This is a genomic window from Planifilum fulgidum (assembly GCF_900113175.1).
GTDB classification, from domain to species: domain Bacteria; phylum Bacillota; class Bacilli; order Thermoactinomycetales; family DSM-44946; genus Planifilum; species Planifilum fulgidum.
The window spans coordinates 1-57,671 of sequence record NZ_FOOK01000015.1; the positions used below are offsets into that span (position 1 = coordinate 1).

The 57,671-nt window shown below is 59.2% G+C and carries 50 protein-coding genes and 2 pseudogenes (1 of these 52 running past the window's edge); 36 read left to right on the forward strand and 16 right to left on the reverse strand.

Annotated features, from left to right (window positions below):
- Window positions 1-256 (reverse strand): transposase (locus BM063_RS09650; protein WP_143085303.1); only part of this gene is annotated, 256 nt, incomplete at its 3' end.
- A 116-nt stretch (window positions 257-372) separates the two neighbouring features.
- Window positions 373-3,102: an aconitate hydratase AcnA gene (gene acnA / locus BM063_RS09655; RefSeq protein ID WP_092038376.1), complete on the reverse strand. Its 2,730-nt coding sequence runs from the start codon at window positions 3,100-3,102 to the stop codon at window positions 373-375.
- 224 nt (window positions 3,103-3,326) lie between these two features.
- On the opposite strand from acnA, the gene BM063_RS09660 reads away from it, so the two are divergent.
- From BM063_RS09660 to BM063_RS09675, 4 genes are all read left to right on the forward strand, one after another.
- On the forward strand, window positions 3,327-4,088 hold the full coding sequence (locus BM063_RS09660; protein WP_092038378.1) for an IclR family transcriptional regulator: 762 nt from the start codon (window positions 3,327-3,329) through the stop codon (window positions 4,086-4,088).
- Between the two features lie 598 nt (window positions 4,089-4,686).
- Window positions 4,687-5,130 carry a BrxA/BrxB family bacilliredoxin gene (locus tag BM063_RS09665; protein WP_092038380.1) on the forward strand — a complete coding sequence of 148 codons (444 nt, stop codon included), beginning with the start codon at window positions 4,687-4,689 and terminating at the stop codon, window positions 5,128-5,130.
- A gap of 129 nt (window positions 5,131-5,259) precedes the next feature.
- Window positions 5,260-6,288, forward strand: coding sequence for a glycine-rich domain-containing protein (locus BM063_RS09670; protein ID WP_092038382.1), 1,029 nt, complete (start codon window positions 5,260-5,262; stop codon window positions 6,286-6,288).
- A gap of 169 nt (window positions 6,289-6,457) precedes the next feature.
- Window positions 6,458-7,111, forward strand: coding sequence for an AIM24 family protein (locus tag BM063_RS09675; RefSeq protein ID WP_092038502.1), 654 nt, complete (start codon window positions 6,458-6,460; stop codon window positions 7,109-7,111).
- A gap of 96 nt (window positions 7,112-7,207) precedes the next feature.
- Here BM063_RS09675 and BM063_RS09680 read toward each other — a convergent pair whose 3' ends face one another.
- Together BM063_RS09680 and BM063_RS09685 are read right to left on the reverse strand one after the other, a co-directional pair.
- Window positions 7,208-7,954, reverse strand: coding sequence for an alpha/beta hydrolase (locus BM063_RS09680; RefSeq protein ID WP_092038385.1), 747 nt, complete (start codon window positions 7,952-7,954; stop codon window positions 7,208-7,210).
- Between the two features lie 81 nt (window positions 7,955-8,035).
- Entirely contained in the window at window positions 8,036-9,280 is a 1,245-nt protein-coding gene (locus BM063_RS09685) for an MDR family MFS transporter (protein ID WP_092038388.1), read from the reverse strand.
- Window positions 9,281-9,604: 324 nt separating this feature from the next.
- Between BM063_RS09685 and BM063_RS09695 the strand changes: the two genes are divergently transcribed.
- The 10 genes from BM063_RS09695 (at window position 9,605) to BM063_RS09740 (ending at window position 21,174) form a co-directional block, all read left to right on the forward strand.
- The gene (locus tag BM063_RS09695) at window positions 9,605-11,545 is read left to right on the forward strand and encodes an acetate--CoA ligase (protein WP_092038392.1); all 1,941 of its coding nucleotides are present in this window, start codon (window positions 9,605-9,607) and stop codon (window positions 11,543-11,545) included.
- Window positions 11,546-11,650: 105 nt separating this feature from the next.
- Complete coding sequence (locus BM063_RS17260) at window positions 11,651-12,685, forward strand: hypothetical protein (protein WP_143085304.1); 1,035 nt, start codon at window positions 11,651-11,653, stop codon at window positions 12,683-12,685.
- Window positions 12,686-13,239: 554 nt separating this feature from the next.
- The gene (locus tag BM063_RS09705; protein ID WP_092038397.1) at window positions 13,240-13,488 is read left to right on the forward strand and encodes an AbrB/MazE/SpoVT family DNA-binding domain-containing protein; all 249 of its coding nucleotides are present in this window, start codon (window positions 13,240-13,242) and stop codon (window positions 13,486-13,488) included.
- A gap of 190 nt (window positions 13,489-13,678) precedes the next feature.
- Window positions 13,679-14,446 carry an enoyl-CoA hydratase-related protein gene (locus tag BM063_RS09710; RefSeq protein ID WP_092038399.1) on the forward strand — a complete coding sequence of 256 codons (768 nt, stop codon included), beginning with the start codon at window positions 13,679-13,681 and terminating at the stop codon, window positions 14,444-14,446.
- Window positions 14,447-14,460: 14 nt separating this feature from the next.
- The gene (locus tag BM063_RS09715) at window positions 14,461-15,246 is read left to right on the forward strand and encodes an enoyl-CoA hydratase-related protein (protein ID WP_092038401.1); all 786 of its coding nucleotides are present in this window, start codon (window positions 14,461-14,463) and stop codon (window positions 15,244-15,246) included.
- A gap of 235 nt (window positions 15,247-15,481) precedes the next feature.
- A complete protein-coding gene (locus BM063_RS09720) occupies window positions 15,482-16,597 on the forward strand; it encodes a Leu/Phe/Val dehydrogenase (protein WP_092038504.1) in 1,116 nt (371 codons plus the stop codon).
- 28 nt (window positions 16,598-16,625) lie between these two features.
- On the forward strand, window positions 16,626-17,732 hold the full coding sequence (gene pdhA / locus BM063_RS09725; protein WP_092038403.1) for a pyruvate dehydrogenase (acetyl-transferring) E1 component subunit alpha: 1,107 nt from the start codon (window positions 16,626-16,628) through the stop codon (window positions 17,730-17,732).
- Window positions 17,698-18,675 carry an alpha-ketoacid dehydrogenase subunit beta gene (locus tag BM063_RS09730; RefSeq protein ID WP_092038405.1) on the forward strand — a complete coding sequence of 326 codons (978 nt, stop codon included), beginning with the start codon at window positions 17,698-17,700 and terminating at the stop codon, window positions 18,673-18,675. Before pdhA ends, BM063_RS09730 begins: the two co-directional genes overlap by 35 nt.
- A 118-nt stretch (window positions 18,676-18,793) precedes the next feature.
- Window positions 18,794-20,035 (forward strand): dihydrolipoamide acetyltransferase family protein, encoded by a 1,242-nt coding sequence (locus tag BM063_RS09735; RefSeq protein ID WP_092038407.1) that lies wholly within the window; start codon window positions 18,794-18,796, stop codon window positions 20,033-20,035.
- Window positions 20,036-20,364: 329 nt separating this feature from the next.
- Complete coding sequence (locus BM063_RS09740; protein ID WP_177199086.1) at window positions 20,365-21,174, forward strand: MBL fold metallo-hydrolase; 810 nt, start codon at window positions 20,365-20,367, stop codon at window positions 21,172-21,174.
- A gap of 14 nt (window positions 21,175-21,188) precedes the next feature.
- Here BM063_RS09740 and BM063_RS09745 read toward each other — a convergent pair whose 3' ends face one another.
- On the reverse strand, window positions 21,189-21,629 hold the full coding sequence (locus tag BM063_RS09745) for a TlpA family protein disulfide reductase (RefSeq protein WP_092038411.1): 441 nt from the start codon (window positions 21,627-21,629) through the stop codon (window positions 21,189-21,191).
- A 192-nt stretch (window positions 21,630-21,821) separates the two neighbouring features.
- Here BM063_RS09745 and BM063_RS09750 point away from each other — a divergent pair, with 192 nt between their 5' ends.
- Window positions 21,822-22,382 (forward strand): metal-dependent hydrolase, encoded by a 561-nt coding sequence (locus tag BM063_RS09750; RefSeq protein WP_177199087.1) that lies wholly within the window; start codon window positions 21,822-21,824, stop codon window positions 22,380-22,382.
- 1,762 nt (window positions 22,383-24,144) lie between these two features.
- Here BM063_RS09750 and BM063_RS09765 read toward each other — a convergent pair.
- The gene (locus tag BM063_RS09765; protein ID WP_092038420.1) at window positions 24,145-25,005 is read right to left on the reverse strand and encodes a DMT family transporter; all 861 of its coding nucleotides are present in this window, start codon (window positions 25,003-25,005) and stop codon (window positions 24,145-24,147) included.
- A gap of 148 nt (window positions 25,006-25,153) precedes the next feature.
- On the opposite strand from BM063_RS09765, the gene BM063_RS09770 reads away from it, so the two are divergent.
- The 3 genes from BM063_RS09770 to BM063_RS09780 all read left to right on the forward strand — a co-directional run bounded on the left by BM063_RS09770 (window position 25,154) and on the right by BM063_RS09780 (window position 27,359).
- A complete protein-coding gene (locus tag BM063_RS09770; RefSeq protein WP_092038423.1) occupies window positions 25,154-25,519 on the forward strand; it encodes a hypothetical protein in 366 nt (121 codons plus the stop codon).
- Window positions 25,520-25,748: 229 nt separating this feature from the next.
- Entirely contained in the window at window positions 25,749-26,333 is a 585-nt protein-coding gene (locus BM063_RS09775; RefSeq protein ID WP_092038426.1) for a DUF1802 family protein, read from the forward strand.
- Window positions 26,334-26,375: 42 nt separating this feature from the next.
- A complete protein-coding gene (locus BM063_RS09780) occupies window positions 26,376-27,359 on the forward strand; it encodes an NAD(P)H-quinone oxidoreductase (protein WP_092038428.1) in 984 nt (327 codons plus the stop codon).
- A 69-nt stretch (window positions 27,360-27,428) separates the two neighbouring features.
- On the opposite strand, the gene BM063_RS09785 is transcribed toward BM063_RS09780, so the two are convergent.
- On the reverse strand, window positions 27,429-28,622 hold the full coding sequence (locus BM063_RS09785) for an MFS transporter (RefSeq protein WP_092038430.1): 1,194 nt from the start codon (window positions 28,620-28,622) through the stop codon (window positions 27,429-27,431).
- 423 nt (window positions 28,623-29,045) lie between these two features.
- Here BM063_RS09785 and BM063_RS17970 point away from each other — a divergent pair.
- Together BM063_RS17970 and BM063_RS17975 are read left to right on the forward strand one after the other, a co-directional pair.
- Window positions 29,046-29,558 (forward strand): annotated as a pseudogene (locus BM063_RS17970) (MFS transporter); the annotation flags it as partial.
- Between the two features lie 154 nt (window positions 29,559-29,712).
- Window positions 29,713-30,387, forward strand: coding sequence for an MFS transporter (locus BM063_RS17975; RefSeq protein ID WP_245752203.1), 675 nt, complete (start codon window positions 29,713-29,715; stop codon window positions 30,385-30,387).
- A 72-nt stretch (window positions 30,388-30,459) separates the two neighbouring features.
- On the opposite strand, the gene BM063_RS09800 is transcribed toward BM063_RS17975, so the two are convergent.
- Window positions 30,460-31,053, reverse strand: a complete 594-nt coding sequence (locus BM063_RS09800) for a TetR/AcrR family transcriptional regulator (RefSeq protein ID WP_092038434.1) — start codon at window positions 31,051-31,053, stop codon at window positions 30,460-30,462.
- A gap of 417 nt (window positions 31,054-31,470) precedes the next feature.
- Here BM063_RS09800 and BM063_RS09810 point away from each other — a divergent pair, with 417 nt between their 5' ends.
- From BM063_RS09810 to BM063_RS09820, 3 genes are all read left to right on the forward strand, one after another.
- Window positions 31,471-33,267 carry a M3 family oligoendopeptidase gene (locus BM063_RS09810; RefSeq protein WP_092038438.1) on the forward strand — a complete coding sequence of 599 codons (1,797 nt, stop codon included), beginning with the start codon at window positions 31,471-31,473 and terminating at the stop codon, window positions 33,265-33,267.
- 289 nt (window positions 33,268-33,556) lie between these two features.
- On the forward strand, window positions 33,557-34,672 hold the full coding sequence (locus tag BM063_RS09815) for a KamA family radical SAM protein (RefSeq protein WP_092038440.1): 1,116 nt from the start codon (window positions 33,557-33,559) through the stop codon (window positions 34,670-34,672).
- A gap of 237 nt (window positions 34,673-34,909) precedes the next feature.
- Window positions 34,910-36,517, forward strand: coding sequence for an FMN-binding glutamate synthase family protein (locus BM063_RS09820; protein ID WP_092038442.1), 1,608 nt, complete (start codon window positions 34,910-34,912; stop codon window positions 36,515-36,517).
- Between the two features lie 12 nt (window positions 36,518-36,529).
- Here the strand turns inward: BM063_RS09820 and BM063_RS09825 are convergent, their stop codons facing one another.
- Both BM063_RS09825 and BM063_RS09840 read right to left on the reverse strand, forming a co-directional pair.
- Window positions 36,530-37,150 carry a hypothetical protein gene (locus BM063_RS09825; RefSeq protein WP_092038444.1) on the reverse strand — a complete coding sequence of 207 codons (621 nt, stop codon included), beginning with the start codon at window positions 37,148-37,150 and terminating at the stop codon, window positions 36,530-36,532.
- A gap of 701 nt (window positions 37,151-37,851) precedes the next feature.
- Window positions 37,852-38,037: a hypothetical protein gene (locus BM063_RS09840; protein ID WP_092038450.1), complete on the reverse strand. Its 186-nt coding sequence runs from the start codon at window positions 38,035-38,037 to the stop codon at window positions 37,852-37,854.
- A gap of 1 nt (window position 38,038) precedes the next feature.
- Here BM063_RS09840 and BM063_RS17650 point away from each other — a divergent pair.
- Both BM063_RS17650 and BM063_RS09850 read left to right on the forward strand, forming a co-directional pair.
- Window positions 38,039-38,312, forward strand: a pseudogene (locus tag BM063_RS17650) (23S rRNA (uracil(1939)-C(5))-methyltransferase RlmD); the annotation flags it as partial.
- Between the two features lie 204 nt (window positions 38,313-38,516).
- On the forward strand, window positions 38,517-39,416 hold the full coding sequence (locus tag BM063_RS09850) for an alpha/beta hydrolase (RefSeq protein ID WP_092038452.1): 900 nt from the start codon (window positions 38,517-38,519) through the stop codon (window positions 39,414-39,416).
- Between the two features lie 34 nt (window positions 39,417-39,450).
- Here BM063_RS09850 and BM063_RS09855 read toward each other — a convergent pair whose 3' ends face one another.
- On the reverse strand, window positions 39,451-39,915 hold the full coding sequence (locus BM063_RS09855) for a DEAD/DEAH box helicase family protein (protein WP_092038454.1): 465 nt from the start codon (window positions 39,913-39,915) through the stop codon (window positions 39,451-39,453).
- A gap of 253 nt (window positions 39,916-40,168) precedes the next feature.
- On the opposite strand from BM063_RS09855, the gene BM063_RS09860 reads away from it, so the two are divergent.
- A complete protein-coding gene (locus BM063_RS09860; protein WP_177199088.1) occupies window positions 40,169-41,050 on the forward strand; it encodes a GNAT family N-acetyltransferase in 882 nt (293 codons plus the stop codon).
- 28 nt (window positions 41,051-41,078) lie between these two features.
- Here BM063_RS09860 and BM063_RS09865 read toward each other — a convergent pair whose 3' ends face one another.
- The 3 genes from BM063_RS09865 to BM063_RS09880 all read right to left on the reverse strand — a co-directional run bounded on the left by BM063_RS09865 (window position 41,079) and on the right by BM063_RS09880 (window position 44,383).
- Window positions 41,079-41,738, reverse strand: coding sequence for an NUDIX domain-containing protein (locus BM063_RS09865; RefSeq protein ID WP_092038458.1), 660 nt, complete (start codon window positions 41,736-41,738; stop codon window positions 41,079-41,081).
- 128 nt (window positions 41,739-41,866) lie between these two features.
- Window positions 41,867-43,369, reverse strand: a complete 1,503-nt coding sequence (locus BM063_RS09870) for an MDR family MFS transporter (RefSeq protein WP_092038506.1) — start codon at window positions 43,367-43,369, stop codon at window positions 41,867-41,869.
- A 489-nt stretch (window positions 43,370-43,858) separates the two neighbouring features.
- Complete coding sequence (locus BM063_RS09880) at window positions 43,859-44,383, reverse strand: type 1 glutamine amidotransferase domain-containing protein (RefSeq protein ID WP_092038464.1); 525 nt, start codon at window positions 44,381-44,383, stop codon at window positions 43,859-43,861.
- A gap of 338 nt (window positions 44,384-44,721) precedes the next feature.
- Here BM063_RS09880 and sufC point away from each other — a divergent pair, with 338 nt between their 5' ends.
- The 10 genes from sufC to BM063_RS09920 all read left to right on the forward strand — a co-directional run bounded on the left by sufC (window position 44,722) and on the right by BM063_RS09920 (window position 53,474).
- A complete protein-coding gene (gene sufC / locus BM063_RS09885) occupies window positions 44,722-45,510 on the forward strand; it encodes a Fe-S cluster assembly ATPase SufC (RefSeq protein ID WP_092038508.1) in 789 nt (262 codons plus the stop codon).
- A 14-nt stretch (window positions 45,511-45,524) separates the two neighbouring features.
- Entirely contained in the window at window positions 45,525-46,832 is a 1,308-nt protein-coding gene (gene sufD, locus BM063_RS09890) for a Fe-S cluster assembly protein SufD (protein ID WP_092038467.1), read from the forward strand.
- Window positions 46,829-48,049: a cysteine desulfurase gene (locus BM063_RS09895; RefSeq protein WP_092038470.1), complete on the forward strand. Its 1,221-nt coding sequence runs from the start codon at window positions 46,829-46,831 to the stop codon at window positions 48,047-48,049. Before sufD ends, BM063_RS09895 begins: the two co-directional genes overlap by 4 nt.
- Window positions 48,036-48,464 (forward strand): Fe-S cluster assembly sulfur transfer protein SufU, encoded by a 429-nt coding sequence (sufU, locus tag BM063_RS09900; RefSeq protein ID WP_092038473.1) that lies wholly within the window; start codon window positions 48,036-48,038, stop codon window positions 48,462-48,464. Before BM063_RS09895 ends, sufU begins: the two co-directional genes overlap by 14 nt.
- Before the next feature lie 81 nt (window positions 48,465-48,545).
- Entirely contained in the window at window positions 48,546-49,970 is a 1,425-nt protein-coding gene (sufB, locus tag BM063_RS09905) for a Fe-S cluster assembly protein SufB (RefSeq protein ID WP_092038475.1), read from the forward strand.
- Between the two features lie 547 nt (window positions 49,971-50,517).
- Window positions 50,518-50,694 (forward strand): hypothetical protein, encoded by a 177-nt coding sequence (locus BM063_RS17980; protein ID WP_245752204.1) that lies wholly within the window; start codon window positions 50,518-50,520, stop codon window positions 50,692-50,694.
- A gap of 27 nt (window positions 50,695-50,721) precedes the next feature.
- Window positions 50,722-51,012: an alpha/beta fold hydrolase gene (locus BM063_RS17985; protein ID WP_245752205.1), complete on the forward strand. Its 291-nt coding sequence runs from the start codon at window positions 50,722-50,724 to the stop codon at window positions 51,010-51,012.
- Window positions 51,009-51,323, forward strand: coding sequence for a hypothetical protein (locus BM063_RS17990; protein WP_245752207.1), 315 nt, complete (start codon window positions 51,009-51,011; stop codon window positions 51,321-51,323). The genes BM063_RS17985 and BM063_RS17990 overlap by 4 nt, the downstream gene beginning before the upstream one ends.
- Window positions 51,324-51,607: 284 nt before the next feature.
- Window positions 51,608-53,152 carry an MFS transporter gene (locus tag BM063_RS09915; RefSeq protein WP_245752211.1) on the forward strand — a complete coding sequence of 515 codons (1,545 nt, stop codon included), beginning with the start codon at window positions 51,608-51,610 and terminating at the stop codon, window positions 53,150-53,152.
- 157 nt (window positions 53,153-53,309) lie between these two features.
- Complete coding sequence (locus BM063_RS09920; RefSeq protein ID WP_092038479.1) at window positions 53,310-53,474, forward strand: AbrB/MazE/SpoVT family DNA-binding domain-containing protein; 165 nt, start codon at window positions 53,310-53,312, stop codon at window positions 53,472-53,474.
- Window positions 53,475-54,149: 675 nt separating this feature from the next.
- Here the strand turns inward: BM063_RS09920 and BM063_RS09925 are convergent.
- Both BM063_RS09925 and BM063_RS09935 read right to left on the reverse strand, forming a co-directional pair.
- Complete coding sequence (locus tag BM063_RS09925; protein ID WP_092038510.1) at window positions 54,150-56,147, reverse strand: oxidoreductase; 1,998 nt, start codon at window positions 56,145-56,147, stop codon at window positions 54,150-54,152.
- 969 nt (window positions 56,148-57,116) lie between these two features.
- Window positions 57,117-57,671 carry the 3' portion of a Cfr family 23S rRNA (adenine(2503)-C(8))-methyltransferase gene (locus BM063_RS09935; RefSeq protein WP_092038512.1) on the reverse strand. 525 nt of this gene lie beyond the right edge of the window, so only the last 555 of its 1,080 coding nucleotides appear in the window; its start codon lies off the right edge, out of view — the gene reads right to left on this strand; it ends in the stop codon at window positions 57,117-57,119.

A 57,671-nucleotide genomic window follows, 5' to 3' on the forward strand; every position in this document is an offset into this window, starting at 1 on the left:
TGACCCGGATTTCCTCAATGAGGCGTCTTTCCGAACGAATTCCGTACAAATAACCGATCAAAAGCATTTTGAACAGCATGACCGGATCGATGCAAGGACGCCCATTATCTTGACAATACAAGGGGCGGCATTTTTCCGCGATAAACGAAAAGTCGATGGTTTCATTGATTTTTCTAAGCAAGTGATCTTGGGGAACAAGGTCTTCTATGTTGACTGTTTCGGGTTGAAATTCCCTGGATGGGTTCGTCCTGAACATATAAAAACCTTCCTTCGGAATTGTTTTATTCCGAATTCAACAAAAAAGGCTGTTGACCCTTCTTTGTCAACAGCCTCGCCCGCTTTCGTAGCGGGCCTTTTTTCGGGGCGGGAGGGTCAGACGGTCACTTCCTCCTTGTCGTTCAGGATCTGGCGGAGGACCGTCTGCAGAATGCCGCCGTTCCGGTAGTATTCGATGTCCACTTGGCTGTCGAGGCGGAGAATGGTGTCAAATTCGACGGTGGAACCGTCCTTCTTGGTGGCGCGCACCTTGATCCGCTGTCCGGGCTGGATTTCATCGTGGAGGCCGAGGATGTCAAAGGTTTCTTCGCCGGTCAGGCCGAGGGACTTCCAGCTGTGGCCGTCGGCGAACTGCAGGGGCAGGACGCCCATTCCCACCAGGTTGCTCCGGTGGATCCGCTCGAAGCTCTCGGCGATGACCGCCTTGACGCCGAGGAGGTTGGTTCCTTTGGCCGCCCAGTCGCGGGAGCTTCCGGTTCCGTATTCTTTTCCGGCAAGGACGACGAGGGGCGTATTCTCTTTCTGATACCTCATCGCCGCGTCGTAGATGGTCATCGTTTCACCGGTGGGCACATACTTGGTGTACCCGCCTTCCACGCCGGGAACCATCGCGTTGCGGATGCGGATGTTGGCAAAGGTGCCGCGGGTCATGACGCGGTCGTTTCCGCGCCGGGAACCGTAGGAGTTGAAATCCTTCGGCGCAACACCTTTTTCCTGCAGGTATTTGCCGGCGGGGCTGTCCGGCGCGATGCTTCCGGCCGGGGAGATGTGGTCCGTGGTGACGGAATCGCCCAGCAGAGCCAGTGCCCGCGCGCCGCGGATCTCCTTGATCGGCTCCACTTCCGCCGACAGGTTGACGAAGAAGGGCGGCTCCTGGATGTAGGTGGAATTTTCGTCCCAGTCGTACAGGTCCCCCTTCGGCGTGGGCATGTTGTTCCAGCGCTCGTTGGCGTCGAAGACGCGGGCGTATTGCCTCCGGAATTGATCCGGGTTCATCGCTTCCTTCATCACCTGGATGATTTCCTCGGCGGAGGGCCAGATGTCCTTCAGATAGACGGGCTGGCCGTCGGAGCCGGTGCCGATCGGTTCTTTCTCCAGGTCGATGTCCACCGTGCCGGCCAGGGCGTAAACGATCACCAGCGGCGGGGAAGCCAGGTAGTTGGCCTTCACCAGCGGGTGGATCCGTCCTTCGAAGTTGCGGTTTCCGCTCAACACCGAAGCGACGGTGAGATCGTTCTCCTCAATGGCCTTGGACACATCCTCCGGCAAGGGACCGCTGTTTCCGATACAGGTGGCGCATCCGTATCCGGCCACGGTGAAGCCCAGTTTCCCAAGGGGTTCGGACAGACCGGCGGCCTCCAGGTATTCGGTGACCACCTTGGAACCGGGGGTCAGGCTGGTCTTGACGTAGGGCGGAACGGACAGGCCTTTTTCCACCGCTTTTTTGGCGACGAGACCGGCGCCCAGCATCACGCTCGGGTTGGAGGTGTTGGTGCAGCTGGTGATCGCCGCGATGACGACGGAACCGTTCTTCAATTCGTAGGAAGTGCCGTCCGCCCGCTGGACGCTCACGGATTTGGCCGCTTCCTCCTCGGACAGCCCGAATCCGCCCTGGTCGATGGGCTTTCTCAGGGTGTCGTTCCAGGCTTTCTTCATGTCTTTGAGTTCGATCCGGTCCTGGGGACGACGCGGTCCGGCCAGGCTGGGAACGACCGTCGAAAGATCCAGTTCGATGGTGTCGCTGAAGACCGGGTCCGGCGTATCATCGGTCCGGAACATGCCTTGGGCTTTGTAGTAGGCTTCCACCAGCCGGATGAGGGATTCGTCCCGTCCCGTCAGGCGCAGGTAATTGAGGGTTTCCTCATCCACGGGGAAGAAGCCCATGGTGGCGCCGTATTCGGGAGCCATGTTGGCCACGGTCGCCCGGTCCGCCAGGCTCATGTGCTTCAATCCGGGACCGTAGAACTCGACAAATTTCCCGACCACGCCCTTTTTGCGGAGCATTTCCGTGACGGTGAGCGCCAGGTCGGTGGCCGTCGCTCCGTCGGGGAGTTGACCGGTCAGTTTGAATCCGACCACTTCCGGCATCACGAAGTAGAGGGGTTGGCCCAGCATGCCGGCTTCCGCCTCAATGCCCCCGACACCCCAGCCGACGACGCCCAGACCGTTGATCATCGTCGTGTGGGAGTCGGTGCCCACCAGCGAATCCGGGAAGACCTGGGTTTCGCCGTTTTGCTCCTTGGTCATGGCCACCTTGGCCAGGTATTCCAGGTTGACTTGGTGGATGATCCCCGTCGCGGGCGGAACAACCCGGAAGTTGTCGAAGGCTTCCTGGGCCCAGCGGAGCAGGCGGTAACGCTCCTCGTTCCGTTCAAATTCCACGTTCATGTTGTATTCCAGGGCATCCGGCGTGCCAAACCGGTCCACCATCACCGAGTGGTCGATGACGAGATCCACGGGAACCAGGGGATTGATCCGCTTCGGATCGCCGCCGACCCGGGCCATCGCGGAGCGGAGAGCGGCGAGGTCCACCACCGCCGGGACACCGGTGAAGTCCTGAAGGACGATCCGCGCCGGTTTGAAGGGAACTTCCTTCTTGACCCGCTCGTCCGCCCAACGGGCCAGCATGCGGACATGTTCGGCCGTGATCGCTTTGCCGTCATACTGCCGAACCGCCGCTTCCAGGAGCACCTTGATGGAGAAGGGGAGGCGGGAGATGTTTCCGAGCCCCTGCTCTTCCAGCCCTTGAAGGCGCCAGTATACATAGGTGCGGCCATCCACTTCCAGGGTGGAGCGGATGTTGAACCAATCGTCTCGGTTTGCCATGGGGCTTACCTCCTTTGTCGGTGATTGCAAGAAAACAAAAGGAAAGGGAACCGTTCGTTCCGCTGTATGAAACAAAGTTTCTTTTTTCGATACCCATTATACAACGGATTGCCGCCGTTGTATAGCCTTATTTTTATCAAAAACCCCTCTTATGATTGACGGGGAACGTGTTATAATGAAAATTAAAATGAATTTCAACCAGTGAAACCGGAGGATACTCCTTGATGGAAGATAAGAAATTTACCGTCCGCGCCGCTGAACGGGCATTGGACATCCTGCTCTGCTTTGTGGAAAAGAGCGAATGGAGCCTGACGGAAATCGCCCAGCACACGGGTCTGAACAAAAGCACCGTGTATCGGCTCCTGGTCACGTTGGAGGGAAAGGGTTTCCTCCGGCGCAATCCGGATACGGAGAGATACCGTCTGGGCTTTCGCATTTGGGAGCTGTCCGCCAACCTGAGCCAGTCCGATGATCCGGCCGTGCTGTTTTTGCCGGAAATGGAGCGGCTGCGGGATGAACTGGAGGAGACGGTCAGCCTTTACATCCGGGACGGGATGGAGCGGGTCCGCATCCAGGCGGTGGAAAGCCGCCAGACCATCCGGCGCGTGGCGCCCATCGGCGCCCGGATGCCCCTGGCGGTCGGCGCTTCCAGCAAAGTGCTGGTGGCCTACGCCTCCCCGGAGACGCGGGAGGCCATTCTGAACGATCCTTCCTGGCCGGAATCCGTCGATCGGGAGCAATACCGCAGGCAGTTGGAGGAGATTCGGCGCAAGGGATACGCCACCAGCATGGAAGAGAGGGAAGCGGGCGCTTCGGCCGTGGCGGCGCCCGTTCTCAACCGTTCGGGTGAAATCATCGCCGCCCTGGCCGTATCCGGGCCCGTGGGCCGCCTGACCCAGGAAAAGATGGAATCTTTCGCCCCGCGGATCATGGAGGCGGCCAGGCGAATGGGCAAGATGGTAAAGGGCGGCGCAACCGCCCGGTGAGGGCGGAAAGTCCGGCGGTGTTCTCCGCCGGGCAGATCCGTGGGTCATGCGTCAATCGGAACAAGCTTCCGGTTCATCGGGGTGCATCGCTTCAATCTTCCGCCGGGAAGGGTTGCGGTGCGCCCTTTTGGTTTTGCGGGGGATGTTTCCGCGATCCGGGGAGCGGTGCGGAGGGCGGGCACGGACTCGCCGACGGGAGAAAGCAAAAAAAGCGGCGTCCGCTCGGGACCGCCGCACAATAGGGGGTCGTTTCAGGAATGGCAAGGCCTGAAAGAGGTCCGGGTCATGCGTAACAGCATTCAATCCGCAGACGGATCCATTGATCGTTGCAGCAATCGTTCTGGATTTGCTCCTTGGAATGTTGGATTTCCGAACCGCATTCAGGACACGTTCGGGCATCCGCAGCCGGTTCCGTTTTTGGGACCGTCATTTTTAGACCTCCTCGCCGGGGATGATTCTATTATAATATAACAATACCTGATTGTTAACATCTGTATTATAACAAAATTTGCCGACCGTACGCCATTACCCCAGGTCGGGGCCAAGTGGATCCCGATTAATATTTTGGATAGAATGAAAAGAAAAAGGAGGGTTGTCGATGGTCCAGGATTTCTATTTTCAACAGATGCAGATGATGGTCCAACCGATGCGGGATGAACTTACGCGCGTCGGTTTTAAGGAACTGCGCACACCGGAGGAAGTGGTGGAAGCCCTGGAGGGCGAAGGAAAAAAAGGGACCACGCTGATTGTGGTCAATTCCGTCTGCGGCTGTGCGGCGGGGCTGGCCAGGCCGGCGGTGGCCAAAGCGCTCAATCACGACAGAAAACCGGATCATCTGTACACGGTTTTCGCCGGACAGGACAGGGAAGCCACCGCCAAAGCCAGGGAATATTTTGAAGGAGAACCTCCCTCCTCACCCTCCTTTGCGCTGATGAAGGATGGGAAACTGGTCCACATGATCCACCGGCACCAGATCGAAAACCGGGGAGTGGATGAGATCGCCGCCGACCTGACGGCCGCCTTTGACAAGTACTGCGGCTGATGGGTGCGCCTCCCTCCCGGCCGGGAAAGGGGGGCGTTTGTTTTGACCGGCATTGTCAAAAGGTTGTTCCTTGTTTGACCGATTATGGTTGCCTCCGGGATGTTCGTTCCGAAGGGAGGCATATAACCGGTGGAAATGGTGCTTTTCTTTTGCGTGGCGGCCCTTTTCGTCTCACTGATCGCGATATCGATCATCGCCTTGCGGCGGGGCGTCTGGTGGAAAAACCACTCCTGGGAGCTTCCGGAGCTGGGAATCCAGCTTCACGGGCATCCAGTGGACCGGGATCTGAGGGAAATGATCCGGCGCTTGGAGCGGGCGCTGCCGGAGGAGTACAGTGAGCGGGTGAAGCGCCGCATCATGGAAAAATCGAGGGTCGGGGAGACGGAGTGGAGAAACCGCTGGTTTGAATTGAAGCGGTTTTTTGTGCTGACGTCGATTCTGAAGCGGGTTCCCATGTACAGCCGGGACGTGGACAGCGTGTGGCACGAGATGCTTCTTTTCACCCGGGATTACGAGCGTTTTTCCAATGAATTTCTCGGGACATATCTGCACCACGATCCCCACGATCAACCCGTTTTTGATCCGCTGGAAAGGGCCTGGTTCGACTGGACCTACACCCTTTTTTTCCGTCCGACGCTCTACAGCAGGTATGTCTGGGGTTCTTTTTTCCGCCATCCCATGCCCCCCGAGCTCCTGAGGGAATTTGAGACGTCTTCGGAGGATCAACTCTTGGAGCGTTATTTCAACCGGGAGAGCGCCCGCCGTTTTGAAGAAGCAAAGCGGCTTTGCCGTTTTGTCATCGGCACCGTTCGCCGCGCCATCGGCGAGGCCAGGAAGTACGCGGAGCGGTATGGCCGGGATGTAACGGGCCTTCGTTCCCACTTGTTTTCCCTTAAGAGCCGGGAGATGGAGCCGGCCGTGTGGATGCTCGGTGCGCTGGCTTACCTGTCGCTGTATCATGCCGAAAACTTTTTGGCGGCGAAAAAGAAATTGCTGGGGCGTGTTGCAGATTCCGGCTCCTCCGGCGCGGGCGCCGGATATGTAACCTCTCCCGGCTTCACCGAAGGAGTGTGGGACGACTTGGGCTGCGATTCCGATTCGGGCGGTGGAGACGGCGGCAGCAGCTGCGGCGGCGCCGGCTGCGGAGGGGGGAGCTAAGCGGCGGATCGTGATATGGGCGGCGGCGATGGCGAACCGGTCCATGCCGCGTGGCTTGGCACCCCTTTTTCCCCGCGACGGGCCCAGCTTGTGGACGATCGGATTTCCCTTTCGGTTTTATCGTTGCCTGCGAAAAAGAATCAGACATCGCAAAGGAGGAAAATGGGCGATGACTCAGACGCTGAAGGATCTGATTCAGCAATCCAAGGGGAAAGCGAGTGACGAGCGGTTTGTTCTGCAGAACGGCAAAATGCTTAAAGTGCGCGTCACCGATCACATCTATTGCCGGGCGGGGAGCATGATCGCCTACAAAGGAGACATCAAATTTGAGAGAACCTCGGGCGGGATCGGCAAGTGGCTGAAAAAGACGGTGACGGGAGAGGGAATTCCCCTCATGAGGGCTTCCGGCAGCGGAGAACTATACCTGGCCCACAAGGCGTCGGACATCACCGTTTTGCGCCTCAATGCGGAAACGGTGTTTGTGGAGGGGCGGCATCTTCTCGCCTTTGAGAATACGGTGGACTGGGATGTCACGGTGATCCGGGGGGCGGGGATGACCTCCGGAGGGCTGTTCACTTGCCGATTGACGGGGACGGGCTTTGTCGCCATCACGTCACACGGGCCCGTGGCCGTTCTCGAGGCGCCCGTTTCGGTGGACCCCGACTCCCTGATCGGCTGGACGGATGGTCTCGTGCCGCAGGTGAAGACGGATGTCAATCTGAAGACGCTGCTGGGACGCTCCTCGGGCGAAACGTTCCAGCTCCATTTTGACGGATACGGCAAAGTCCTGATTCAGCCTGACGAGCCGGTGATGAAGGAGTGAGCCGCCCAAGGCGGCGGGAGAAGGCGGTGGTTCGCCGCCCCGTGGGGGCGGCGGTCGTTGGCGGCGAGACGGACCGATATGCCGTCCCTGTTCCGGTCAGGATGCTGAATCCGCCGTTTTCCCAAAGAAGTGGGTCAAGGCTTCCGGAAGATCCTTCTGCCACAGCCCCCAGGTGTGCTTTCCTTCCTTCTCCACGTATCGCAGGGAGGCTCCCTTTTCCCGCAGCGCCCGGGAAACTTCCCGGTTCCGGGCCAACAGGTCCAGATTGCCGACATGGGTGGGAACCGCATACTCTTCCAGCCCGATCATTTGATACACTTCCAGATCCGCCAGCGTGGGGGCCTGGCGGATCCGGTCCAGGGTCGCTTTGAAAAAGGCGCCGGACTGGGACAGGACCCGGCGGAAGCGGTCGGGAAAATCGAGGGCCATGTGGAGAGAGACGGTGGCGCCGAGGGAGGAGCCGCCGATCACCCGGCCTCCGGGCTCCTGTCTGGCGGCGAACCGGCTTTCCACCCGGGGCAGAAGCTCGTCGGCGACAAAGCGGCCGTAGGCTTCGAACCGGTCGCCGCCGGGAGCGTATTCCTCGTTTCTCCGCGCTTTATCCACGGGAATCATCACGATGATCGGGGGATGAATCCGGCCTTCGGCGATCAGCTGGTTGGTCTGCGTGGCAATTCTCCCCAAGGTGAGATAGTCGGTTCCGTCCTGCAGATACAGCACCGGGTAGCGGTTTTCGTCGGAATATCCCGGCGGGAGATAGATTTGGAGGAGGCGCGTTTCACCCAGATATTTGCTGGACAGCTCTTCCCGGATGATTGTTCGTTTCAGGTAATCGGACTGCAACGGAATCACCACCCGAAGGATTGGGTTGTAAACCCATTATAGCCGAAAAATCGGGTGGTTTTTCCATTTTTTTGTTTCCTCTCAGGAGGATACGGATTTTTCCAGGGCCGGAACCCGTTTAAGAAACCAGCGGTTGACGGTCAGATACAGGGTCATTCCCGCCGACACCAGAAGGAGCGCCAATCCGATGAAGAGGGGTTTGCCTCCCCAATGGGACAGAATAAAGCTTCCGGTGACGGGCCCCAGAATGTTGGATACGCTGGCGTTCATGTCGAAGATGCCGAAGAATCGGCCGCGGAGCGCCTTGGGCGCCAGGATGGAAACCATTTTTTGCTGGTGTGGGCGGACCAGCACATCCGCGACGGTGTAACAGACCTCCGCGACGATCAAGGCCCAGATAAAGGGCGCCAGCCCGTAAATCAGGGCGAAGAGGGCGAAGGAGACGTACGTGATGAGCAGGATCACCGCGGGATTTGCCGATTCCGTCTTGCGGGTGAGGGGCAGCTGCACGAACACGACCAGGGCCCCCGTGAAGGTTCGCAGAATCCCGTACACCGTGACGTATTCGACGAAGTGTTCCTTCAGGTAGAGCGGGAAGACGGAATAGATCTGGGTATCCAGCAGACTGACGGGAATCGCCAGCGCGGTGAAGGCGATCAGAGGGAGATACACGGAGAAATCCCACCGGGGTGGAGCGGCTTTTTCCCCCGTCGGCCCTCCATCCATATTCTTCTTCGATCTATTATGAGGAAGTGTTTCCGGTATCTTGAAATAAGCGAGCACGCCGAAGAGAAATTGGGCCAGAGCTTGAGATAAAAATAAAAAGGTTGGATCGAAATTGTATACGAACGCACCGAGCGCCGGTCCGATCGCCGCGCCCACGTTCCAACCCATTTCAATCAGTGCGAACGCCTCAGCCCGCCGGTTTTCGGGTACGACGTCGGCCACCTGGGCGTTGGCCGCCGGAAAGAACATGGATTGTCCGAGGGCGTTCAGGGAATAAAGGAGATAAATATGCCAGGCTTTGGTGGCGAAGGCCATGCCGACCATGACGAGGCTTTGGAAAAAGAGAGAGAATAAGATTACCGGTCTTCTGCCGAAGCGGTCGGCGAGGGAACCCACCCACCACTTGCAGGAGAAGCCGACCAGCGCGGGAAAAATGGTGGTTGCGGCGGCGGTTACCATGTCCACGCCCATGTGTTCGTGAAGATAAAGCACCACCAAGGGGAAAAGCATGAAAGAGGTGGTGGAGACCATGATGGATCCCCAGAATCGAACCCAGATCGCCGGATCATACCTTTTCAAGATTTTCTCCAGACGTTGCAAGGAACCACCTCCTGAATATTCAAAATCACATTAAGAAGTATAGCACTTGAAGTGTTTTTCTGCAATATTTCTTTTTTTGATTATACAAGATATTGTTTCCGTTCTTGTTTTTCTTTGGATAAATATTCAGAGAAACGTTTACGGGGTGAAGCGCTTTCACGGGTTGTGCTATACTTTGGTTGAGCACGCCGGCAAATGGCGCCTGTCTGCGAAGGGACGCTCCTTCACCCGGGGCGAACGCGCGCCGGACCGGCAGCCGGACGTTCCGTTCTCTTTCGTTTTGCTTGATCTTTTCTGAGTATCAAATGCGGGGGAGAGTGCACGATGAGCGAAGCGGTCTGGTTTCCTTCGGAGGAAAGTTCGAAAAAGACCCGGATGTATCGATTCATGCAGAAATTGGGGTTTTCCGACTATGATGACTTTTACAAGCGTTCCATCGAGGATGTCGAATGGTTTTGGGAGGAAGTGGTCCGGGATCTGGATTTGCAGTGGATCCGTCCCTACGACCGGGTGATGGACGGATCGAAGGGCGTGCCGTGGACCCGTTGGTTTCCAGGAGGCAAATTCAACGTGGCGCAGAACGCCCTGGACCGTTTCGTCGACGATCCCCAGGCCCGGCATCGCCTGGCGCTGATCTGGGAGGGGGATGACGGGGCCGTCCAAAAATACACGTATCGGGATCTTTGGGCGGCGGTGAACCGGTTCGCCCACGGGCTGAAGCGGCTCGGGGTGGAGCCGGGGGACCGGGTGGCCATCTATTTGCCGATGATCGCCGAAAACGTGATCGCCATGCTGGCGGCGGCCCGGATCGGCGCCATTTTCACCCCCTGCTTCTCGGGTTACGGGGCGGAGGCGGTCGCCACGCGGGTGAGGGATTGTGAGGCGAAAGTGTTGATCACGGCGGACGGTTTCCTGCGCCGGGGGAAAGTGGTCCCGATGAAGGAGGAGGCCGACCGGGCCGCCGATCTGTCTCCCAGCGTGGAGAAGGTGGTGGTGGTTCGTCGCCTGGGCCGGGACATCCCGTGGAATCAGGAGAGGGACGTGGACTGGGGCGATCTGACCTCGGAATGGAAGACGGTGGCGCCCCGGGAAACCGACGCCTCCGATCCGATGATGATCATCTACACTTCCGGAACCACGGGTCGCCCCAAGGGAACGGTGCATGTCCACGCCGGCTTTCCCGTCAAGGCGGTCTTTGATGCGGCCTACGGGATGGATGTGGGTCCGGGGGACATCCTGTTCTGGGTGACGGACATGGGATGGATGATGGGGCCGTGGATGGTGTTCGGCGCCTTGCTTTCGGGAAGCACCATGCTGGTGTTCGAAGGAACCCCCGATCACCCCGGGCCGGATCGCCTCTGGAAGATCGTGGAGAACCACGGGGTGACCCATCTGGGGATCTCCCCCACGGTGGTCCGGGCGCTGATGCGCCACGGGGAAGAACCGGTTCGGCGGCATGACCTCAGTTCCCTGCGCGTTTTCGGCTCCACCGGCGAACCCTGGAATCCCGATCCCTGGCACTGGCTGTTTGAAAAGGTGGGGGGCAAAAAGGTTCCGATTTACAACTATTCGGGCGGAACCGAGATTTCCGGCGGAATCCTGGGGGGGAACCTGCTGCAGCCGATCGCTCCCTGTTCCTTTTCCGGTCCCCTCCCGGGGATGGATGTCGAGGTGTACGACGAAAACGGAAAGCCGGTGCGCGGCGAAGTGGGAGAATTGGTGATCCGACAGCCCTGGGTCGGCATGACGCAGGGATTCTGGAAAGATCCGGAGCGGTATGAACGGACGTATTGGAATCGGTGGCCGGACACCTGGGTGCACGGGGATTGGGTCCGGGTGGACGAGGACGGATTCTGGTATATCACCGGGCGGTCGGACGACACGCTGAAAATTGCCGGAAAGCGGCTGGGGCCCGCGGAAATGGAGTCGATCCTCGTCGATCACCCGGCGGTGCTGGAGTCGGCGGTTGTCGGCGTTCCCGACGAGACCAAGGGAGAGGTGGCGGTCTGTTTCGTCGTCTTGAGGCCGGGGCACGAGCCGACGGAGGCGTTGCACGACGAACTGATCGACATGGTGGGACGCCACATGGGGAAGGCGCTTCGGCCGAAGCAGATTCATTTCGTCGCGGAGCTGCCCAAAACGCGCAACGGCAAAATCCTCCGCCGGGTGATCAAGGCGGCCTATCTGGGACAGGAGGCGGGAGATCTTTCCTCCCTGGAAAACCCGAAGGCGGTGGATACCATCCGCAGCCGCCAATTCAGCTGATGCGGGATCAAAAGAGGCCCGGCGCGCGCCGGGCCTTTGGCGCATACCGCGCCATGTGGGCACTTTTATTTCGGGTTGATCATCACATGAAATGGGGTTCAGTTTGTGGAGGAATTCGTTTCCTTTGAACAAGTCCAAGAACTGACGCGATTGAGTCCAAATGAGAAAAGAGATCGATGTCGACAGATCTTACAACTACCCCCGTCAGAATTGATCAAACTGGCCAGGCAAGCGATGGATTTAAAAGATGAAAATGTCCTGGCATCGCTTGTGAAAATAAGACCTTCAGAGATGAGCGGACTTCAGAAAGAATGGATAAATAAGCAAATATTCTATCCTGGAACCTTATACCGAAAAGCCAGGGCAGAAGTTCGTAATCAACTGCTGCAGCGAATGGAAGATGCTTCTTCCTTGAAGCCTTTGATGGTCAATCACTTGTTACTTTCACTTGCTTGGGTGGGCGATGAAGAAGTTCAGCGGCAGTTTGCCCAATGGAGGGAGAATCCGCCTTCTTGGAGTGAGAAACTATGCGTTCCCCCGGAAAAATACACATATGAAGCGAGCTGGGAGTTGGATGAGAATGGGAAGAGACGAGATCTGGCTTACGAAGAACATATTTACACTGCTAAGTCGGGGCAGGGAAGTGCTTGGTTGGAGGAGAAATGCCAATGTTGCGGTTGGAAATTGGCGGTTTTATTTGATTTGGATCTCTCTGATCGTCGGCTTCATTTTCTCGGGTGGAGGGGTAAACGCCTTCGTATCGCCACTTGCATTCAATGTACCGGATACTCCACGATTTACACGGAAGTGGACGAAAATGGAAATGTAAGTTGGAGCCCTTATAATGTAAAACCGGAATATTGCTATCACGAGCCTGTTGATAATCGTGAAGATTTCGCCACACCATTATTTGTCGTGGGTTCAAGGCAAGAAAGTTGGGAAGAGCTTTATAATGAGGAAAGGTCGAAAATTGGTGGGCTTCCTGCATGGATTCAAGACGCCTATTTTCCTCATTGTCCATGCTGCCGGAAAAGCATGCCGTTTATTGCGCAGCATAAAGATGACAACGCTGAAGGACTGATTTATGTTTATCTGTGTACTTCTTGCCGGATTGTGGCAACCCATTATGATCAAACGTAGATCAGGATTCAACCAATCCAGCCCGCTAATCGGTTCCGTGTGAACAAAGTATCTCCGGTCACTGAGACGGAGTAATGGGAGCGCCCCATGGCTCGACCCGTCCCGCAGGCTTTCGATCCCCAGAACCTTTCGGGTTCCTTTCTCATGAAAAGATTGGAGGCATCCGCCGGGCTTTTTTTGTGGGGGAAAGGCCCCGGTGGCCCCGGGTCGCCCCAAACCGTCTAGCGGTTCTTCTATGCCGGGCGCCGGAGGCATTTCCTTTTGGCCGATGCAAAGGGTCCGTCTTGCCCTCAGCGCATCCCGCGGAAGGGGCGTCCGCTGACCCGGGGTGATCGGCGTCCGTCCGGCGCGCTTTGCGACGTCGGCGGAGAGCATCGCCCCTTCGGGGCCGGGGGACTCGGCTCGTTCCGCCGGAGGAGGTTTGAAAGATTGCCCAGAAAGGGAATGATCCGGTTGGAACGCTGTAAAGGGAAGGATTCCCGCTGATCATCCCAGAAAAGAGAGATATTGGACGGAAAGGGCTTCTTTCCCACACGACAGGAAAGGGGATGGTTATGAGAAGCATCGGCATTGTGCGCAAGGTGGATCATCTCGGCCGCATCGTGCTGCCCAAGGAGCTGCGCGACATGATGAATCTGCGCCCCCACGACGGTGTGGAGATCTTTGTGGACGACAACAAGATCGTACTGAAGAAGTATAATCCCAGTTGCGTATTCTGCGGGTCGATGGAGCAACTGCTCGACTTCCGCGGGAAAATCATCTGCGAGTCCTGTTTGGCGGAAACGCGGCGGTACGCCTTGTGAGCGCCTTCCGCAGCGAATAGGGAAAAACCGGCCTTCATCACGAAGGCTCTTTTTTATTTTAAAGCGTTAAAGCATATTCCTGACAGGAGAAAGAAGTCTCTGATAAAATGAAAATGAAACTTGTTTCAGAAAAATGGTTTCTTTCCGTTATGTATAAATAAAAGCGCTTTCAATCGGAAGGGGGAGTGGGATGTACGTCCGTGTGACTAGGCCGGAGGAGGGGATCGGACAGATACAACTCCATCGACCGGATGTGCTCAACGCTCTCAACCTGCAACTTATGGAGGAGTTGGTGTCGGCGCTTGAGTCGATGGATCGGGATGAGGCGATCCGCTGCATCATCCTCACGGGGGATCGGCGGGCCTTTGCCGCCGGGGCGGATATCGGGGAAATGAGCGATGCCACTGCGGTGGACATGCTGTTGAGGGATCAGTTCGCCACATGGGATCGAATCCGTCACATTTCCAAGCCGATCATCGCCGCGGTCAGCGGATACGCCCTCGGCGGAGGCTGCGAGCTGGCGATGGCCTGTGATCTGATCATCGCCTCCGAGACGGCCAAGTTCGGCCAACCGGAGATCAACATCGGGGTGATGCCCGGAGCGGGGGGAACCCAGCGCCTGACCCGCGCGGTGGGAAAAGCCCGGGCGATGGAAATGGTGCTGACGGGAAATCCCATCAGCGCGGAGGAGGCCCTTGAGGCGGGGCTCATCAACCGGGTGGTTCCCGAAGAACTCCTGCTGGACGAGGCCCTCAAGATGGCCCGGGAAATTGCGGCCAAACCGCCGGTGGCCGTCCGGTTGGCCAAAAAATCCGTTTTGAAGGCGTTGGATACAACCCTTGAAACGGGGCTTGCCTATGAGCAGATGCTGTTTTATTTCCTCTTTGCCACCGAGGATCAGCGCGAGGGGATGAAAGCCTTTTTGGAGAAGCGGAAACCCCGGTTCCGCGGCCGCTAGAGGAGGGAGGAGAAATGGAGGAAACGATCTGCATCACCCGGGAGGAGGGCGTGGCTGTCATCACGCTCAACCGGCCCCAGGTGTACAATGCCTTCAACAATCAAATGAGCCAGGAGCTGCTGAAGGCCCTGCGGGATGTGGCGCGGGATTCCGGCGTGCGCTGCGTCGTCCTGACCGGCGCGGGAAAGGCGTTTTGTTCCGGACAGGACCTGGGGGATCGGAGCGATCCCAACATCGAAAATTTTTCCCTGGGGGACAGCGTCCGCGGGCGGTATAACCCCCTGATTCGGGCGATCGTGGAGATGGAGAAGCCGGTGCTCGGGGCCGTCAACGGGGTGGCCGCCGGCGCCGGATGCAGTCTCGCCCTGGCCTGCGACCTTCGGATCGTGTCCGACCGGGCGCGATTCATCGAAGCCTTCGTCCGGGTCGGCCTGGCTCCGGACAGCGGATCCAGTTATTTTCTTCCGAAGCTCGTCGGATTGGGCCGGGCGATGGAATTGGCCATCACCGGAAGGGAAGTGTCCGCGCAGGAGGCGGTGCAGATCGGATTGGCGAACCGCCTGGTGCCCCACGAGCGGTTTTGGGAGGAAACCCTTGCCTGGGCGCGTCAGCTGGCCGAAGGGCCGACCCGGGCGATCGGCCTGATCAAGCGGGCCCTGTACAAGGGGGCCGATGCCGCCCTGAAAGAGGTGCTGGAATACGAGGCTTACATGCAGGAATTGGCGGGGCGCACCCGGGATTTTCGGGAAGGGGTCTCCGCCTTCATGGAGAAGAGGCGGCCCCGGTTCCAGGGCGAGTGACCGGCGGCGCGGGAGAGTGGCCCGGACACCTGTGGAAGGGGGAAATGAACCCTCTTTCCGCAAGGGGCATATAGTTGAAGTTGACGATTGTCGGCTCGGATCAGTGCCGGAGGAGAAAACTCTTCCGGAACCGTCTTCAGAGGATGGACGAAACTCCAATTTTCAATCATCCTGAGGAAACGGAATGATGGGTATGAAACGGTTTAAAGCGGACTGGCCGATGAAGGAAGCGGTGATGCAGCCGGAGGATCAAAGGCATTCGGAATCCGCCGGCGGGGACATCTTTGAAAAGATGGATAAGTACGGACACGAGCAGGTGATCTTCTGCCGTCACCGGGGATCCGGGTTGAAGGCGATCATCGCCATCCACGACACGACGATGGGATCCGCCCTCGGGGGATGCCGGATGGCTCCCTACGGATCCACGGAGGAGGCGCTGGAGGATGTGCTGCGCCTTTCCCGGGGCATGACGTACAAGTGCGGGGCGGCCGACGTGGACTTCGGCGGAGGAAAAGCGGTGATCATCGGGGATCCGAAGCGGGACAAAAGCCCGGAACTGTTCCGGGCGTTCGGCCGGTTTGTCGGAGGGCTGAACGGCCGGTTCTACACCGGAACCGACATGGGAACCTCTCCGGAGGATTTTGTCCACGCCGCCCGGGAAGCCAAATGTTTCGTCGGCCTTCCCGAAAGTCACGGCGGAAGCGGAGACACTTCCGTGCCCACCGCCCTTGGCGTGTTGCAGGGGATGAAGGCGACGGCCACGGTGCTGTGGGATTCCGAAAGCCTGGCCGGAAGGACGGTGGCCGTCCAGGGAGTGGGGAAGGTGGGCAGCCGGCTTGTCCGCCTGCTGGTGGAGGAAGGAGCCCGCTGTCTGATCGCCGATGTGGACGGGCGGCGCGTCGATGCGCTGCGGGAGGAGTTTCCGGAGTCCGTCGAGGCGGTGGACGTGGCGACGATCCATGCCGTCAGCTGCGACATCTTTGCCCCCTGTGCGGGAGGCGGCGTCATCAACGACAAGACGGTCGAGGAACTGAAATGTCGGGCCGTGGTCGGCTCCGCCAACAATCAGCTGGAGGACGACCGGCACGGCGACCGCCTGCACGAGCGGGGAATTTTGTACGCCCCGGACTACGTGGTGAACGCCGGCGGTTTGATTCAGGTGGCCGACGAATTGACCGGATACAACGAGGAACGCGTCATGGCCAAGACGCGGTCCATCTATGACATGCTCCTGAAGATTTACCGCCTGTCCCGGGAGCAGAATATTCCCACTTACCGCGCGGTGGACCGGCTGGTGGCGAAACGGATGGAGCAGGTGGCCGATCTGCGGAGAATCTTTTTGGGGCTTTGAACAGGCCGGCGAGCGGGAGGGGATCGAGATGTTGCAACAGGTGGAGGAAAAGCGGCTCATTTTTTCGTGCATCCTTCCCGACGGTACGCTGACGGATGAGGGACAGGCCGTGTGGAGAAGGATCGACGACGGGAAAAAACGGCTTTTTTACCGGTGGATGACGATGGTGCGCCTGTTCGACAGGCGTTGCGTCAACCTGCAGCGCCAGGGGAGGATCGGCACCTTTGCCCCCCTGGAGGGACAGGAGGCGGCTCAGGTGGGGAGCGCCATGGCGCTGTCGAAGGGGGACTGGATTTTTCCCACGTACCGGGAGCACGGGGTCCAGATGGTCGTGGGCATGCCGCTCAATCTGATCCTGCTTTACTGGATGGGGCGGGTCGAGGGATGGAGGCCGCCGGAGGGGTTGCGGCTCCTGCCGCCCTCCGTTCCCATCGCCACCCAGCTGCCCCACGCCGCGGGGGCGGCTTGGGCCTCCAAACTGAAAGGGGAGCGGTCCGTCGCCGTCGCCTATTTCGGCGACGGGGCCACCTCCGAGGGGGATTTCCACGAAGCGTGCAATTTCGCGGGAGTCTTCCGCCTTCCGGTCATCTTTTTCTGCCAGAACAACGGGTATGCGATCAGCGTGCCCTTCTCCCGCCAGTCGGCGACGCCCACCGTGGCGGAAAAGGCGGCGGCCTACGCGTTCCCGGGGATCCGCGTCGACGGCAACGATGTGCTGGCGGTATACGAGGCGATGGTGCAGGCGATCGAGCGGGCGAGAAACGGCGAAGGGCCGACCCTGATCGAAGCCGTCACCTACCGCCACGGGGCCCACACCACCGCCGACGACCCCACCCGCTACCGGAGCGAGGAGGAGGCGCGCGAGTGGGTTCAGCGGCGCGATCCTCTCAAGAGGTATCGCGCGCTGCTCCGGGCGGAGGGCCTTTTGACCGAAGCCGAGGAGCGGGAGTGGGAGGAAGAATGCCGCCGCCGGATCGACCGGGCGGTGAAGGAGGCGGAAGCGGAGGAGGCGGCTCCGCCGACCCACATGTTCGATCACGTGTTTGGCACACCGGTGGAATCGCTCAAGCGGCAGCGCAGTGAATGGGAGGTTGGAGGTCATGCCGGAACGGACAATGGTTCAAGCCATCAATGACGCCCTTTTCGTGGCCATGGAGAAGGATCCGCGCGTGGTCGTCATGGGTGAGGATGTGGGCAAAAACGGCGGGGTTTTCCGGGCGACGGAGGGCTTGTGGCAGCGCTTCGGCGACGATCGGGTGATCGACACCCCCCTGTCCGAGTCGGGCATTGTCGGGACGGCGATCGGCCTGGCGGTGGGGGGGATGCTCCCGGTGGCGGAAATCCAGTTCATGGGGTTTGTTTATCCCGCCTTCGATCAGATCGTCAGCCACGCCGCCCGGTTTCGGACGCGGAATCAGGGGACCTTTCCCCTTCCCCTCGTGATCCGCGCTCCCTACGGCGGGGGGATCCGCGCCCCGGAACTCCACTCCGATTCGACGGAGGCTCTGTTTGTGCACACCCCGGGATTGAAGGTGGTGGCTCCTTCCACTCCGTACGATGCCAAGGGGCTGTTGCTGGCCTCCATCCAGGATCCCGATCCGGTCATCTTCCTGGAACCGATGAAGCTGTACCGCACCCATCGGCAGGAGGTGCCCGAGGGGTGGTACGAGGTTCCCATCGGGCAGGCCCGAAAGGTGCGGGAGGGGGAAGACGTGACGATATTGGCCTGGGGAGCGATGGTGCCGGTGGCCGAGAAGACGGCGGAGGCTTGGAAGAAGGACGGGGTCAGCTGCGAAGTGATCGACCTGCGCTCCCTGTATCCGATCGATGAGGACGCCATCATCGAATCCGTCAAAAAGACCGGCCGCGCCGTGATCGTCCACGAGGCTCCCAGGACGGCCGGGGTGGGTGCGGAGCTGACGGCGCTCATCAACGAGCGGGCCTTCCTCTGGTTGGAAGCGCCCGTAACCCGGGTGACGGGGTACGATGTTCCGGTGCCGTACTTTGCCCTGGAGGATGCCTTCCGTCCCGACGTGCGCCGGGTTTCCGAAGCGGTGAAGCAAGTGATCAGCTTTTGATGAGGCGCCGCCCGGAAACTTCCGGTCCGGAGGACAAGCCAAGGGATCCGTGATTCGACGCCTTTCAGCGGGAGCATATAGATGAACCAACATTGCTTTTCGGAAGGGAGGGCATTCTGTGGCCGTACTTTTCAAACTTCCCGATGTGGGTGAGGGGATGGCCGAGGCGGAAGTGGTCCGCTGGCTCGTTCGGGTCGGAGATCGGGTGGAGTTGGACCAGCCGGTTGTGGAGATGCAGACGGACAAGGCGGTGGTGGAGCTTCCGGCTCCCGCCGCCGGACGGGTGACGGAAATTCGATGGCGGGAAGGGGATACGGTGCCCGTCGGCGAGGTGCTTCTGGTGATCGCCGACGAGTCGGGAGGAGAAGGACAGGCGGAAGCGGAAAAGGCCGCAGGCGCGGAAGCCAATGGCGTCGCCGGGAGCGCCGTGCCCGTTCCCGCCTTCTCCCGCCGCAGACGGGTTCCGGCGGCTCCTTCCACCCGCCGCCTCGCCCGGGAGCTGGGCGTGGACATCACGCAAATCCAGGGGACGGGCCCCCAGGGACGGGTGACGGACGAGGACGTGCGCCGGGCGGCGGCCGCGCGCAGGGGGCCGGACGTCGGTCCGGCGGAAGGGGCCGCTTCCCCTGCCTCGACGAAGACGGCGGCGGATCTTCCCTACCGGGAGGAACCCCTCACCCGCACCCGGCGGGTGATCGCCGACAGGCTGCTCTTTTCGGTGACCCGCAAACCGCACGCCACCCACTTTGATGAACTGAACGCGGACGGATTGGTCCGCTGGATCCAAAAGCGGCGACGGGAACAGGAATCCTCCGGCCGGCGGGTCTCCTTTTTGCCGGTCCTGCTGAAGATGATCGCCGTCACCCTGCGAAAACATCCGGCTTTCAACGCCCATTTCGACGAGGACAGCCAGACCGTTCGAACGTATCCATCGGTCTCCCTCGGCATCGCCGCGGACACTCCTCGGGGGTTGCTCGTCCCGGTGATTCCCGAGGTGGAAAAGAAGAGCGTGGAACAGATCGCCTTGGAGCTGGCCGAGGTGACCGAGGCCGCCCGGAACGGGACGATCCCGCCGGAGCGGCTGAAGGGCAGCACCTTCACCGTCAGCAATGCGGGGGCCCTCGGAAGCGGGCGGTGGGCGACCCCGATCATCAACCCTCCCGAGGTGGCGATTCTCGCCCTGCATCCCGTGGAGCAGCGGCCGGTGGTCCGGGATGGCCAGCTCGCCGTCGGGTGGGTGATGAACGTGTCCCTTTCCTTCGATCACCGGGTGCTGGACGGCGCCGACGCCATCCGGTTCACCCAAACGCTGGCCCGCTATGTGGCCGATCCGGACAGGTTGCTTCTGGAACTGGCGTGAAGGGCGGACTTGAGAACCATCAGACCGGAGGAGGAAGCGCGGCGCTTAGGCGGCAAAGCGTTGCGCTCCCCCGCGACGGGGAAGCGGCGGCTTCCCCCGTTTCTTTGCTTGGCGGGCAGGTTGCCGGGAAGGGGATGTTTCAGGGACAGCGGTCAATGAATCGAAGGTTTGCCATCCGGCACTCAGTCGCAACGGCCGGAGCAGGGTTTCCCGCTTAAATGGCGGGGTTTTTCTTTCCGGGCGCAGGGACCGGCTGAATTTGCGGGTTGAGCGTCCCGCGGATCCCCGTTAAAATGATGAATGAACATTCAATCAATACGGTGATTCCGATGCCGAAGGTCCAGGTTGAAACCCGCGTGATCGGGGATGTTCACGCGTTCAAGGGGCAGTACAAGCGTTTCGGGTATCCCGCCCGGTTTTGCCTGTATTACGTCGACGGCCTGTTGATCGACACGGGACCGCCCCATGCCCGGCGGGCGGTTTGCGGCTGGCTGGAAGACAAACCCCTCGACCGGATCGTTCTGACCCATTTCCATGAAGATCATTCGGGCAATGCGGGGGAACTTTCCCGGCGCCATAAGGTTCCCGTCCTGATGGGCGGGGAGACGGCCAGGATTCTCTCCGATCCGCCCCGGCTTCCCCTGTACCGGCGGGTGGTCTGGGGGCAGATGGATGCGGTGTCCGGCCGAACGCTTTCCGACCCGTTGGAAACGGCGAAGCACCGCTTTCGGGTCGTTCCCACGCCCGGCCACACCGCCGATCATGTCGCCTTCGTCGAAGAGGAGAAGGGGTGGTTGTTTGCCGGCGATCTCTTCCTCAGCAATCGCTTGATTTACGGCATGCGCGGGGAATCGGTGCCGCAGCTGATCGATTCCCTCCGGCGGGTCTTGGCGTATCCCGTGCAAACCCTTTTTTGCGGCCACTCCGGAGTGGTTTCCGATGGCCGGTCCGCTCTGGAGAAGAAACTCCGCTTTTTGGAATGGTTGCGGGAGGAGTCATGCCGCCTCGCGGACCGGGGCCTCTCTCCCCGGGAGATCAGCCGCCGCCTTCTCTCCGGCGGCAAGATGATGGAATGGGTGACGCTCGGGGAGTTTTCCCCGGTTCACTTGATCCGGTCGATCGTGGAGAAAAGGGGATGACCGGATCCCCTTTTTTACTTTTGGTCCTGTTGATGGAGCAGCCGGTCGATCTCCTGCAGAATCGTCACGAGCGGCACGGTTTCGTCATAGATTCCGGCCAGGTTCCCCTCCCGGTCGATCAGAACGGAAGCGGGGACGGAGGTGATCCCGTAGGCGTCGTAAGTTTTTCGGCCATCGTCCTTCAATACCGGAAAGGTGTAACCCGCCTTTTCCAGAAAGGTGGAAACCCTGGCGGGGTCCGGTTCCCGCCCCGTCACGTTGATGGTGAGAAAGGCGAAATCGGGATGGCGGACCGAGCGGTACAGCACTTCCTTGTGGGGCAAATCCGCCTGACAGGCCGCGCACCAGGTGACCCAGAAGGAGAGGAGAACCACTTTTCCCTGGTAATCGCGCAAGCAGACCTTTTTCCGGTCGTCCCAGGTGGGCAGGCAAAATTCCGGCGCCTGTCGGGCCATGGCTTAAGCCTCCTTTCCCTTGGCCCCACGATTCTAGCACAACCCTTTTGTTTTCCGCAAAGCCGTTTCGGGGAAGCGGCCGCCCTCATCCCCGCGGGGCGCCGTACCGGTGGGGCTTTTCCGGGATGGGATGAAGGGTGAAAGGCCGGCTGAAAGGGTATTTAGATGAAAAAGAGAGAAGGAGGTTGTTTGGTGAACGGCGGGACCCATGCGGCGCTGGGATTTGCATCGGGGGTGGCGGCCCTTTCCTTGCAGGAGGCGGAAGTTTATGAGGGATTCGTGGTGCTGTCGGCCATTTTTGCCTCGCTGCTGCCGGACCTCGATGAGGAAAACAGCATGATTTACGGGTACACCATGGGGAAGGTTTCGCCCAACGTGCGCCGCTACCTGGTCGGCGGGCTTGGAGCGGTGTGCATGCTCCTGGCCGCCTTCTTTTCCGGTCCCTTTTTCATGGCGGGAGCCTTTTTGCTGGCCATTCCCTTTACGGGCCACCGAAGGTTCACCCATTCGCTGCTCGCCCTTGCCATGGTCACCTACATCGCCGATTCCATTCATCCCGATTTCAAGATTCCCGTCATGCTGGGCTATCTGAGCCATTTGCTCGCCGATTCGCTGACCGTCTCCGGAGTTCCCTGGCTGTGGCCCATGACCAAAACGTTTCGATTTGCCAAACTGAAAACCGGCGGAGTGCCCGATTTCCTGATCGGTTACATCGCCCTTTTCTATGCCCTGATCGAATGGTACCGGATGTGACGGCCGCCGGTTGACAAAAACGGCCGGTGATGTCAATCCCCATGCTCAAGCGGCGCGCATCGGGCGAAAGAGCACCCATTGCCACGGCAATGGGTGCTTTTTTTCGGGGAGGGGAACCGGCCTTGAGCCGCCACCGGGATTTGATATATTTATGTATTGATATTGATAATCATTATCAATAATCGATTCTCCAAGGATGATGGAATTCCTGTGGTTCACCTTAGGCCGTCCGGCGGAATGAGGGGCTTGGCCTGGACGGTCTCTTCCTTCGCTTCGGGGCGTGGAGGAAGGCAAGCGGCGGTAACCCGGAGGAGCAGCCGTAAGCCTGATCGCGCCGTTCGGCGGCGAGGGTAGACGGATGAGGGGCGCAGGGAGATCCGGTTGCTTCGGGGCCCCGCCGATCTTTGCCTGCCGGTGAAACGTTCGGGGTGAAGGCGGAGAGAAGGTTGAGAATCGACCCGTTCCGATTGGACATCTGCCGGGAAGCGGGCAGAAAGCGGTCCCTTCCGGTGAAGGGGAGATCCCGGTTTGCCCCGCCGGCAAGCTCGCCTGCCTCTGCGAGGAGTTCTTTCATCTTTTGCACAGCGGGGAGGAATTGACACGCTTTTGCGGCGGTTGATCCTCCGGATGCAGCCGCGTGCTGGGCGGCATCCGCCGCAAGAAGCAGGGAAGACCGGTCCGGAGGCGGCCGGGGGAGACATGGAAAAGCCTTTCCGGGAAACCGGTGGCCCGCGAGGTTCCCAAGGTCCGCTTCAAATGTTTCGTGGGCTTGTTCAAGAATACTTGCGGCAATCAGCGCCGCCTCATTTTCTACAAGGCGGTGAGCGGAATGCGCGCGTTTTCCGGACCGGCCTCTGGTGCGGGTGATTTCATCCGGCTGTCTGGTGGTGGAGAGGCGCTTCCAGGAATCTCCCCGCCCTTCCCGCCGTTTTTGGCGCGGCGGTGGCGTCCATGGCGACGAATTTCTGGAAGGGCGGTCCCGGGCTTTCATCATCCCCGGCGGCGGGAAGCCTTGGGCGGAGGAGCCGAAGCCGTTCCTCTGGAAGCGCGGATGCATACAAAATTCCGGACCGGTGGATTTTGTGGGTTCCTTTCCAAGACCGGGGGCGGGAGAAGTGAACAGGAGGAACTTTTGCGAGGCACTTCGAAAAGGAATTGGTACCGACCGAAGATTCGCCCCCTCCGAAGGATTTCGAAAAGGGAGCGATGGCATGGCCTCTGCCACCCCCCACCCGGTGTCCGGGATTTCCGAATTGCGGGAAAATCGGATTTCGCGGACCTCCGATTCCCGGCGGGCGGACCTTTTCCTTCACCGTCCCCGCGAAAAACCCCGCCGCGGCCGATTGCCGCCGCTTTCGGTTTCCCACGGGGGGAACGGGGCGCCGGGCGGGGCGCGCCGGATGCGCCCGTCGGCGTCGATGCGGAACGGGTCAGCGCCTCGATCGGGAAGCCGGAGGTGACCCGGCAGATGGGTGCCCGTCCGAAAGCGCGGGAAGGTTTTTTCCCTGTTGGACGCGGAAGGAAGCTGCCCTCAAGGGGGAGGGATGGACGGTTCCGTTTGCGAGTCCGGGAGCGGCCCTGAGATGCCCGGTTGTTTTCCTGCAGGCACCGTTCCGGCCTGTTCGGAGGGCCTGCCTGTTCGACTTGCATCCGGGGCGGATTTCCGGGCGGCGCCGGCTCTATGGCGCGCACCGCCCCTTCGGCCCCGCCGGTTGGACGGGGGAGTCGCCTCAGGGTCCGGTGCGGGACGGCGAGCGAAAGCTCAGATCCGCACCAGGACGAGTCCGGTGAAGAGCAGGATCAGGGAAAGGGTTTGAATCCGGGAGAGGCGTTCCCGGTAGAAGAAGATGGACAAAACGGCCACCACCAGGCTGTTGGTGGCGAAGAGGGGGGCGACGATGCTGGCGGGGCCGTCGATCAGGGCGACGGCATACAGCTGCATCCCCACAAAGGAGAAGATTCCGGCCAGGGAGCCCCACCACAGCCCGGTGAGGGCGGCGCCGCGGTTTTCCGCAAGGGTCCCCCGGATCCGGCGAAGCAGGTCTTCCGCCAGAAACCAGACCAGGCCCAGGAGATATCCGTAGAACAGGACGAGGGTGCCCGACAGCGCCATTTCCTCGGTGACCTTGAGGCCGCCGTTGCGAAGGGTGAACAGGAGGGTGGCCAAAAGGACCAAAAAATACCACCGGGCGTTCTTGATTTTCAGTTCCTCATCCGGATCGAAGGGAATCAGCGAAACAGCGAGGATGAGGAGGATCACCCCGGCGGTTTCCGTCCCGGACAGGCGTTCCCCGTAGACGATGACGGAAAAGAGAATGATCACCAGAATGTTGGTGTTGACGAGGGGGGAGGTGAGACTGGCCGGCCCCTGGTCGAGGGCCTTCATGAACAGCAGGTTTCCCGCGGCGGACCCCAGGCCGATGACGAAGCCGGCGACGAGCAGCGGGAGATCGGCGCGCAGGGATTCCGTCCGCAGGGCCCACCAGAAAAAACCCAGGGTGCCCGTCAAGTAAAGTCCCAGAAGGGTGTGGAGCGTCGAACCGCGCCGGGCCGAGCTCACTTTCATCAAAAAGCCGGACATGCCGAAGGTGACGGCGCTGAGAATCGCCCAGAGAAACCACATGACGCCTCTTTCCTTTCAGACGGATTCTCAAGAAATGTACAAGCACCAACATATCACATGGGAAGCGGATTGAAAAGGCCCGGAGCCGCGTCTTTTAAAGGACGCGGAAGGACGGCGTCGACAAGAAGCACGCGAAGAGGGGATTTGGATGCGGTCGGTCTTGGAAGCGTTTTGCTTTCTCTGGATGGTGCTGATCGTCGTGATTTACAACGTGTCGGGCGTCTTTCTGTTCCGGACCCGGTTCAGGGAAAAGGTGCTCATGGCAGTGAAGATCATGTTCTACATCCAGATGGGGATGGTCGGCCTTCTCATCATCTCGTCGGAGGCTTTCGCCGAGATCAAGGACGTGTTGTTCTGGACATCGGTCTGTCTCACCTTTTCGCTCTACACCTTTGTCCTTCCGGTCGGGGACGAAGGTCCTTCCGATTCCCACCTCTGGGAGGAAAGCAAAAGGTTCGGGATGCCGATATTCATCGTCAGCGCGGTTGTTATGGCGGGCTTTCTGCTCGTCTGAACCGGGACTTCTCCTCCGCGCGTTTTTCCCGGACGCGGCTCTGCCGGGCGTCTCCGGTCCGATTCATGGTACAATAGATTTGTCGAGGCGGGCGCTGAACGTGCCCTGCGGGGAACCCCGCCAAAGGCGGGGGCGGTCCGCCCGCCGGGGAGGTTGCGGCGAAAGGCCGCCGGTATCGGGACGGACTTTCAGCGGTCCCGAGCACAACCGATGAGGGAGGATTGGCAAAGTGACACAATCGGTGCGGCTTCAAGTCCCGATCGCCCTGAAGGAGTGGGCTGCGGCGGTCCGGGCTTTGGGTGAAGGCAGGCAGATCCTCGTGATGCGCAAGGGGGGCATCCACGAGGAAACCCGTCAGTTTCAGGTGGAGAGCGACACCTTTTATCTGTTCCCCAACGCGTACCATCAGAAAAAGGAATTGATCAAGCCCGCCTTTCACTCCTATGTGGAGGAGGAGCAGACGGGCTCGTCGGAGCAGGAATCGGTCGCCATCCGGTATGTGGCGCAGTTGGCGGAGGATGTGGAAGTGTTGGACGAGGCGAAACTGGCGCGGCTTTCCTCCTTCCACATCTGGACGGACAATTTTGCCGTCGAGCGGCTCAAGTGGAAGAAGAAACAGCCGCTTCACGTGTTGCTGCTGCGCATTTTCCGCCTCTCCGAACCGATTGACATTCCGATGCGTTCCGATTATTTGGGATGCAAATCCTGGATTCGCCTTCCCGACGATCTCCCGCAGCGGGAGACGGAACCGGTGCTGTCCGATGCGGCCTTTGAGGAGGAGCGGAGGCGGATCAAGGAAGCGCTGAAGGGATGAGCCCCCGCAAGGGATCTGCTTTCCAAGAGAGGAGGGAGTCCGGTGAAGGCGATCATCGTCCGGGAGCCCGGATGCGCCGAACAGCTGGCGATGGGTGAAGTTCCCGCCCCTGAACCGACAGAGGAGGAGTTGCTGGTCCGGGTGAAGGCCACCGCCCTGAACCGGGCCGACATCCTGCAGCGGGAGGGAAAATATCCGCCTCCGCCCGGCGCCAGCCCGCTGCTGGGTTTGGAGATGGCCGGCGTGGTGGAACGGGTGGGGAGAAAATGCACCGGCTGGAAGGAAGGCGACCGGGTGTTCGGCCTGCTGCCGGGGGGCGGGTATGCGGAGTACTGCGTGATTCCGGGGAGAATGGCGATGCCGATCCCGGAAAACCTCTCCTTTGAAGAGGCGGCGGCGGTGCCGGAGGTGTTTCTGACCGCTTATCAGGCCCTGTTTTGGCTGGGCTCCCTTCAAAGGGGGCAGCGGGTGCTGATTCACGCCGGGGCCAGCGGGGTGGGGACGGCGGCGATCCAGCTGGTCCGGGAAGCGGGGGCGGAACCCTTGGTGACCGCCGGTTCTCCGGAAAAGCTGGCGGCCTGTCGGGAGCTGGGGGCGGCGGAGGCCTTCTCGTACCGGGAGGGCCCCTTCGCCCCCCGGGTGAAGGATGCGACCGGCGGCCGCGGTGTGGACCTGATTCTCGATTTCGTCGGAGCTCCGTATTGGGAGCAAAACGTGGAATGCCTTGCGACGGACGGCCGGCTGATCCTGATCAGCACCCTGGGCGGGCCCAAGGTGGAAAAGGTGAATCTTCTCACCCTGATCAGCAAGCGGATCCAGGTGACCGGCACCACCCTGCGCGCCCGAAGCGTCGATTACAAGATCCGGCTGACGGAGGATTTCGCCCGTTTCGCCCTGCCCCGTTTCCGGGACGGCCGGCTGAAACCGGTGATCGACAAGGTCTTTTCCTGGGAGTCGGTGCGGGAAGCCCATCGCCGGATGGAGGAGAACCGAAACATCGGCAAGATCGTGTTAAGGGTCGACTGATGACTGAAGGGTGCGGCCTGAAGCCGCTTCCGCCTGTTGCGGGAGCGGCTTTTCCGTTTTCTCGGATCTTCAGCGTGAAGAGGCCGGTTTTTCCTTGAAAAACAGGAGGGTGACCGTTCCCAGCACCGGACCGGCGGCCAGGGTGAGAAACCCGCAGAAAAAGTTCCGGGTGGCGTCGATCACCGCGCCGACAACCACCGGTGACACGAGGGAGCCCAACTGCCAGATCGTGTTGACCAAACCGGTTGCGGTTCCCACCAAATCCCTGTCGACCGATTCACCGACGGCGGTGTTCATGATCGGGCTGTAGATATAGGAGGCGATGCCGAGCAGGACCGCCAGAGGATAAACCAGCGGGGCGCGCTCATTTGCGCCGAAGGCGATCAAAATCGGCCCGAACAGCCCGAGCAGGAGGATGAGAAGCGCTTTGTGCCTTCCGCCGATCCAATCCGACAAAATGCCGATCAGCGGTTTGCACAGGATGGAGGCGATCCCGAACAGGGACATGACGTATCCCGCCTCGACCAGGGAAAGGTGCAGCCCCTGATTCAGGTAGGAATTGGCCCAGGTGGCCGTTCCCCAGGTGGCCCACATGGCGAAGAAACCGGCCAGGGCCAGAAGGAGGAAATTGCGGTTGGAAAGCAGCCTTTTCATGTCCTGAAGGAAGGGACGTCCCGCCCGGTTTCCTTCGGCTTTCGGCGTTCGCTCCTTCAACAGGAAGAGGGCGATCAAAAAGCCGATGAGGGGAAAGAGACCGGCGGTGTAGAAGGCCATGTGCCACCCGAAGCGGTGGGAAACGGAGGGGACGAAGAGATTGACCACCGTCACTCCCAGCGAAGAGGCGGTCATGAAAAAGCCCATCGCCGTTGCGCGGGAGTTTTGCCGGAACCAGTCGAAAATGGCCCGGACGCCGGCGGAAAACACGGCCCCCGATCCCATGCCGGCAAGGATCCTGAGCAGGAACCCGGCGGCGTAGTTTTCAACCAGGCCCATCGCCGCGGTAAAGGTCCCCATCACCAGAAAGGAAGTCAGCAGCACTTTTCGGTAGCCGAATCGATCGGTCAGATAGCCGCCGGGCAGCTGGGTCATCACGTATCCGATATAAAAGGCGGTCATATAACCCCCGGCTTGCGCCGCCGAAATGCCGAGATCCCTGGACGCGAGGGGAATGATCGGAGGCCAGGTCAGACGATCCACAAAGGAGAGCAAAAAGGCGCTCCAAACAACAAAAAGCACCCCGAAGGGCATCCAATGTCTGCGCATGGACGGATCCTCTCCCGTTGTTAAGTTTTTCGGAAACGCCCCTGTGGCGGCCCGGCTTCTGTTGTTCTGCCGCTTTTATGGAAACTCCTTTGCGCCCCGTTTCGACGGACACGCCGGTCCGCCGTGGAGGGCGCGGATGGGGAAACCGGCGGAAGCAGGTTTTCTTCCCGGCGGACAGATGGTGGCGAAAGTCCGCCAGCTTTAGCATCGGTTGCAAAGCCGACCGTGATCCGTGAGGAGGGGATCGGGCCGTCTGGAGCGGAAATTTCCGGGAAATTTAAGGTATATGTTGAACCTTATTTTCCAAAGGCGTATACTTATAAAGTACAATGTGTACCTTAAGGAGGTGGATATATGAAAGAAAAATTGCCAAAAGGAATGCTTGGCACCCTGCTGATCCTGGTGTTCGGCGCACTTCCCCCCATGCTGGACACCACCATTGTCAACATCGCGGTGAACGACCTGGCAAAGATGTTTTCATCCGGCTTTGCCGTCACACAATGGGTGGTAACCGGATATACGCTCGCCCTGGGAATTGCCGTCCCGTTCTCCGGATGGCTGATGAAAAAATATGATGGCAAGAAGGTGTTTATGGGGGCGCTGGGCCTGTTTTTGGCCGGTTCACTGCTTTGCGGCCTTGCGTGGGATATGGAGAGTTTGATTTTCTTCCGCGTGTTGCAGGGGTTTGCTTCCGGTCTCCTGATTCCGACGGTAACCTCCCTGGCGGTGCAGGTTGCAGGCAATGATTACCTCGGCCGCGCCATGTCCATCGTGGGGATACCGGTCGTTTTTGCCCCGATTATCGGCCCGGTCGTCGGAGGGCTGATCCTGCAATATTTGTCCTGGCGCTGGCTGTTTTTTGTCAACCTGCCTTTCGGAGCAGTCGCACTCATGATGATGCAATGGAAACTGCCCCGGTTTGAAGCGCTGGAAAAATCGGCAAAACTGGACTGGCTCGGCGTTTTTTTGTTGGTGATGATATCGGGATCGTTTATCTTCGGCGTGACGGAAGTCAGGGCGTCGGGAGCCCATGCCCTCGGCATGTCGGCGTTTGCGGCCGGCACCGCCTCCCTGATCGTATACGTGCTTTATGCGGGGAAAAAGAAGGATTTGGGCGTTGATTCCGCTGGATTTGTTCAAATCGAGAAATTTCAGCGCATCGTTTCTTTCCCTGTTTTTGGCGGGATTTGCCACCAACGGGCCGATGCTGCTTCTTCCGTTGTTTTTTCAAAATGTGCTCGGCCTCAGCGTCATCGCGTCGGCGCTTTGGCTGATACCGCAAGGACTGGGGATGCTGGTGACACGGCCGCTCATCGGCAGAATGACGGACCAATTGGGAGCCCGGTTTGTCGTGTTGCCCTCGATTGCCGTCACCATCATCGGGACGCTTCCCTTTGCCTTTTTTGATTTCGGGACAGCGCAATGGTTGGTGTGGCTTGTCCTGTTCATACGTGGAATGGGCGTTGGAGGGTTTACGATCGCCGTGATGAGCGATGCCTACACAGGGGTTCAGAAACCGCTCGTCCCGGCGGCCAGCGTGGCCACCCGGATTGTCCAAAACGTGGGTGCCGCCTTCGGCTCCGCGATTCTGGCGACGGTTGTAAGCATCGCCTTAAATGGGCAGGGAAGCGCGGCAAACGTTGCCGGCGCTTATCACGCAGGCTTCATTACCAGCTTGATTTTCATGGTGATCAGCATTTTGCCCGCTCTGTTTTTGACCAGCAAGATGAGAAGGGACGACAGGGTAGTTGAAACGGGACCATAAAAATCAGAAGCACGTACCGGAGACTCCCTGCAAAGGCTGCTTCGTTTTTGAAGGCACATTAGAAGAAAATGGTTATTCCCGGAAAACCGGAAGCAATATTTCATCGACCAACAGCTCGAGCCGGTTCTTGTCAATATCATCTTTGCGCAGGAGGTTTTCCACGCGGATCAGATCGAAGGGCAGGGTCAGGGTGGCATCGCTGACCTCTTTGATCTTTTCCCCCCTGGCTTTGGCGAAGCCAAGCAGTTTCCGCATGGTCTGGATATTTTTTGTTGTCGCCTCCGCTTTCATTTCGGCCATTTTTTGGTTGTCTTGCCCCATTTCATATAAGATCGCGTTCATAATTTCCGGGCTGACCTCTGTGAACATCTTTTGGTAGAGCGAAAGCAGCCGCAACAAATCACCGCGCAGACTCCCCGTATTCTCAATCTGATCGATCAATTCGCCTCCCAGCGCTTTTCTCGTTTTATGCAGCCAAATTTCATAAATCAGGTCGAATTTGGTTTTCCAGCGGCGGTATATGACGGTTCGGCTCGTTTTGGCGGCATGGGCGATTTGCTGAAAGGTGAGATTGGTGTAGCCCACTTTTTTGATCGTCTCGATCGTGGCGTTATAAATGTTTTCGCTCAAGGCGTCTCCGCGCCGGCGCTTGCCTGTTTTTTTCATTTTGCACCCCACCTGTCGGGAAAGATGATATCCGATGCGGTGCAGGTTCTAAAACATTATAACACTTGTCGTGAGGCTGCCGCCCTGGTCCCTGCGCGATTCGGCATTGAAAGCATCTGGAGGGAGTCGGCAAAGTGTTGAGTCTCGGTGTTTTCCCGGGAATTCTTCCGCCTGAGAAGGATTTTTTATTCCGATGGGAAAACCATCGAAAGAAGGCTCCCGGGCAAAAAACGGGATGATGCGGAAGGGAGCCGCTTCTTCCGTAAAGAAACAGGACAAACGGAGCGGGTTGACGAACTTTCCTTTCATGTGGAATCGATCAGGGAATCCGATGTTGGACGGGAGCCCGATCGTGACTCGTTCCACCTGATCCGATCCATTGATCGAAGCCCATTTCGTCGATGAAGGAGGATCCAAATGGCGGCAAAATACGCGATGACCTGGGATCTGGACGTCTTTTTTCCCGGCGGGAGCGGTTCTCCGGAATTTCGCCGGTTCGTCGAGGAGCTGACCCGGGATGTGGGGAATCTGGAGCAGAAGATCAAGGCTTTGGATTCCGCCGGGAAGAACAAGCGGCCGGAAGTGTGGAGCACGCTGATCCGCGATGTGCAGGAACTGGGAAAACGGCTTCGCCAGGCGGGATCTTTCACAAGTTGCCTGACCGCCCAGAATGTCAAGGATGAACAGGCCAAACTGCTGCGGGGGCGGCTGACCCAGCTTTACGCCGCTTACGGGGCCGCGATGACCCAGCTGGAACGGCGGATCCTGGAGGTGCCCGATGCGGAGTGGCGGGAGCTGATCAACCATCCGGAGATCCAACCCGTTGCCTTTTCCCTGGAGGAACGCCGTCGGCGCGCCGCTGAACAATTGCCCCCGGAACAGGAAATCCTGGTGGGCGATCTGGCGGTGGACGGTTACCACGCCTGGGGTGAACTGTACAACACCGTGGTGGGGAGGATCACCATTCCCTTCGAGGAGGACGGGGAAGTCAAACAGCTTTCCGTCGGGCAGGCGCGGAACAAATTCTCCAGTCCGGACCGAAGGGTGCGGGAAACGGTTTTTGAAAGGTGGCAGAAAGCCTGGCAGGAACATGCCGAGCTTTTCGCGTCCGCCCTCAACCATCTCGGAGGCTTTCGGCTCAATCTGTACCGCCATCGCGGATGGGATTCGGTCCTGAAGGAACCTTTGGACGACAACCGGATGACCCGGGAGACCCTGGAGACGATGTGGGAGGTGATCGACCGCAACAAAGAGCGGTTGATTCCCTATTTCGAGCGGAAGGCGAAGCTCCTCGGCCTGGATGCGCTCCGCTGGTGCGATCTGGATGCGCCGATCCCCGGCGGGGAAAAATCGGTCAGTTACGATGAGGCGGCCGATTTCATCATCGAGCAGTTCGGTCGATTCGATCCGAATCTGGCCGATTTCGCCCGGACAGCCTTTGAAAACCGGTGGATCGAGGCGGAGGACCGCCCCAACAAGCGGCCGGGCGGCTTTTGCACGGCCTTTCCGGTGAGCGGCCAGTCCCGGATTTTCATGACCTTCGGCGGAACCATCGGCAACATTTCCACCCTGGCCCATGAGCTGGGGCACGCCTACCATCAGCAGCTGATCGGGCAGTTGCCCTACTGGTCCCAGTTGTATCCGTTAAACCTGGCCGAGACCGCGTCCACCTTTGCAGAGTCGATCGTCACCGACGCGGCGATCCGGCACGCTTCCTCCGACGCGGAACGCCTCTCCCTGCTGGAGGAGAAGCTGCAGCGGGCGGCGGCCTTTTTCATGGACATTCGGGCCCGCTTCCTGTTTGAAACCCGCTTTTATGAGGAGAGAAAAGAGGGACCGGTCAGCGTGGACCGGTTGAGCGAGTTGATGGTGACCGCCCAAAGGGAGGCCTTCGCCGACGCCCTGGGGGATTACGATCCCACCTTCTGGGCTTCCAAGCTGCACTTTTACATCACGGGCCAGCCCTTCTACAACTTCCCCTACACCTTCGGCTTCCTGTTCAGCGCCGGCCTTTACGCGCGGGCGCAGACGGAAGGGCCGGCCTTCGCAAAGAGGTATGCGGATCTGCTCCGGGACACCGGGCGCATGAACGTGGAGGATCTGGCCGCCCGCCATCTCGGCGTCGACCTGAAGCGACCGGAATTCTGGCAGAACGCGGTGGACGAGGTTCTTTCCGACGTGGAGCGGTTTTTGCGCCTGTCGGAGAAGGCGTGATTCCATTCCAAAGGCAAAGGAAAAAAGACCCGGCGCGGGCCGGGTCTTTTTTCTTTATAGAGGGGGGTGGATGCGAGGATTTCATGAAAGTTTTACGGAGATGTGTTTTTTTTGCTTACAAAATCAGGCATGCCGGCGTTTTTTTGTGTGTAGAGATTCATCAAGTAAGCCCCGTTCATTTCGATGCTTGAGGAAATACTTCATTTGCCGCAGGTTTTGACAACTTTTGAAACATATATAAATCTTTGTTATCCTAAATGCGGATGACTTTCTTAAAGGAGGTAGGGAGATGCCGCGCTATATTACCGACATCCGCAAGATTGAGGCGATCCCGGAAGAAGAGCGCGAGAAATTGGCACCGATCACGGATAAATTCGTGTTTCGGGTGAACGACTACTACCTCTCCCTGATCAATTGGGACGACCCCAACGACCCGATCCGCAAGCTGATCATCCCCAACGAAGGAGAACTGGATGAATACGGTCGCTGGGATGCCTCCGAAGAACACCTGAACTATGTGGCTCCGGGTTGCCAGCATAAATACGCGACCACTGCCCTGCTGTTGGTGTCCGAAGTTTGCGGCGCATATTGCCGTTTCTGTTTCCGGAAGCGGTTGTTCCGCAACGATGTGCACGAAGCGTCGCTCAATGTCGAACCGGGCTTGGAATACATTTCCAAAAATCCGCAGATCAACAACGTGCTGCTCACCGGCGGCGATTCGCTGATTTTGAGCACCAAGAAGATCCGCTCCATTTTGCAGCGGCTCAGGGAAATCCCCCATGTGAAGATCATCCGGTTCGGTTCCAAGCTGCCGGCCTTCAACCCGATGCGCATCTATGAAGACGAGGAGCTTCTGGAAACCCTTTCGGAATTTTCCCGACCGGATGCGCGGATTCACGTGATGGCCCACTTCAACCATCCGCGGGAGCTGACCGAGCACGCCTACCGGGCGATCAACGCCCTTCAGCGGGCCGGCGTGATCCTGGTCAACCAGACTCCGGTTCTCCGGGGCATCAACGATGATCCGAAAGTGCTTGCGGAACTCCTGGACAAACTCTCCTGGGCGGGTGTCACTCCCTACTACTTCTTCCAAAACCGTCCGGTGGCCGGAAATGCGGACTTTGTCATCCCCTTCAAGGAGCAGTACCGGATCATCGAGGAGGCGAAGGCGCGCACCTCGGGGCTCGGAAAGCGGGTTCGCTATGTGATGAGCCACTCCTCCGGGAAGATCGAGATTCTGGCGGTGGACGGGGACAAGATCTACCTCAAATACCATCAGGCTCGCCACCCGGACTACTACGGCCATTTCATGGTGTTTGACTGCCCGGACGACGCCGCCTGGTTCGATGATCTTCCGGGAGCCGACAAGGTGCTGGAGGCCCAGAAACAGGACGCAACGGCCTGACGGCGAAGTCCGTGAGAACCGGCGCCCCTGCGGGGTGCCGGTTTTTTTATGTCTGCTGGGGAACGGGGGCCGGCCGCAAATTGGCGGGCAACCGTTTTTCTTGTGGGGGCGAGGGATAAACTGAAAACGAGTTTCGCGGCACCCGCCCGGCTGGTTTGGGCGGATCGGAAGCGGAGCAGGTCCGTGTCTTGACGGAACCGATCTCCGCGGTGGGACCGAAAGGGGAGGCGTGGAAGCATGGATTTTTTTGAAGGCTTTTTAACGCTCGAGATGACCGTCTTGATCGTCGCCGTCTTCGTTCCCCTGATCGCGGCGATCTATTTGTACATTTACGACCGGCGGCAGAAACAGCACTCGGTTCTCCGCAACTATCCGATCCTCGGCAAGGTGCGCTACTTTTTGGAGATGATCGGCCCGGAGCTGAGGCAGTATCTCTTTGACAGCGACAACGAGGCAAGGCCCTTTTCCCGGGAACAATACGGCCACATCGTGAAGCGTTCCAAATATGTGCGGGATGTGATCGGTTTCGGCTCCAAACGGGACTTCGACCGGGCGGGCTACTATATCCGCAACGCCATGTTTCCCCTGCAGCTGGAGGAAATGAAGTTTGACCGGAAGACGACGGTTTCCACCTACAAATATGTGCTGCTCCGGGAGGGTCTGTTTTCCCGAAAAGAGGTCCGGGTCCGGGACGAGCTCTGCGCCTACCTGCTGGACGAAGCCGACGCGGTCGTGATCGGGAAGGGTTGCCGGCATCCCTTCGTCGTCCGGGGACCGATCGGGATGTCGGCGATGAGTTACGGTTCCCTGGGATCCCATGCCATTTCCGCCCTGTCGGTCGGCCTCGGAATGGCCCGGGGGACGTGGATGAACACCGGCGAGGGAGGGATCTCCCCCTACCACCTGAAGGGGGATGTGGATCTGATCATGCAAATCGGTCCGGGATTGTTCGGCGTGCGCGACGAGGAGGGGCGGCTTGACTGGGAGGAACTGAAGAGGAAGGCGGAGCTGCCCCAGGTGAAGGCCATTGAATTGAAGCTGGGGCAGGGGGCCAAGATTCGCGGCGGCCACGTCGACGCCGAGAAGGTGACGCCGGAAGTCGCCGCGATTCGCAAGGTGAAGCCCTATCAATCGATCGACAGCCCCAACCGGTTTCGGGAATTCCGCGACGTGCCGTCGATGGTCGATTTCATCGAGCGCATCCGCGAAGCGACCGGAAAGCCGGTCGGCATCAAAATCGTGGTGGGCGGCCCCGATTCCCTGATGGAGCTGGCGGCCCACATGAAAGAGACGGGAAAGGGGCCCGATTTCATCACGGTGGACGGCGGGGAAGGGGGGACAGGGGCCTCCTATCAGGAGCTGGCGGACAGCGTCGGCCTGCCGGCCAAATCGGCCCTGATGATTGCCGACGCCACCCTGCGGCGCTTCGGCGTGCGCGACCGGGTCAAGGTGATCGCCTCGGGCAAGCTGTTCTCCCCGGACCGGATTGCCGTCGCCCTGGCCATGGGTGCCGATTTGGTCAACATCGCCCGGGGGTTCATGATCGCCGTCGGGTGCATCCAGTCCCTCAAATGCCACTCCAATAACTGTCCGGTCGGGGTGGCGACGACGGATCCGAAACTGCAACAGGCCCTGGTGATCGAGGAGAAGTGTTACCGGGTGCTCAACTACCTCGTTTCCCTGCGCCAGGGGCTTTTCCGGGTCGCTGCGGCCGCCGGGGTGGATTCGCCCGTCCGGCTGAAACCCCGGCACGTCATCTACAAGGATGAAAAGGGCGTCGTCACGTCCCTGGAGGAGATTTACCGCTTGATGACCGCCAAGGTGGGTGATCTTCCGACCGGCTGACGAAGCGGCGGCCTATCTCCAGACGCTCAGCCGTTCCGCCCGCTCGACGAAGGCGGCGGACAGGGCGCGCATCCCGGCCTGGACCAGTTTTTTTCTTCCTTCCGGGGTGCGGGTGAAGATGAGCCTGGCCGGGCCCATCGAATCGGTCCATTTCCGCAGGAACAATTCGGCGTATTCCTTTTTGCGGCCGAGCTCTTCCGGGACGGCGTGGTAATCCCGCCGTTTGATCAGCCACAGCAGCTTCGACTCCCGGTACAACAGGTAGCGGGGATTTTCGATGGGTTCGAGAAATTCCTGGAGGGCATTCAGGAACCGCGTTTTTTCGTAGGTTGTGCCGCCCCGCATCCAAACCACGGGACCCATTTCGTCCTTTTTGACTCCGATCCGCCTCGGGGAAGGTGCGGGTTCAAGCAGGCCCAATTCGTGCATCGTGCGGTAAAGGACCAGCGCCGCCTCCCGGATGTTGAACTCGAGGGACTGGTGCCGGAGGGACAAAAGGAGTGCCTTTCCGGCCTTCGGCAGGGCATACAGTGTGGCGACCAGCAGGGCGATGAGAATGATGGCGCGCATGTCGTCGGAGTGGCGAACCATATTCATGAGCGAGTCCGTAAAAATCCAGACAAAGGCGGTCAAAGCGGTGACCACCAGCGATCGGTCGTGTTTCCGAAGTGGTACGGTTTCGGCACCCGGGCCTTGGGAATGCGGATTTCTTCGGTCATCCGCCCTTCCTCATGGACGGCGACGGCCCGGTTCCATCGATCCCTCAGAAGATGCCGGTTTCTCCCGTTCCAGGGTTTTCTCGTTGTTTTCCCGGATGGTGCGTTCGTTCAGGGGTTGCAGGCGGAGGCCCATGCGGCCGATGCCGGTTTGATCGAATCGTGATCGGCGGACAGTCCAACGAGCGACCGGAATCTCCGGCTCAGGGAAGACAGGTCGTGTCCTCCCTGGTTCTGTTCCACACAACACAGGCCAGATGCCAAATTGCCCCGGTCTTCTCCGGATTGTCCGGGTCGACGCGGACGGCCCTGCCGCGCATCGGGTTGGAGAGCATGAAGGAGCCGACACAGGACGCCATGATCAAGGAATTGATGCACGGGCCATCCCATCCTTCCCCCAGCAGCGCGGCGGTCCCGACGATGATGCGGATGATGCCCCTTGAAAACACTTCGGTGACAATGCTGACGATGGACGACCGATCTGGATCGCGCCGATGTCCACCGTGACAAACTGTTCATCAAAGGGGAGGGGGCGGAAGGTGAGGCGGACTCCTTTCCCCTTGGCGATGGCGTCGGCGGCTTCCGCGGCCCTTTTCGGAAGGACGACCAGGGAGCCGGTCAGCACCCCGACAGGTGTATGACGGCCGGAATGGCGAAAATCGGTGCGACTCCGAGCTTTTTCGTCCCTTTCGAGTCTCTCTTGGAAAGCATTTCTTTGCGGATGTAATCCGTCAAACTCACCATCCGCAAATCTTTTCCCAGCACATCCATTTCCAGACGAAGAACGGCTTCGATGCTGTTCAATGCGGAAACCGTCATTCCCCGGTGGGCGGAAGAAGGGATGCGGGCGGACGTCTTTTCGTCAATCCGCCGCGAAAGGGGTGCGACCGGCGGCTTTTGGGCGCCGTTTTGACGATGGCACCGGAGCGGCTGATATATGTTTCTTGCAACCCGGCCACATTGGCCCGGGATTTGAACTGGCCGCTCACGGGTATGCGGTGCAAGAAGTCCAGCCGGTGGACATGTTTCCGCAAACGGTCCACCTGGAGTGCGTCGTTTGGATGTCAAAAGAAAAATAGCGACATATGTTTAAAGTATTGTTAATAAATAATTTCGAATTTATAATGAAAAGTGTTGTAATGGGGAAGGATTCACGAAGGCAAGTCCATATCTTATTTGAACCGGTCAGGTTCATTGGGATTGGCGGATTGAGATGGTGCGGGCGGATGGATGTGAAGATGAAGCGGATGGTTTGTCAAATGCCGAGATCCAGGTGATCTGCGATGGGTTTTTCAAGGATGGATTGTCAGTTTCCAAGCCATGGCGATAAATGTTCCGCTTGGCTTTACTTGCCGGATGGCGCGGTTAAGCCCCCGCTGGTTGTTATGGCCCATGGTTTCGGGGGATTGAAAAACTGCGGATTGGAACCGTATGCTGAATTGTTCGCCGAACACGGATTGGCCGTTTTGCTGTTTGATTACCGGGGATTTGGGGAAAGTGAAGGCACCCCAAGGCAGTTGATTTCCCCGCGGCGGCACGTGGAGGACTATCATGCCGCCGTGGCCTGGGCGCGGGGGCTGAAAGATATCCATTCCGAAAAGATCGCGCTGTGGGGGACCTCTTTCAGCGGCGGCCACGCCATTGTGGCGGCAGCCCAGGATCCGAAGATCGCCGCCATTACCATTCAAGTCCCGTTTGTTTCCGGGATAGCCAGTGCTACTCCGATCGTGATTCAGAACGGTCCGAAATACTTTTTCAAAGCCGCTTTCTCGGCATTCAGAGACCTTTGGCGGGCCGCAACGGCACGGGAACCTTACTTGGTCCAGGTTTATGGCGCGCCTGATGAGTTTGCCATATTAAACTCCCATGATACCAAAGCCGGATATGAATCCCTGATCCCTCCGGGGTTTGAGGTGGAGAATGCAACGCCGGCCCGCATTTTTCTGACCTTGGTCTTATACCGTCCATTAAGTGTGGCCGGCAGGGTACAATGCCCGGCGCTTGTCATCGCGGGGGAGCACGACTCGTTAATTCCCATCAAGTCCGTCAAAAAGGCGTCGGCGAAAATGAAGCGGGCTGAGTTGATGTCCCTTCCCATCGGTCATTTCGAACCCTATTTGGGCGAAACATTCAACCAAGTGTCGAAAAAGCAGCTGGACTTTCTGAAAACCCATTTGTTATGAAATGATTGAGCGGAAAAATCAGAAAGTGAATGCGCTACATCCAGGATGATCGTCCAAACCCGATGGGTTCCTTTTTTTTTGCGGATGAGGCGCGCTTCCAAGGCGCTCGACACGGTTTACCGGCCTTCATCTTGAACACTTCCGCTTCTTCCGTTTCTTTTTCGAACAGGCTGTGCAGCGCCTGATCGGCGGTGATGGTTACAAAGGCGGGCTGTTTGATGTGGGTGGAGATCCATTCCGGCTTTTCGTTCGCCTTAAGAAACAGTTCCAAGAAGCGTTGAAGCCATTGCTCCTTGATCGTCAAGGTCGGGGCGAGAATGATCGTCGGCTTGTTTACGCGCAGCATCACCTCCAGCCCGAGGACGGTCTTGCCGGAACCGGGCGGGGCGACCAGGTGCAGGTGGCGGTTTTCCAAATGCCGGTCCAGATTTTCCAAAACCCGCCTCTGGTAGCGTCTCCACGGAGGGATGAAAGAGATGTCATCGGGAAATCGCCGCATGGTATCCCCTTTCCGCGAGCATTTGTTTCTGCCGCCTTCCGGGCGCGCTTCGCCTCTATTTTATCGGGGCGACCCCCCCTTTTTTTTTTAATGGATTTGAGGGAAGAAGGGTCCCAAAAGGGTTCATTTTTTGTTAAGGTGAGTTTATCTGATCCGGATCCGCCGCCGGCCCTTGAGGAAGCCGGAAGCGACGGGGATTCCTTCGGCCTGGGGGAGGGCGTCGGTCGGAAGTCGTTTTTCGGGGGTGACCATTGTGATCGAAATCCGACGGCTGAGCGATTGTACGTGGAAGGAGGCGGTGGGCGTCTGGAACGAGGGATTTCAGGATTACTTCGCCGATGTGAAAATGGATGCGGACGCCTTCACCGCCCGGCTGGTCCGGGAAGGGCTCTCCCCGGAATTGTCGGTGATGGCTTTTCATGACGGCCGGCCGGCAGGGATTCTGCTCAGCGGCATCCGCCTCATCGGGGGCAAGCGGGTCGCCTGGAACGGGGGGACCGCCGTCGTTCCCCGCACCCGCCGCTTGGGGGTGGGACAGGCGCTGGTGGAGGCGGCCCTCGGGATTTACCGGGAAAATCGGGCGGACATCGCCACCCTGGAGGCGATCCGGCAGAATAAGCGGGCGATCGCTCTGTACAAACGGATGGGATATCAAACGGTCGACCGGCTCGGCGTTTACCGGTGCGCCGGTCCCTTGCCCGACGTTTTCTTTCGCGGAGGGGACGGGGAAAGTTACACCGTCCGGCGGGGGCGTCCGCAGGAGGCGGCCCGGCTCCCCTTTTACCGGTTGACGGCGCCCTGGCAAACCCATTGGCAAAGTCTTGTCGGCGGAGAATCCCTCATCGCCTTCGACTCCGGGGGGAATGCGGCGGGATACGCCTTGTGCCGGCGCGCTTACGACCCGGCGGGGAATCTGACAGGGATCACCCTGTTCCAGTGCGAAGCGGCCCCGGGGCGGGGGGACCGTGAGGCCGTCACGGGCTTTCTGTTGGAGGAAGCGTTTGCCCCCCTGCATCTGCCGGTCCGGCGGACGGCGTTCAACCTGCCGCTCTCCAACCGGGCGGTGTCGGGGCTTTTGGAGCGGGCGGGATTTTCTCTGGAGCTGGAGCAGGTGCACATGATCCGTCACTGTTAGAAGTCCGCCGGAGGGGGCGATGACGGTTTCAAGAGGTCAAGCAGTTCCGGATGTTTTTCCAGAAGGGAGAAAACGGTGTCCATCGACTCCTCCTCCGGAACCATGGCCGGCGTTCCCAATCAACGTTCGGCCGACCGATCACCTCGATGCCGGAGCGCGCCAATTCCTTCAACTTGTTTCCCGCTTTCAGACGGGTCCAGCCGTCGACGGGACAGAGAAGCAGCCCCTGCACGTCGTCTCCCGGCCGGATTGTGTCCCAAGCCTTGGGCCGGGAGAGGAACAGCGCAAAGTGGATGAAGGGGCCCGTCGGCAGCCCGGGGGCATAGGGACGATCCGGACGGGGGTTGACGGTCCGGCTGAAGAGGAGCGGCGGGACGGGATCGCGAACCCGGATCCGCCGAATCGCTCCGGTGTCCATGTTATGAAAATAGGTGGAAGGGGAGGGGATCAGCTCCACCTCGGCAAAGGCCTCCTCCCTCGCTTCCCGCAGCGCACAATCCCAAACCGTCTCACCGGGCTCCTGGCCTCCGCCCACCCCTCCGACCCGCCACGCGGTTCCCTTCAGCGTCTCTGGAACGCCGTCCGCGTTCAAGGTGAGAAGCAAGCACCGCCCCTTTGCGAGGATCACTCCTGCACAAAAGGGCTGGTTCCGGGTCAGGGAGGCGATGTCCATCAGCGTCTCGTCCACGGGGATCATCTCCTGACAAATGTCATCATTTTGAAATGTGAAAAGAAGAAAGACCCGGAGAAATGCTGCAAGATCCCCATCCTATGGGGATGCCGGCATCCCTCCGGCAATTCGGTGACGGCGCCGGTTCAAGCCATCCCGGGTTCCTTTTGAAAACTTCCCTTTTTCTCCTGCCCGCCTTTTTCCGGTTTGGGCGCGACTTTCACCCGTTTCACGAACAGGGCGAGAGAGAGGGCGAGAACAGCCAGGAGAAATCCGAAGGTGAAAGCCTGTTTGACACCCGCGGCCAGGGCGGCCGTCTCATCGGCCGCACCGGGATGTCCTTCCATATAGCGCTGCTGCCCCAACGTCATGATGGTGACGAACAAGGCGGTTCCGATGGCGCCGGAGACCTGCATCAGGGTGTTGGCGATCGCCGCGCCGTGGGGATACAGGTAGGGGGGCAACTGATTGAGGCCGTTGGTCTGGGCCGGCATCATCACCATCGCCACCGAAACCATCAGCATGGTGTGCAGGATGACAATGGTCAGGGGCGATGTGCCCGGATCCAGGGACCGGAACAGGAAGACGGTGACGGTCATCGTGACGACACCCGGAATCAGGAGCCAGCGGGGGCCGAACCTGTCAAACAGGTATCCCATCACCGGCGACAGGGCGCCGTTGATGAGGCCGCCCGGCAGCATGATCAACCCGACCGTCACGGCGCTGAAGGCGAGCACCTTCAGCAGATAAATCGGCAATACGATCATCGTGGCAAACATGGTCATCACCACGATCATCATGACAAGGATGGCCAGGGTGAACATCGGGTAGGCGAAGACCCGCATGTCGAGCATGGGCGTGGCCAGTTTCCTCTGGCGGATCACAAACAGGGCGAGGGAAATCAGTCCGGCCGTCAGTGCGATGACCACTTCCGGATCCGTCCAGCCCCCCGTCCCTTCTCCGGCGGAGCTGAATCCGAAGACCACGCCGCCGAAACCGATCGTGGACAGCGCGACGGAAATCAGGTCCATCTTGGGCCGGGTCACTTCCGTCACGTTTTTCAAGGAGACGATGCCGTACAGAATGGCGATGACGGCGATCGGAAGGACCAGATAAAACAGCCAGCGCCAGGACAGGTAGTCCACGATCAGCCCGGACACCGTCGGACCGACGGCAGGGGCGAACATGATGACGAGCCCGAACAGACCCATGACCCGGCCCCTTCTTTCCGGCGGAATCACGGCCAGGATGACGTTGGTAAACAGCGGGATCAGGATCCCGGTGCCGGCGGCCTGCAGGATGCGTCCCAACAGCAAAAGGGCGAAGGCGGGAGCCGTTCCGGCGATCAGGGTCCCCGCTCCGAACAGAAGCATGGCGGCCGTGTAGAGCTGCCGGGTGGTGAAGCGCTGAATGAGGAAGGCGCTCACCGGGACCAAAACGGCAATGACGAGCAGGTAAACGGTGGCGAGCCACTGGGCGGTGCTTGCCTCCACCTGAAAGGACTCCATGATCGGCGTGATCGCCACGTTGAGCAGGGTCTCATTCAGGATGGCGACAAAGGCGCCCGACAGCAAAACGGCGAGCAGCGGCACGACTTTGACGCGGTTTCTCTCCGTTTCCGCAGGCGGTTGTTTTGTCGGTTGTCCCATCATGTTTCTCCTCTCTCAAAGTGACAATGATCCTTTGGACCCTTATTTTTTTGAATAAAAAAACCTTCCATTCCCACAGGAAGGGGGCGTTTGCCTGTTGAATTGTAAGATGTGGAGACTGGGTTTGCTGCAAAAAAAGGAAACGCCAAAAGGGTTGCGGACACAAAAATAGCAAAACCGAACCGGAGTGTCAATCGGTTCGGCGACGGATCAGATCTCCATTATCTGGAACCTATGGTTCCCGGGGAAAGAGCGCGCGGCCACAGGGCCGCGCGCCGGGCGTGACGCCTTAACGAGGCGGCGCACCCGGCCCGGCCGGCGGCGAGGGACTTTCGCTGTCTGCGGATTTCCGCTCCTCTTCCTTTTTTAGAAACCAACCGCCGCCGATGGGTTGGTACAGGTGGCGGTTTTTTCGGTGAAGGGGGCAAAAATCGCACCGCCCGCCCGGCCGCCGCAGATAGCATTTCAGGCAACGGATCGGCCGCATGGTCATCCTTGCGCCAGCAGGTCGCAAAAGGTCTTGGCGTAGACGGGCAGATCCGGGGGACGACGGCTGGAAACCAGGTTTCCGTCGACGACCACCGGCTCATCCACCCAGCGGGCGCCGGCGTTCTCCATGTCGTCCCGGATGCCGGGGGTGGAAGTGACCCGCTTTCCTTGCAGGATCCGGGCCGAGATCAGCACCCAACCCGCGTGGCAGATCTGTCCGATGGGTTTTCCCGCCTCATGGAGGGAGCGGACGGTCCGGAGCACCCTCGGGTCGCGGCGCAGTTTGTCCGGCGCCCATCCGCCGGGGATCAGGAGGCCGTCATACTCTTCGGGATCCAGTTCATCAAAGGAAAGGTCCGCCGTCGCGGGAACCCCGTATTTACCTTTATATACCGCGCCCCGCTCGGGGCCTGCGAGCAGGACCTCCGCCCCCTCTTCCCTCAGTCTCATCACGGGATACCACAGTTCCAGGTCTTCAAAATCCGCTTCGACCAGACAGACCACTTTTTTTCCTTTCAGACGCATGGAGCACCCCTCCGCGGACCCGTTCGGAATCGGCCCATTTTTTTCATGTGTGCGACACTGGAGTTTATCCTTGATGTCCGCCAAGTCATCGGATAAAATGGAATAAGAATCACGTGAGAATCAGTTTAAAATGAAAATCAACTGAGAATCAGTTCAAAGTGAAGCTCTTCGCCCATTATGGTATCATAAACGAAGGGCCAGATCACCGGTCCTTTGGTTTTTTGTTGGCAATTCCCGAGATGCCCGGATGGGGGGCGATGAATCCCGGAATTTCCCGGCCCCGGACCGGTCATCATCGGTTGAAATAAAAAGTTAAGAGGATATTGGGGGTCATGCACATGGCAAATTCACCGAAACTGATCATAGAAGATCTTCATGTCTCCGTGGAGGACAAGGAGATCTTGAAAGGGGTCAACCTGGAGATCAACGGCGGGGAAGTCCACGCGATCATGGGTCCCAACGGGACCGGCAAGAGCACCCTCGCCCAGGCGATCATGGGACATCCCAAATATGAAGTGACAAAGGGGAGAGTCCTCCTGGACGGCGAGAACGTCCTGGAGATGGAAGTGAATGAGCGGGCGCTCAAGGGACTGTTTTTGGCGATGCAGTATCCCTCCGAAGTGAGCGGGGTGACCAACAGCGACTTCCTGCGCAGCGCCATCAATGCCCGCCGGGGGGAGGGCAACGAAATCTCCTTGATGAAGTTCATCCGCCAGCTGGATGAGAAGATGGAGCTCCTCGGCATCGACGAATCCTTCGCCCAGCGCTACCTGAACGAAGGGTTCTCCGGCGGTGAGAAGAAGCGGAACGAGATTCTGCAAATGATGATGCTGGAACCCCGGATCGCCATCCTGGACGAAATCGATTCCGGTCTGGACATCGACTCCATCAAGGTGGTGGCCAACGGGGTCAACTCGATGCGCAGTCCGAATCTGGGTGTTCTGATCATCACCCACTATCAGCGTCTTCTCAACTACATCAAACCCGACTTCGTCCATGTCATCATGCAGGGGCGGATTGTCCGTTCCGGCGGACCGGAATTGGCGCTTCAACTGGAAGAGCGGGGCTACGATTGGATTAAGGAAGAGCTGGGCATCGAAGACGAAACGGTCGAGCAAGAGGCCTAAGGTGGGTGACGACAATGAGCGTGGATACGGGAATTCTTTTTGACCAGAAAACGGTGAACCAGCTGTCCGAAAAACATCGAGAGCCCGATTGGATGCGCCAGTTTCGTCTCGACGCCCTTCAGGCCGCAGGCCGTCTCGATTTGCCCCGGGTGCAGAAAACCCGGATCGACCGGTGGAATTTCACCCGGTTTGAGCCCGTGACCGAGGCGTCTTCCCTGGACAGCCTGAAGGCCCTGCCGGAATCGGTAAAGTCCCTCCTTTCTTCCGACATGGAGAAGGACAACGTCATCGTGCAGAAAAACGCGGATCCGGTCTACGTTCACCTGGATGCGGCGCTGAAGGACAAAGGGGTGATCTTCACCGACCTTGCGACCGCCGTGCGGGAATATCCGGAGCTCGTGCGCCAATACTTCATGACGAAGGGCGTGCGCCCGGATGAACACCGCCTGACCGCCCTCCACGCCGCCCTGTGGAGCGGGGGCGTTTTCCTCTATGTCCCCAAGAATGTGGAGGTGGACCTCCCCTTCCAAAGCCTGTTCTGGGCCGACGGCGCAGGGGTGGGTCTCCTGTCCCACGTGCTGGTGGTGGCGGAGGCCAACAGCCGGGTCGACCTCGTCGTCAACGTGGTTTCGGAACAGGAGGAGGAGGCGGTCCACAACGGGGTGCTGGAGGCCATTGTCGGTCCGGGGGCCCGCGTCCGGGTGGCCACCATCAACCACATGGGCAAACAGGCGACGGACGTCTTCTACCGTCGCGGTGTGGTGGACCGGGACGGTCAGCTGGAATGGCTGGTCGGCGACCTGAGCGGCGGCCACACCCTGTCGGACATCACGACCCATTTGAACGGAACCGGCGGACGGGTGGATGTAAAGTCCATCGTGGTCGGCTCCGGAGAGCAGCGTTCCAATGTCACCGCCAGCGTGCACCACTGGGGAACCCATACGGAAAGCAACATTCTTTCCCGGGGAGTCGTGCGGGATCAGGCCAACAGCATCATCAACGGCATCACCAAGATCGAAAAGGGTGCCACCAAGGCCGACGGCCAACAGGCGGAAAACGTGCTGATGCTTAACTCCCGGGCCCGGGGGGATGCCAACCCGATCCTGCTGATCGACGAGAACGATGTGAAGGCGGGCCACGCCGCCAGTGTCGGCCGGATCGACGACATCCAGATGTTTTATCTGATGTCCCGCGGCATTTCCCGGGAGGAAGCGGAGAAGCTGATCATTTTCGGTTTCCTCGCTCCGGTTCTCTCGGCGATTCCCTTTGAATCGCTCAAACAGCAGCTGAACCGCGTGATCGAAAGGAAGCTGCAGCAATGAACAAATATGCTCGGGATTTTCCCATCCTGCAACAGAAAGTGAACGGCCACCCGTTGGTATATCTTGACAGCTCCGCCAGCTCCCAGAAACCGTTTCAGGTGATCGAGGCGGTGGAAAGGTATTACAAGGAGATCAACTCCAACGTCCACCGGGGGGTTCACACCCTGGGAACCCGGGCGACCGAGGCCTACGAGGGGGCACGGGAAAAGGTGCGCCGGTTTATCGGAGCCCGCTCCGAAAAGGAAGTGATCTTCACCCGGGGCACCACTTCCTCCCTCAACCTGGTGGCCCACAGTTATGCCCGGGCCCGGTTGGGTCCGGGGGACGAGATCGTCCTGACGCCGGCGGAGCACCACAGCAACCTGATTCCTTGGCAACAAGCGGCCAAGGCGACGGGGGCCGCTCTCAAATATTTGCCTTTGGAACCGGACGGCACGCTGGATCTGAATAAGGTGCAGGAGATGATTACCGGGCGGACCAAACTGTTGGCCATCGCCCAGGTCTCCAACGTGCTGGGGACGATTCACCCGATCCGGGAACTGGCGGACATGGTGCACCGCCAGGGCGGTGTGATCGTGGTGGACGGTGCCCAGAGCGTGCCCCATATGAAGGTGGATGTGCAGGAGCTGGACGTCGACTTTCTGGCCTTTTCCGGGCACAAGATGATGGGGCCGACCGGGATCGGCGTTCTCTACGGCAGGGAATCCCTGCTCGAGGAGATGGAGCCCCTGGAATACGGCGGGGAGATGATCGACCACGTCGATCTGTACGAATCGACCTGGAAAGAGCTCCCCTGGAAGTTTGAAGGGGGAACGCCCATCATCGCCGGCGCGGTCGGTCTCGCCGCCGCCATCGATTATCTGGAATCGGTGGGGATGGACACCATCCATCGGCATGACCAGGAACTGGCGGCCTATGCCCAGAGGCGGCTGGAAGAGATCGAAGGCATCACCATCTACGGCCCCCGGGAAAACCGGACCAGTCTGGTCACCTTCAACCTGGAGGGGGTCCACCCCCACGATGTGGCGACGGTGCTGGACGCCGAAGGAATCGCCGTCCGCGCCGGCCATCACTGCGCACAGCCGCTGATGCGGTGGCTGGGGGTGACGGCGACGGTCCGGGCCAGCTTTTACCTGTACAACGATGAATCAGACATTGATCGTCTGGTGGAAGGGATTCGAAAGACAAAGGAGTATTTCGGAAATGTCCTTGGATGATCTCTATCGCCGCGTCATCATGGATCACTATCAGCGTCCCCGCAACCGAGGCCGGTTTGAGGACGGCGCGGTGACCATCGACATGAACAATCCCACCTGCGGTGACAGGATTTCCCTTCAGCTGCGGGTGGAGGACGGCAAAATCAAAGACGCGAAGTTTCTCGGGGAAGGCTGCTCCATCAGCCAGGCATCGGCCTCGATGATGACGGAAGCGATCAAGGGATTGAGCATCGAGGAGGCCCTGCGCCTGTCCGGCCTCTTTTCCGAGATGATGCAGGGGAAAGAGGTGGACACGGAGCAATTTCCCCTCGAAGATATCGAGGCGCTCCAGGGTGTCGCCAAGTTTCCGGCCCGCATCAAGTGCGCGACGCTGGCCTGGAAGGCCCTGGAGAAGGGAGTCAAGCAGCTCCATTGAGGAAGGGGGTCGACGCCGGAGTCTGCCCGGCGGCGAGCCTTCCCGTCCTGCCCGTTTTTCCGAAGAAAGGGAGGGATTTGCATGGCGAAGGAACTGCCCGAACTCTCGGAGTACCAATACGGGTTTCGCGATAAAGACGTATCCGTATATCGCTCCAAGAAGGGACTGTCCCGGGAAGTCGTCGAGGAGATTTCCCGGATCAAGGGCGAGCCGGAATGGATGCTCGAATTTCGGCTGAAGGCGCTGGAGCAGTTTTTCAAGATGCCCATGCCCAGTGACAAGAACAGCAGATGGTTTTCCATTCTCCCCGGTGATCTGTCCGAGCTCGACTTCGACGACATCACCTATTACGTCAAACCGTCGGAGCGGCAAGGGCGCAGCTGGGATGAGGTGCCGGAGGAGATCAAGCGCACCTTCGACCGGTTGGGCATTCCCGAGGCGGAACGGAAGTTTCTGGCGGGGGTGTCGGCCCAGTACGAGTCGGAAGTGGTTTACCACAACATGAAGAAAGAATTGGAGGAGCAGGGTGTCATCTTCTGCGACACCGACACGGCGGTGAAGGAGTATCCCGAACTGGTGCGGGAATACTTCGGAACGGTCGTGCCTCCCACGGACAACAAGTTCGCCGCGCTGAACAGCGCCGTCTGGAGCGGCGGAAGCTTCATCTACGTGCCGAAGGGCGTGCGCGTGGAAATTCCGCTGCAGGCCTATTTCCGGATCAACTCGGAAAACATGGGTCAGTTTGAGCGGACGCTGATCATCGCCGACGAGGACAGCTTTGTCCATTATGTCGAAGGCTGCACGGCGCCGATCTACAGCACCGATTCCCTGCACAGCGCCGTCGTGGAGATCATCGTCAAGAAAAACGCCCGCTGCCGCTACACCACCATCCAGAACTGGTCCCACAACGTGTACAACCTGGTGACGAAGCGGGCCGTGGCCTATGAGGGCGCCCACATGGAGTGGATCGACGGCAACATCGGGAGCAAGCTGACGATGAAATACCCCTCCGTCATCATGAAGGGAGAGGGGGCCAAGGCCGACGTTCTGTCCATCGCCGTGGCCGGCAAGGGTCAGCATCAGGATGCCGGCGCCAAGGTGACCGCCCTTGCGCCCAACTGCACGGCGACCATCGTTTCCAAGTCGATCAGCAAGGACGGCGGCAAAGTGACCTACCGGGGATTGACCAGTTTCGGCCGCAACTCCCAGGGCTCCAAAGCCAACGTCAAGTGCGACACGCTGATTTTGGACGACAAATCCACTTCGGACACGATCCCCTACAACGAAATTCTGAACGACGACATCACCCTGGAGCACGAGGCGACGGTCAGCAAGGTGAGCGAAGATCAGCTCTTCTACCTGATGAGCCGCGGCCTCAGCGAAGAGGAAGCCACACAGATGATCGTGATGGGCTTCATCGAGCCCTTCACCAAGGAATTGCCGATGGAATACGCGGTGGAGATGAACCGGCTCATTAAACTGGAGATGGAAGGCAGTATCGGGTAAGTTGGATCGATGCGGTTTATTGGCGGGTGAAAACCAGCCGCGTTTTCCCCGCCAAATTCTTTTGCCGCGGAAATGCGCGCCATTCCCGGTCTTGCGAGGGACGCGGAGAGATGGCATCAACGATCCTTTCACATCTGCGTGTCCGAGACTTTCGGACGCGCATTTTTGATTGGCGGCGGCTTGGCGTGGAAGAGCGCAGGATCATCGTCTGCAATCCGTTTTGACGCGACCCAGTGAGAAGATGGTGGCGAATGGACATGAAATCTCATTGTTAAGGTACAGTTGCGAGGGATCCATGATATAAAAAGCAAGGAAAAAGGTCTGCACAAGGAAAAACTTCTGTATGCCGGCTTCTGAAGAAATTGTCTTGCATCCCGATGAGGTTTCATCATATAGCAACTTTATTCCTTGTATGGTGGCATGATGGCCCTGCAAATCATGAAGAACGCAAAAAAGGCATATGGATCCTGGAAAGTGATCAGAAATGGATCGATTGCCATCGCAGCAGCCTTTATTGGATGGATTCTAATATCCCCCGATAGGGGAAATGGTGGAAGTGGCTGAAGGGTATATGCATCTTTATACAAAGGGTGAAGGAGTCAACACCATCGTGTTATTAAACAGCGCTGGGACGGCTGCACCGACACGGGATTTTGAACCTTTGATCAAAGAACTGGCAAAGAAAAATAAAGTCGTAGTGATCGAACCGTTTGGAAACGGATAAAGCAATATGACGAACAGAGAACAAACAGTGGAAAACATCGTGCAAGAAATCAGGCACGCTCTAAAAGAAGCGGATATACAAGGCCCATACATCTTGATGCCTCATTCCATTTCCGGCGTCTACAGCATGTATTATGCCAATACATACCCGGATGAAGTGAAAGCCGTCATGGGTATCGATCCGATATTGCCACAAGCGCTTAAATATTTTGGTGAAGAGGCCCCTGCAATGCCTGCGTATTTTCGATATCTGGCGCCGACGGGAATTCTTTGCCGATTGCCGAGGATGGCAGCTACTCTGAAGAGAATTTGGAAATGACCAAGGCGATCTCGGCCTGGAAGCTCTTTAATAAGAACGTTGTCAGCGAAGTCAATGAATTGAAAAATCACATAGACAAAACTTTGGACATGAGATTTGCGGCCGATTTGCCCGTTTTATTATTCACCACGAAAGAAGATCAGGTATCGGAAGACGGCAAGAACCTGGAGACTTTTTTCAAGACCCGGTTGACCGATTCTCCGTCCAGTAGAGTTGTCGTTTTGGGGGGCCATCATAATCTCCATTGGACCCGGTATAAGGAAATGAGCAAAGAGGTGAACGAATTCATCAAATCATCTGCTGCAGAATGAAGGGGATTTTCTTTCCCTCTTTAAATTCGAGATGGAAGGCTCCCGACGGGCAACGGAATGTCCAAGACGACTCCGGCCGCTTCAAGGGCCGGGGTTTTTTGACTGCGTTTCTCTTTTCCATTCGATGGATTTTGGTGTAGGATAAAAAATATAATTGTTTATTAACAATGTGTTGGAAGGGGCCGTATTGCCGGGAGAGGGCGAATCGTTTTTCCTTCCGGCCCCGGACCGTGCGGCGGCCTCCAATGTCAAAGGTGGAGGGAAGCAATGTGAATCGACGTCTCATGGGTTCGGTGGTTCTTTTTTGTATTGGCGTGTTTATGGGGGCCCTGGACAACGGAATCATTTCCGCGGCCCTGACGACCTTGATCGATTCCTTCGATGTGACGGCAACATGGGGTTCCTGGACCGTCACCATCTATACCTTGGGTATGGCCGTCAGCATTCCGATTGTCGGCAAAACGTCCGACAAGTACGGGATCAAGAAGCTGTTTTTGATCGAAATCTTTCTGTTCGGTCTGGGCTCCCTCCTGGTTGCCAGCAGTTTCAATTTCGGGATGTTTCTCTTCGCCCGGCTGATTCAGTCCCTGGGCGGAGGCGGGATTTTCATCATCGCCAGCTCTTACGTGCTCAAGAGCTTTCCGGTGGAGAAGCAGGGCGGGGCCCTCGGCATGCTGGGGGCCATGCACGGGATCGCGTCCGTCCTGGGGCCGAATGCGGGTTCTTTTATTTTGAGCGTCACCGGAAGCTGGCACTGGCTGTTTCTCATCAACATTCCGATCGCCGTGATCCTGCTGATTCTCGGCTATAAAGTGATCCGGGATCCGGAGATGGACGGTGCGGTGCAAAGGACGGATTGGGCAGGCATCGGTCTGCTCAGTGTGGCGCTGCTCTGTCTGATGTACAGCTTCACCCTGCTGGAGGGCGTGGACCTGCTGGAAAGCATGGCTTCCCCCGGATTTCTCCTCTTTGCGGGGGCGGGCGTTGTCCTCCTCATCGCGATGGGGTTTGTCGAACGGCGCATGGAGGCGGTCCGGGACGTGGACCCGCTGTTGCCCGTCGCGTTGCTGAGGGATGCCAGCTATCGGTGGACGCTTGTTCTCGCGCTCCTGTCGGGGGCCGTTTTGGCCTCGGTCATCTTCATCCCCGCCTACATTGAACAGTATCTGGGCGTGGATCGAAACCTGTCGGGCTACTGGGTCACTCCCCTGGCCATCGCCTCCGGCGTGGGAGCCGGCGCCGGAGGGGCGGTGGTGGACCGGCGCGGTCCGATCCAGGCCCTGCTGGTGGCCACGGTTTTGACGGTGATCGGGTTTTTGCTGTTTCCCCTTTGGGTGACCAACCTGTGGCAGATGGTGGTGGCGAGCTGTCTGGTGGGAGTGGGATTCGGTTTCATGCTGGGAGCGCCCATCAACGTGCTCGCGGCGGAAAAGGCGGGGAATCAGAAGGGGATCGCCCTGGCCACCAGTTCCCTCCTCCGTCAGATCGGCATGACCCTGGCACCGACGGTGTACGCCGGTTTCATCGCCCGGTCCTTCTTGAACCTGGAGGATACGATCAAAAAGAAGATGGAAGATGCCAACATTCCCATGGGAGGAAGCATGGCGCATCCCTCCGGGGAGGAGATGGATGTGGCGGCAATGCAGGAAGCCTTTGATAAAATTCCGGATCCGACCGTGAGGGAGATCCTGTCCTCTTCACTGCACGAGGTGATCGAAACCGGATACAGCGGGCTGTTCTACGCCTCCACAACCGTCGCCGTGGCGATGCTGCTCGCGGTGATCCTGCTCGGCTTGGTCCGCAGGAAGGGGGTCCGGCAGGAAGCTTGACCCGGAAAGCCCCGACACGGGACTTTCCGGGAGGAAGGGGCGATTTTCCGCCGGTTTCATGTCCGGGCCTTTTCACCCGGTGGAAGATCCCGGTCCCCCGCGCCCGAACGCTTTTGGGGCCGCTTTCGGACATCAAAAGGGAAAGGCGAGGGGGCGGATGACCGCACGGGTTCAAAAGTGGGGAAACAGCCTCGCGGTTCGGATTCCCAGCCATATTGCGAAGGAGACGGGCATCCATCAGGGGTCATGGGTGCCAAAGAAAAAGAAGCCGACGTTGCATATGAAGTTTGATGTCTGCGCGGAAGGGCATGAGCGCCTCTGATGCGGAAGATTTGGTCTTCGTCCATTTTCTCCCCCAAGCGGGAGACGAGCCCGCCTGAAGGCGTCCCACCATCGTTTCACCCAAGGCCCTCGACGAGGCTGTGGTGGCCATCAGCAAATCGAGGAGCGTTCGGGAAGTGGAGGTCGGATCTTTCGTCCGGCACGGGGTTCCGTTTCGGGAGGTGGGGAACGACCGGGCGGTGGTGTGCCCGATCACGGGCCCTGAAAGGGGGATCCCTTCAAGGTGAAATTGCCGGAGGATTTGCCGATTCAGAAAGTGGTCCTGACGGACCGGGGCAAAAGTTTGGATTGGCGGGCCCGTCGGTTTCGGATCATATGGGCGCTTCCGTGGAAGGTCAAGTGTCTTGACTTCATTCATACTTAGCTCGTTTTGAGATCGTCCGGTAAGAGGGGCTCTTTAGGAACAAACTCTCCTGAACATGCGGAGGGGCCGATCGTTTTTTTGACTTTGTGGATGAGGGGGCGCACAGGGACACCATCCTTTGACACAAGGAAAAAGTAAGGACGGCCTTTTCGGCCGTCGCGTCTGCAGACTCGAGAGGCGATTTTTCGCCGGGCGACTCCACCCTGTGGAGCGAGACGGAAAACCGTCTCCCTCCTCATGCCTTGTCCACGGTTTGGACGGCCTTTCCGGCCGTCCATGATTGATGCAACATCACAGGGTGGAGGCCACTTCGTAGGCGTCCCAGATGGCGTACATGATGTTGGCCACCCGGCGCGCATCGCCGATCCGGTGGATTTCCGCGAAGTCATGCTTCAATTCCTCGTACAGGGTTTTGTCGGGGTTAAAACCGATGGCCAACACGACGGTGTCCGCCTCGATTTCTTTCTCCTCGCCGTCCGCTTGGACGAGAACCCCTTTCTCGGTGGCCCGGAGCACCTTCGCGGAGGTCATCACTTTTATGCCGTGGTGCGGGATGAGCGCCTTGAGCATGTCGGAGTTGGCGTGGCAAAGCGGGCCGTTTGCGGCGAGAAGCTCATCCATCTCTTCCACCAAAGTGACCTGTTTGCCCTGCTTGGCCAGCCAGAGGGCCAGCTCGCAGCCCACCAGTCCGCCGCCGACCACCACCGTGCGCTCTCCCGCCGGTTTTTCCCCCAGCAGGACCTCCTTGGCAGTGAAGACGTTTTTGCCCTCTCCCAAGGGAATCCGCTTCGGGATGGATCCGGTGGCCACGATCACGGCATCGGGATTTTCCTGCCTCACCATTTCCGCCGTGACGGGAGTGTTCAGTTTCACTTCCACCTGCAAATCCCTCAGCACGTTTTCGTACCAGGCGGCGAGGGCCCGGTCATCCTCTTTGAAGTCGGGCACGCCGCCCGCCAGCAGATTGCCGCCCAGGCGGTCCCCTTTTTCGTAAAGGACGGGCTCGTGTCCGCGGAGCTTCAACACCCGGGCCGCTTCACAGCCTGCAACGCCGCCCCCGATGATCATCACCTTTTTCGGTTGAAGCGCCGGCGTCAGCCGGGCTTCGCGCTCCCGACAGGCGGCGGGATTGACCGCACAGCCCAGGGCGGAATATTCCTGGATGCGGCCCATGCATCCTTCATGGCAGGAGAGGCACGGACGGATCAGTTCCCGCTTTCCGGCCCGCAGTTTGTTCACGTATTCCGGATCCGCCAAAAGGGGGCGCCCCAGACCGATGATGTCGCAGGCACCGCTGTTTATGGCGTCCAGGGCGAGGTCGGGGTTGTCCATCCGCCCGGCGCAGATGACGGGAACGTCGACGGCCTCCTTCACCCGTTTCGCGTAGGGGATGTAAAGGCCCTTCGGCATGTACATGGGGGGATGGCTCCACCACCAGGTATCGTAGGAACCGACGTCCACGTCGAGGGCGTCATAACCGTAGCTGACCAGCAGCTTGGCCGCTTCGATACCCTCCTCCACGTCGCGCCCCTTTTCCTCGAAGGTTTCGCCGGGCAGTCCGCCTTCCCGCCAATCCTTGATGAAGCTTTTGACGCTGTAGCGCAGGGCCACGGGAAAATCGTCGCCGCAGCGCTCTTTGATCTCTTCGACGACTTCCCGCGCAAACCGGAGCCGGTTTTCCAGGGATCCGCCGTATTCGTCGGTGCGCTGGTTGAAGAAGGAGATGGCGAATTGGTCCAGCAGATACCCTTCATGCACGGCGTGAATTTCGACGCCGTCGAAGCCTGCCCGCTTGGCGTTGACGGCTCCGATTCCGAACATCCTGACGATGTGCCGAATCTCCTCCTTCGCCAGGGGGCGGCAGGTTTTGTTCAGCCACCGGTGGGGAATGGGAGAAGGCGCCACGGGCGGATGGTCGCCCAGATTGGTGGGGATGGTCACCCTTCCGAAGCCCGCACTCATCTGCAGGAAGATCTTCGCGTCATAGGCGTGAATCCGCTCGGTCAACTCCCGGGCGGTCCGCACGAAATGGATGCTGTTGTGGGTGGGGCAGGGAACGCTCGGCATGGCGTGCTTTTCCACCTGATTGTCGACAAAGGTGACGCCGGTGATGATCAGGGCCGTTCCCCCCCGGGCCCGTTCCACGTAATAATCGATGCCGCGTTGATTGAATCCCCCTTCGGAATCGGAAAGGCCGAGGGGGCCCATCGGCGCCATCGCATAGCGGTTTTTCAGCTCCACCGGTCCGATGGAAACCGGTTCAAACAGTTTGGCGTACTTTTGGTGCATGTTTCCCTCCTCCTTCGATTCGAACAAACTTCCAATCTATCCTTTTTGTCCTGCTGCTGCCCTCCATGTCCTTTTTCAGGTTCAAGGCCAGTGTACAGGGAAAAGCGGAGATTGTTTGTGATAAATTGAACAAAAAGGTTTTCCGACTTGTGATATTTTGTTTCCGTTGTTTGACGGTCGCCCGTCTCCCGGGAGAGGCTGCGGGGGAAATCGGTTGGGTGCCGCTTCTTCGGCGCAATGAAAGTCTGGATTACGAAGGGAGGGCTTGGCCGGAAAAGGAGAAGGGAGAAAGCCCTGTGGGCGGGATCAAGCGGGGCGAACCCGACGGGCCGTTGAGGGCGCTTTTGGAGGGAGCGGAAGATTTTCCGCCATCCGCCGAGGATGTTCCGGAAAGCCGGGGAGGGATACGGACTCCGTCGTCCCTCGCCTTGGAGGTCGGCAATCCGGGAAGCGGAATGCGGTTGAGGTGCCCTGTCGCAATCCATGAATCCGATCGCGGCGCCGATCCAAAATGCCGTCCGGGTTGCCGCGGCGTCGGCCTGGCCCGGGGAGGCGGAACCGTTCATCGGGATGCCGAAGCCGGTTTTCTCATCCATCGGATGCAAAAGCGCCAGATCACACTCCGGATGTTGACTTCCTTCCGGAAGCGGAATCGGTGCGGGGATGCGCCCCGGCAGCCGGGGGGCAATCGAGACGGGACGTGTCGGAGAGCTGCGGGACCGGGCGTTTTTTCGCCGGGAATGGGCTCCGGATTTCCTTTGAGGAAAAGCACTGCCGGACAAGGGGGCTCTCCCTTGACTTGCCGCCTTCGCAACTGACCGGGACACCCTGCAAACGGAAACGCCCCGGCGCGAATCCTCGCCCGGGGCGTTTCCGATGCGCCGAGGCGTCGGCAGGGCATCCCTCCCCCCGCCGGTGTCCGTTTCGAGTCGGCGTTTTGCCGGACACCCGGCCCGCCGTTTTCCCGCTTCACCGTCCTTTTGCAGGGGCCTTGTGCTCCTCCGGCTCGCCGCGGATGTAGTACCGCCCGTACAATTGCCCGCAGGCGGCTTCGATGTCCACGCCGAAGGATTGCCTGATTGTCACCTTCACGCCCGCTCTTCGCAAACGCCGGCAAAGGGTGGCCAGTTCCTCCTCGCGCGGACGCTGGTACGCCTTCGGAGCCCCGCTGGCGGGATTGTAGCGGATCAGGTTGACGTGGTACAGATAATCCCAGGGTCCGCGCCCCCGCAGCAGGGAAACCAGTTTTTCCGCATGTTCGGGCGTATCGTTCACGCCCGGCAGGACGATGTAGGCGATGTACACCTTGCGCCGGTGTCTTTGAATGTGCGCATCCAACGCGTCCAACACCTCGTCCAGCGGATACTTCCGGTTGATCGGCATCAGAGCGCTCCGCTGCTCGTCAAAGGGGGAATGAAGCGAAAAGGTGAGATTCACCTGCGGAAACTCCCTGGACAAGCGTTCGATTTGGGGGACGAGCCCGATCGTGGAGACCGTGATCCTCCGGGGGCTCAGGTTGAACAG

Excerpts from the sequence above, each read along its gene's own strand:
- BM063_RS09815 (WP_092038440.1), top strand. The coding sequence starts at position 33,557 with ATGCCGCGCTATATTACCGACATCCGCAAGATTGAGGCGATCCCGGAA.
- BM063_RS09770 (WP_092038423.1), top strand. The coding sequence starts at position 25,154 with ATGCGGTCGGTCTTGGAAGCGTTTTGCTTTCTCTGGATGGTGCTGATC.
- BM063_RS09810 (WP_092038438.1), top strand. The coding sequence starts at position 31,471 with ATGGCGGCAAAATACGCGATGACCTGGGATCTGGACGTCTTTTTTCCC.
- BM063_RS09715 (WP_092038401.1), top strand. The coding sequence starts at position 14,461 with ATGGAGGAAACGATCTGCATCACCCGGGAGGAGGGCGTGGCTGTCATC.
- BM063_RS09870 (WP_092038506.1), bottom strand. The coding sequence starts at position 43,369 with ATGGGACAACCGACAAAACAACCGCCTGCGGAAACGGAGAGAAACCGC.
- BM063_RS09740 (WP_177199086.1), top strand. The coding sequence starts at position 20,365 with ATGCCGAAGGTCCAGGTTGAAACCCGCGTGATCGGGGATGTTCACGCG.
- BM063_RS09925 (WP_092038510.1), bottom strand. The coding sequence starts at position 56,147 with ATGCACCAAAAGTACGCCAAACTGTTTGAACCGGTTTCCATCGGACCG.
- sufU (WP_092038473.1), top strand. The coding sequence starts at position 48,036 with ATGTCCTTGGATGATCTCTATCGCCGCGTCATCATGGATCACTATCAG.
- BM063_RS17990 (WP_245752207.1), top strand. The coding sequence starts at position 51,009 with ATGACCAAGGCGATCTCGGCCTGGAAGCTCTTTAATAAGAACGTTGTC.
- sufB (WP_092038475.1), top strand. The coding sequence starts at position 48,546 with ATGGCGAAGGAACTGCCCGAACTCTCGGAGTACCAATACGGGTTTCGC.
- BM063_RS09915 (WP_245752211.1), top strand. The coding sequence starts at position 51,608 with ATGGGTTCGGTGGTTCTTTTTTGTATTGGCGTGTTTATGGGGGCCCTG.
- BM063_RS09730 (WP_092038405.1), top strand. The coding sequence starts at position 17,698 with ATGCCGGAACGGACAATGGTTCAAGCCATCAATGACGCCCTTTTCGTG.
- BM063_RS09920 (WP_092038479.1), top strand. The coding sequence starts at position 53,310 with ATGACCGCACGGGTTCAAAAGTGGGGAAACAGCCTCGCGGTTCGGATT.
- BM063_RS17980 (WP_245752204.1), top strand. The coding sequence starts at position 50,518 with ATGGTGGAAGTGGCTGAAGGGTATATGCATCTTTATACAAAGGGTGAA.
- BM063_RS09765 (WP_092038420.1), bottom strand. The coding sequence starts at position 25,005 with ATGTGGTTTCTCTGGGCGATTCTCAGCGCCGTCACCTTCGGCATGTCC.
- BM063_RS09675 (WP_092038502.1), top strand. The coding sequence starts at position 6,458 with ATGACTCAGACGCTGAAGGATCTGATTCAGCAATCCAAGGGGAAAGCG.
- BM063_RS09895 (WP_092038470.1), top strand. The coding sequence starts at position 46,829 with ATGAACAAATATGCTCGGGATTTTCCCATCCTGCAACAGAAAGTGAAC.
- BM063_RS09850 (WP_092038452.1), top strand. The coding sequence starts at position 38,517 with ATGGGTTTTTCAAGGATGGATTGTCAGTTTCCAAGCCATGGCGATAAA.
- sufC (WP_092038508.1), top strand. The coding sequence starts at position 44,722 with ATGGCAAATTCACCGAAACTGATCATAGAAGATCTTCATGTCTCCGTG.
- BM063_RS09745 (WP_092038411.1), bottom strand. The coding sequence starts at position 21,629 with ATGGCCCGACAGGCGCCGGAATTTTGCCTGCCCACCTGGGACGACCGG.
- BM063_RS09720 (WP_092038504.1), top strand. The coding sequence starts at position 15,482 with ATGCAGCCGGAGGATCAAAGGCATTCGGAATCCGCCGGCGGGGACATC.
- BM063_RS09855 (WP_092038454.1), bottom strand. The coding sequence starts at position 39,915 with ATGCGGCGATTTCCCGATGACATCTCTTTCATCCCTCCGTGGAGACGC.
- BM063_RS09820 (WP_092038442.1), top strand. The coding sequence starts at position 34,910 with ATGGATTTTTTTGAAGGCTTTTTAACGCTCGAGATGACCGTCTTGATC.
- sufD (WP_092038467.1), top strand. The coding sequence starts at position 45,525 with ATGAGCGTGGATACGGGAATTCTTTTTGACCAGAAAACGGTGAACCAG.
- BM063_RS09665 (WP_092038380.1), top strand. The coding sequence starts at position 4,687 with ATGGTCCAGGATTTCTATTTTCAACAGATGCAGATGATGGTCCAACCG.
- BM063_RS09880 (WP_092038464.1), bottom strand. The coding sequence starts at position 44,383 with ATGCGTCTGAAAGGAAAAAAAGTGGTCTGTCTGGTCGAAGCGGATTTT.
- BM063_RS09705 (WP_092038397.1), top strand. The coding sequence starts at position 13,240 with ATGAGAAGCATCGGCATTGTGCGCAAGGTGGATCATCTCGGCCGCATC.
- BM063_RS09785 (WP_092038430.1), bottom strand. The coding sequence starts at position 28,622 with ATGCGCAGACATTGGATGCCCTTCGGGGTGCTTTTTGTTGTTTGGAGC.
- BM063_RS09800 (WP_092038434.1), bottom strand. The coding sequence starts at position 31,053 with ATGAAAAAAACAGGCAAGCGCCGGCGCGGAGACGCCTTGAGCGAAAAC.
- pdhA (WP_092038403.1), top strand. The coding sequence starts at position 16,626 with ATGTTGCAACAGGTGGAGGAAAAGCGGCTCATTTTTTCGTGCATCCTT.
- BM063_RS09695 (WP_092038392.1), top strand. The coding sequence starts at position 9,605 with ATGAGCGAAGCGGTCTGGTTTCCTTCGGAGGAAAGTTCGAAAAAGACC.
- BM063_RS09710 (WP_092038399.1), top strand. The coding sequence starts at position 13,679 with ATGTACGTCCGTGTGACTAGGCCGGAGGAGGGGATCGGACAGATACAA.
- BM063_RS17975 (WP_245752203.1), top strand. The coding sequence starts at position 29,713 with ATGCGGGGAAAAAGAAGGATTTGGGCGTTGATTCCGCTGGATTTGTTC.
- acnA (WP_092038376.1), bottom strand. The coding sequence starts at position 3,102 with ATGGCAAACCGAGACGATTGGTTCAACATCCGCTCCACCCTGGAAGTG.
- BM063_RS09660 (WP_092038378.1), top strand. The coding sequence starts at position 3,327 with ATGGAAGATAAGAAATTTACCGTCCGCGCCGCTGAACGGGCATTGGAC.